Genomic DNA, 55,699 nt, shown 5'->3' on the forward strand with positions numbered 1-55,699 from the left:
AACATTGCACTTTGGTACAGGGTGCCGCAGGCAAGCGGCTGCCCGCCAATGGGCAGGCATCGCATGGGGCCATGCGGCGTACGTAGGCGAGATGTGGGCCCATGTCACCGCTCACATGCAACACGCCGCATCCAGATGGTCAACACGCATATGCTCATCATTGCCCCTAACGCGATCATGAAGGTGCGGACCGATCAGCACAGTTCGCGCCCAGCATCATGTCTCACACTCTTGCCGGAATGGTCAGCCCACGCTGTACCGCGGGGCGGTTGCGGAAGGTGTCCAGTGTGCGCAGGAGGTGGGGGAACTGGTCGATGTGGACCAGCTCGCCTGCGCCGTAGAAGCCAATGAGGTTGTTCACCCAGGGGAAGATGGCGATGTCGGCGATGGTGTAGTCTTCGCCCATGATCCAGCTGCGGTCTTGCAGGCGATCGTCCAGCACCTTGAGCAAGCGGCGGGACTCTGCCACGTAGCGGTCGCGCGGGCGCTTGTCTTCGTAGTCTTTGCCGGCAAATTTGTGAAAGAAGCCCAGCTGGCCAAACATCGGGCCGATGCCGCCCATCTGGAACATCAGCCATTGGGTGGTGTGGTAGCGGGCGGCGGCGTCCTGCGGCAGGAGCTGGCCGGTTTTGTCGGCCAGATAAAGCAGGATGGCGCCGGACTCGAACAGGGCCAGCGGCTGGCCGCCGGGACCGTTCGGATCAAGGATGGCGGGAATCTTGTTGTTCGGGTTGAGTGACAGGAATTCCGGCGAGAGCTGGTCGTTGCTGTCGAAGCTGACCAGGTGCGGCTCGTAGGGCAGCCCGGTCTCCTCCAGCATGATGGAGACTTTGACACCATTGGGGGTGGGCAAGGAGTACAGTTGCAACCGATCCGGGTGCTGTGCGGGCCATTTCTGGGTGACGGGGAAATCATTCAGTGTGCGCATCGGGGTTCCTGAAGGCGAAAGCAAAGGGACTATCTGCGTGATGGGGGTCAGACCACAGCATACGCGGATAGTGTGCTCATGCAAGGGCCGATCCGGACGGTTGCCGAAGTGCTACAGAGGGTGGCCGCAAGCGTAGCACAGCACCGCCTGATGCTGCCGGGCGGACAGGTTCAGCAGCTGCAGCACGCTCTCGTCCATGAAGGCACCAATCGGTACTCCGCCCAGCTTTTGTGACGCGGCTTCCATGTCCAGCGCCAGCATGTGGGCGCCGGCTTCCAGCAGCATGAAGCGCCCGCCGCGCTCTCCGTATTTGGCAGTCAGGCTGTCGCTACGGGCGATCAGGAAGAACACCACCGCTGGGGGCTGTGCCCAGTCCACCCCAATGATGCGGGCAAGCTGTACCCAGTCCGGCGCTGCACCGAGTGGCACCAGCCCGTGCTGCTCGGGGTCGTACCAAGCCAGCTGCCCCGTATGCGAGGCTGCCAGTGTGACGTTCAACAGCGCCATATACAGCTGTAGCGGGTATTTGCCACCGCCGGAGGGCAAGGCATGGCGGCCATCCGGCCCGACCCGAAACGGCCGCAGCAGGCTGGACAGTTGCTGCGCACTCAGGGATTTGTCCTTGAAATGGCGCTGGCTGCGCCGACGTGACCAGACCGATTCCAGACGGGAGGCGGCCTTGGGTAGCGGCAGGCTGCCCTGCACATGGATGGGGCGGTAAGGGCGGTAGGCTTGGGCCGCGTCAATGGCGATACGTTCACGCAGCACCAGCGCCCGGCTCGGGCTCAGGCTGCTGTTGTCCCAGAACAAGCGGAACAGGGGTGCGGAATCGGGAGTATAGGTCATGGCAGGGGTAGCTACCGTTCAGCCCAAGGGGTGGGGCAAGGGGTTGGGAAAGGCGGTGTGGCTCACCTCACCGGGATAGCGCCAGGCCACATCGCGGCAGCGACCGCCCAGAAAAGGGGCGCGCTCGTCTGCATGCAGCCCGGACAGCTGCGGCGCCAGTACCCGCATCACCCGAATACCTGTCGCCGCCACATCCGGGGTGGTCAGCTCGCGGTAATACAGATCAATCCCCGCCGCCGCCAGCTGAACTCGTAACTGCTGCAGCACCGATACCGTGGACAATGGAGGCGGCGTATCCCTCTCGGAGGGGACACTCACCAGTCTCCGGTGCCGCACCAGCGCCGTACGCGGCCACAGCTCAGGACGCAAGGTGTAGAAGGCCGCGTGCTGGTCAAAGCGGCGCAGGGCGTGCGGCTCCGGTGGCGGTGCCTTACCGTGCTGGCGCTGCATGTGGGCGGCAAAGGTCAGCCCCTGCGCCCACTCCAGCCAGGCCTTGTCCAGCGCTTCCTGCCGCGTATGGCGGCAGGCAATGCCAAAGGCGTAACGCTGACGGCCCTGTATCGGCCAGCCGCCCGCGACGGCAATCACCGGGTGCGGGTTCCAGGCTTGGGTCAGGTCATACGCAGCGACATCGGCACCCAGCTGGTCAGCCTGTGCCTGCAGCGACTCCGGCAGGGGAATTTGCCTGCCCCCCAGGCCATTGAGCCAGGTGCAGGTGAGGGCATCACGCTCCAGCACTTCCTGCGTAGCCCGCAGCAGCCCCAGCCATGGCCCTTCTGCGGCATCAGAACAGGCGGCCAGGCCGCTGGAGGTGGAAGGCAGGCGCGCCTCGCCTTGCCGTGGCCCGAGCCCCACCCACTCCTGTGGTAGCCATACCGTCTGGTTATCGGCAAGGTCATACACGCTGCAAAACAGGTCATCCGTGCTGCGCGGCAGCGGCCAGGGGAAGCCGGGCTGCTGCCGCTGCGCTTCGCTATAGGGTGCAAAGGCGCTTTCATCCAGCACGCGGTCGCTCACGCCCAGTGACGCACGGGTTCGCACCGGCAAACGTACCAGCGCGGCGGCATGGCGTTCCAGTGCCTCGGCAATGGCAGCGGTCATGGCCGTTTGCGCGTCGTAGCCCACTGCGCCGGAGATGGTTTGCCATGGGTTCTGTGGCTCTTCCGGCACGGCAGCGTTGTACACGCCCGGCCAGTCGCTGGCGTGTGACTCCAGCAGGTGGCAGGCGGGCAGCACGCCAGTATGCGGGTGGACACAGCGCTGCAACAGATGGCGAGACAGCGGGGTGGGGGCGGGAGTCATCAATACGTGCTAGCGTGTATCAAGCAATCGACCAGAGCCAGAGCTCTACCATCCCTGCAGCAAACAGGGCAGCGGCGCAAAGGAGGGCCACCAGCATGCCCTTGAGTACCGTACGTTTATGCGTGGCATACACACAGGCAAACAGGGCAATCCACCCACCCAGAGACAGTAGGACCGAAGGCAGCCCCTGCTTCAGCCATAGCGCAATACCCAGCAGTACGGGTAAAGCCAGGAAGCCCAGCAGCCCCAACCCCACCCTGTGTGCCACAGAGGCTTTGGGGCTGCCTGGCTCAAACGCGGTATCCTGCACCCGCCCCCCTTGAGTGAGGCGGACAAAATGAACGGCGGTCGCAATACAGCCTGCGCCTGCTGTGACGACAGTACAGCTACAGGTGGTTGTGGTACATCCGCCACTTGCCGCAGAAAGGGTGTTGTCGCGGGCCTGGCGGTGAAAGGGGCTGGGTAATCGGTACATCGTCAGGATTCCGCCAAGGTTAGGCGCGCCACGGTGTGCTTCTCGTAGAGGACGCACCAAGCATGTCATGTTGTGTTGCCAAAGAGGTCACCACGACCATCGCTAATGAAGCCAGATGCTGATCTCCACCGTACCCACTGCGGCCATGATCAGCAAACTGACGATGGCCACCACCACGCCTTTTTGTGTCCGGCGCTTGTTGGCATCGTAAACCAGCGCAAACAGACCGATCCAGCCGCCCACTGCCAGTACCAGACCCAACACCGGATTGCGTTCACCCAATGCCACGGCCACCAGCGCCACCAGCGGCAAGGCAAAGAAACCCAGTATCGCCAGCCAGACCTTCCCTGATGGCTGGGCTGCGGGCGTGGGTTCCGCTCCCCCTTCCGAGGCAGCCGGGGCTTGCGCCAGCCCGGCGAAGTGTACCGAGGTGGCAATGCAGGTTACCCCGGCAGTCACCAGCGTGCAGCAGCAGGTGGTGGTGGTCGAGCCGCCCCCCGCTGCAGAGAGGGCACTGTCGCGAGCCTGGCGATGAAAGGGGCTGGGTAATCGGTACATGGGTTTATTCCCGGTTTCTCAAGGGATCCACGGCAAAGGCAAGGCAGCGGCCAGTGGCGCAGCCACCTCGCCATGACACACCTGGCACCACGGCAGACGGTACACCGTGGAGCGCTGGGTCTGCAGGGTGGTGAGGTCCATGCTCACACTTTGCTCCGTCCACTGTGTCCATCCCGCCTGACACCGCAAGGGTGCAAGGATCAAGGCTGCCAGCAAGGTCCACTGCTGCTGCACTTGGGGTGAGGCGGGCAAGGGCACATCGCCCCAGCGGTGTGCTACCCGGTTGGACAAGCAATGAATACAGGCGGTTTCCCCCGGCACCACATACGGCCCGATCACCAGGGTGTGATGATAGGCGATATCCACCCACAGATGCGGCTGTTGCAATGCCAATGCGGGGTAGCGGGTCACGCAGTCCATCCAGCTGGCGTTGCTGCGGATCAGCAGTACGGTATCGGCCTGATCCGGTTCCGCCACCCATTGCAGCCCACTGTCGCCATCACGCTGCAAAGCCACCACCAGCGGCTCACAAGCTTCCCCCATCCAGCATAACGCCGCCCGCTGCGGGCGCTGCACGGTACGTGGGGAGACAATGGCTCCCACCCGGCGCAACTGCCGTAGCGCGGCCTGACAGGCGGGTTGATCCTGCAGGGTGTGTAGTGTGTTCTGTTGCCAGGCATCAGCAATCTGGCGCGCAACCGATGCAGGCGTGGCTTCATCCACCGCGTACACCTCGTCGGCACCGCCGGAGAGGAACAGCATGTCGTCCTGCATGAAGACGGTCCAGCCCGGGTGAGGCTGCCAACCATCCTGTGTGGCTAAATCTGGTGCATCCGCGGGCAAGGGCATATCATCCTGTGCGTGACTTTACAGCCATTGGCCCACACGCTACCTGAGCCCACCCCGAGATGCAACATCACAATGACATGAAACTGGTGATGCTTGCCTGGCTACACATGCTGCTGCTGGGTGGCCTGTTCTTTGTCGGCTACCCGCTGACCAACCAGTGGGCCTCACATCAGCAGGCGGCAGTGCTGACCACCCCGCTGGACCGGCTGATTCCGTTCTGGGGCTGGATGATCTTCCCCTATCTGAGCATCAACCTGCTCTACCCGTGCAGCTTCTTTCTGCATCCCGACCGCCACAGCCTGAAGCGTTTCAGCCTGCAACTGCTGCTGGTGCAAGGTGCAAGTCTGCTGGTGTTCTGGCTCTATCCCACCACCCATGCCCTGCCCCGTCCCAGCACGACGGGATTCGCGGGTCTGCTGCTGACCCAGCTGCAGCAGTTTGACCGCCCCTACAATATGCTGCCCTCACTGCATGTCGCGGTACTGGCGGTGCTGTGGCACCATCCGCTGCGTCAGCAGTTACCGTGGGGTGGACGGCTGGTCTGGCACACCGTGGCCCTGCTGATTCTGTGCTCTACCCTGCTGACCCGGCAGCATCAGCTGCTGGATGTGTTGGCGGGATTGGCGGTGGGTGGCCTGGGTTTGGCGCTGTTTCCCTACCGGCCTCCTGTCCGGGGTGAATAGACTGGTGTAGCGTCGCCTCTCTCGACCCGGATAAGGCCTCAGATGCTCTTCCCCGACCGCTTTTCCACCCCGCGCACCGGACAGGAAGGCCCTTATCAGTTCCGGCTGCTGTGCCCTGCCGATGTGACGGCAGACCATAAAGCGGTGATGGCGGCAGCCGAGCGCATTCGCGGGGTCTTCGGTCCGGACAATCACTGGCCACCCGCCACCCTGACCGAAGCGGATAATCTGGCGGACCTGCAACGCCATGAACAGGACAGCCTGAACCGGCTGAACTTTGCCTACAGCATCTGGCAGGATGAGCACTACGCCGGTTGCGCGTATATCAAACCGTTCAAGAGTCGCCTTGAAATAGATGCGCGGCGAGGACGCTTCCGCGAGCTGTGTTATCTGTGGGTCAGCAATGACTTTGTGACGCAGGAAGAGGCCATCTACCAGCACACCCGGCACTGGATAAACCAGCATTTCCCACTTCGCCAGCCCGCCTGGCCGGGTCGGGAATGGGGTTGGGCGCAGTGGGCTGCACTGGCCTCCGCCTGACCCAGAGAGACCATTCAAAAGCGGGTGGTCAGGCTCACCCATTGGTCCGGCATCAGCCCAACCAACAAGGCCTCTACACGCTTGTCCCAACCCAGCAAGATGGCGACACCCAGCAGCATCAACAACAGGCCAAAGCCCTGCTGCAGACGGTAGGCATGTTTGAGTACGCGCTCCCTGACCCGCAGGAATGCAGCGCGTGAGGCGTAAGCAGCCAGCACCAGCGGAATCGCCGCGCCAAGGCCAAAGGCCGCCAGCGTCACGGTGCCTTGCAGCGCATGGCCCTCGGTGGCAACCAGGGTCAACGCTGAAATCAGCAGCGGGCCGGAACAGGGGCTCCACACCAGGCCCAGTACCGCACCCAGACCAAAATACCCGGCCAACGAAGCTGTATCCAGGCGCGCTGACCACCGGTTTGCACCATTGGCCAATGGGCTGATCCAGCGGCTGAAACCATCGCGCAAGCCCGGCAGCAACAACACCGCCCCCAGCAGCAGCAGTATCCCGCCACCGAATTGGCGCAGTCGGACATCATTCAGCCCCAGCAAGGGCCCAGCTGTACCCAGCAGTAGCCCGAGTACGGCAAACGCGGTCACCATGCCCAGCCCCATCATCAGCGGGCCAGCGCGATGCCGTTGCAGACTGCCGCCCGCTACCAGGGGCAGCAGCGGGAATACACAGGGGCTGAGGGTGGACAGCCCGCCTGCCAGTATGGCCAGCAGCCATGGTCCCATACTCTGCCACACCATCTCAGTGTGCCACAGCGGTGAGCAGTGCAGTTTTCAACGGCGCAACCTCGGTATAACCGCCCTGGCGCGCTGTTTCATGCTTGCCACGGAACACCACTACCGTGGATTGCGCCCGAATCTGCATACGCTGCTTCAACGCTGCTTCGGTGTCGTAGTTTGCCACCAGCAAGGTCACGTCCTTGAGCTGGGTATCCTGCTTCATGGCCTGGAAGGACAGCGACTGCGCACGACAGGTCGGGCACCAGTCGGCATGGAAATGGACCGCCACCGGCTTGCCTTCAGCCTGCAACGTTTGCAGTGTAGCGGCACTGTAGGGTTTGATCTCCAGCGCATGGGCCATCTGGCTCATCAGCCACAGCGGCAATGTCAGCAGCACAGCAGTCAGGGAAGGGATTCGAAACATGGGTGCAGCTCCTGAAAACAGAGGGATATTGACCCTTGGTCGGCGTCCCCGCCCATTTCTTGCACGGCAGCCATCCGCGTCAATAAAAAAAGGCACCCGAAGGTGCCTTTTTGACCCACCGATTACCCGCTTAGCTGCGGCTGGTCACTTCCAGCAGGTGGTAACCGAACTGGGTCTTGACCGGACCCTGCACGGTACCGACATCGGCGCTGAACACCACGCGGTCAAATTCCGGCACCATCATGCCCGGGCCAAAACGGCCCAGATCGCCGCCCTGACGGCCGGACGGGCAGCTGGAGTGCTGGCGGGCCAGCTCGGCGAAATCAGCGCCGCCTTCGATCTGAGCCTTGAGCTCCAGACATTGGGCTTCGCTGTTGACCAAGATGTGGCGGGCGGTGGCTTGAGGCATGCTGTACTCCAGAAACAATCAAAAAAAAGTAATTATACCTGTTGCCACGGCCCTGTGCTGACACCGCCGCCGGGCGGTCAGCCCGCCTTTTTCATCTGCTCACGCAATTCTCGGCGCAGGATCTTGCCGACATTGGTTTTCGGCAGCTCGGTGAGGAAGCGGACCCGCTTGGGAATCTTGTAGCCGGTGAGGTATTTGTGAGCGAACTTGAGCACTTCGGCCTCATCCAGATTCGGGTCTTTCTTGACGATGCAGACCATCACCACTTCGCCGGAGTGTTCATCCTGCGCCCCGATCGCGGCCACCTCCAGAATGCCGGGATGCTGCGCCAGCACATCTTCGATCTCGTTCGGGTAGACATTGAAACCGGAGACCAGAATCATGTCTTTCTTGCGGTCCACAATCTTCAGGAAGCCATCCGGCGTCATCACCGCCACATCGCCGGTCGCCACATAGCCCCGTTCATCCAGCACCTTGGCGGTTTCTTCCGGTCGATTCCAGTAGCCGCGCATCACTTGCGGGCCCTTGATACACAGTTCACCCGGGGTGTCGAAACCCACCGGCTGGCCATTGTCATCGCGCAATTCAACGTCGGTAGACGGGATCGGCACACCGATATAGCCGTTGTATTCTGCCAGATTCAGCGGGTTGATCACCGCGGCGGGCGAGGTTTCGGTCAGCCCATAGGCTTCGATCAGTGAGCAGCCGGTCACCGCTTTCCAGCGTTCAGCAACGGCGCGCTGAGTGGCCATGCCACCACCCAGCGTGATTTTGAGCTTGCTGAAATCCACTTCCTTGAACTCAGGCCGATTGAGCAAGCCGTTGAACAGGGTGTTGACGCCAGACATGGCGGTGAACTTGTGCTTTTTCAGCTCCTTGATGAAGCCCGGCATGTCGCGGGGATTGGTAATCAGCACATTGCAACCGCCCAATTTGCAGAAGGTCAGGCAATTGGCGGTCAAGGAGAAGATATGGTACAGCGGCAGGGCGGTAATGATGATCTCACCGTCCGGGTTGGCAAACGGCGCCAGCCAGGCACTGGCCTGCTGCAGGTTGGCCACGATATTGCCGTGGGTCAGCACCGCGCCTTTGGAGACGCCTGTGGTACCGCCGGTATATTGCAGGTAGGCAATGTCTTCATGGCCCAATTCGGCCGGGCGGTATGGCTTGCGCGCACCTAACTTGAGCGCATTGCGGAAATCCACCATGTTATGGATGTGCCACTCCGGCACCAGCTTCTTGATGTGGCGGACCACGAAATTGACCAGCCAGGACTTGGGGGCCGGCAGCATATCGCCCAGTGCAGTGACAATCACGTGCTTGACGGGGGTGGTCTTGATCACCGTCTGCAAGGTCTTGCAGAAGTTTTCCACAATGACGATGGTGTGTGCACCCGAGTCGTTCAGCTGATGTTCCAGCTCGCGCGGGGTATACAAGGGGTTGACGTTGACCACCGTCAGGCCGGCACGCAGGATGCCGTACATGGCAATCGGGTACTGCAGCACATTGGGCATCATCACCGCGACGCGATCACCCTTTTGCAAGCCCAGCTCGTTCTGCAGGTAGGAAGCAAAGCGGGCGGAGAGCTCATCCAGCTCCGCATAGGTCAGACTTTTGCCCATATTGTGAAATGCGGGGCGACTGCTGTATTTCTTGACCGACTGCTCAAACAGGTCGGCCAGCGAGCTGAACTCGCCCATGTCGATTTCAGCGGGAATGCCCGCCGGATAGTGCTGCAGCCAGACTTTTTCCACGAGTGCTCTCCGTCTTCTCTTTGAGGCGGTGCAGACCTGTCCCGGTCGCTACCACACGTTATCCTGTACACACCCCACTGTTGCACGCTAGTTCATTATGGGAGCAGACCCCTTTGGCGACAAGCATGCACCAGCATTGTGCTTGGCTGCACTGTAATGGAAAAGCCGTTTCGTGAAAAGACGTTCACATCACAACATCGAACCCCTTTTGATCTCAGGCAGGAGTTCGGTGAAGGCCGCCAGCGCCTCATCTGCCGCAATATCCTTCACATCGCGCGATGGCTTTTGCAGCAAGCGGTAAGGCACACCCCACGGCCGCCAGACCGTGGCATCCGAATTGCCAAAGAAGCACACGATTGGCTTGCCCAGCCCCGCCCCGACATGCATGGCCCCGCCATCACTGCAGATCATGGCATCACACACCGACAAACCACCAATCAACTCGGACAAGGCCTCGGTGGGATAGGCCAGCACCGGCAGATCCGCCACCGCCGCCATGATCTCCGCCGCTTTGCGGTCATCTCCCGGATGGTGCGGATTGTGCTCATCACCCGGCGACCAGAACAACATAAAACGCACCTGATGGCGCGCATGCAAGCCACGCATCAATTCAATAAACTGCACTGCGGGCCAACGCTGTGGCGGCTTACGCGACGAGATGTGGATCGCCAGGGTCAATGGCGCAGGCGGCAGGGTGGCGAGGCGGGATTGGGCTTGCTGATGCGCTGCCTCTGTTGCACAAACCGTTAACGCTGGGATGGCCCCAGTAATCCCTAGTGGAATCAGTAATTCCGCTAACTCTTCAACTAAGTGCAAGCCTGCCCGCTGCACATAGGGCACCTGAAGTGCAATGTGCTGTTGCCCGGGTTTACCCTCCTCAGTGAAGCCCAGAATATGTTTGGCCTTGACTTGCCGGGCCAGAGCCAAAGGCCGTGCTGTCTGACGGGTACTAGCAATAATAGCCAGGTCATAGCTCGTTTTTCTTAGTGACTGCATCATGCGCCAGCGGCGCCAATACACGCCCACCACAGACTCACCCGGTTGCCTGTGCTTGGCCTTGGTATAGGCAAACACGTGGTCCAGATAAGGATTTTCGGCAAGTACAGGCAAGTTATAGCTATTTACCAGTGCATCAATTCGTGCCACAGGGAAGTGCTTTCTAAGCGCCGCAATCAACGGAGTGGTACATACCAGGTCGCCAATATTGTCGCGTCGAATGACCAGTATGGACTGAATAACAGGGTCAATCTGCATGGAGCTAACATTTCAACAAAGTTTGATAAAGCCGATCCAGCTTGTCCGCAGCATGTTGCCACTCAAACTGCTGTTTCACGGTCTGAGCTGCAGCTGCACCTAATCGCTGCCTGTGGGCCGGGTTTTGCAGCCAGTAACGCACTGCCGAAACCCAGTGCTCAAGCGGAGCATCCGCTGACAGCAGGCCACCATTGACATCATCGGTAATGGACTCCAGGACCCCCCCTGTTGCGCCCGCCAATACGGCACACCCCATCGCCATGGCTTCAAGTACCACCATACCTTGCGGCTCATGCCGGGTTGGCAGCAAGACCATATCTGCTGCGGCCAGATACTGCGCCAGTTCAGCGTGGGGCCTGGCCGGCAAGTCTAATAATGCTCCACATTGAATCAAGCGGTCACATTGCAGCTGGCGCTCGGCATAGCCAAGCTCTCGTTCCGTACCTGGCGGAAGTGGCCCAATCGTCACCATGAGTGGCCTGTACTCCTCCGCACTCAGCTGCTCGATGACATTCAGGCAAATGTCGTAACCCTTGACATGCTGCTTGCGCCCGAAGAAAAAAATAATCGGACGGTCGACCGGCAAACCTAATGCCAGCCGAAGCGCCATCTTCTGTGGCACGTCAGCGGCGTGAAATACCTCAGGATTGACGCCATTGTGAATGACGTGTACCAGATGTGGGTCAAAACCTTTGTCTACCAGTTCTTTTCGAACATAGCCCGATACGGCGATATATGCGTTTGCTGGTATCGCCTGCGGCCGTTGCGTCCGAACATGCGCGTGCACAACGCACGGTAAATTCCATCCGAGCCATTTCCTGAAGCTCGCCACATCGAATTCAAGCTGATGGACATGCAGAATGTCCGGCCTGACCTTACGCGCAATTGCCGCCAATCGACGCTCAAGTGGCCAGGGATTAAAACGAAACCATTTCCAGAATACGCGGGTATATAACCGTGACGACTCAAAACGATACACCGGCCACTGATTCCATGATGCTCGCGCCTGCAGTCCTTCGCGGGCACTCACCAGCACATGCTTATAGCCAGGCAAATGCAAGGCCAGTTCCTGCGCCACGATGGCCGGTGCAAAACCCCGTGTGTCCGGAATGGCACCATGGGGTACATACTGCATGAGCAGCGGCTTGGCTGTCACAGTTTCCCCCCGGATGCTGTCGACCTGGCAGCATATGCCCATGCCAGCAGGTACGCACTGAGGAACATGAAATGCTCAAGCATGTGGTCCCGAACATTGCTATCCAGCACCGATCGTGCAAAAAATCCACTCACCACGAATGCAAGCATCAAACCTGCCGACTGCCGCTCTCGTAAATACAGTCGCAGTCCATATGCAATCATGCATGTCCCCCAAGCCAGCCAAAGCAGCAGCCCGGGTATCCCTGCGCCGATAGCCATATCCATCATCCCGCTATGGCTATGCCCAGGCAGGCGGGGCTCATTCGGGAAACGGACATGCAAAGCACGACGGAATGCGTTCCGGTCATAACCGACGCCCATAGGAAACCGGGCGACGCTAATCGCCGCTTCTTTTGCCCACGCCAGACGCTCATATGCCGAAGGCTCAATGATCTGATTGCTGCCGGGCAAGAGCGGGTATGGATAACGGACCCCATCGATCCAGGCCTTGTGATGCTCTGTATCCCATGCCACCGGCAAGGTGTCCACGAACTTTAACCAGCGTGTGTCTGCATGAAACATATTCCACGCAAGCCCTGCCAGCGCAATGCCTCCTGCCATGAACATGCCCAGTCGCCGAATGCCTTTGGTAGATTGCCAGACGCCGATGACCAACCCAACCAGACAGATGAGCAAGGTCGCCACATGACCATTACGCGTCACGGTTACATACGAAGTTAACAGCAGCAGTCCAAATGCGGATACCCGCGCCCAGACCGGCAAACGTAATGCAGAAGGCCGTCCAGACAGCTGCGCCAAAGTATCTGCCATCAATAAGCCCAGCTGAATATTGGTCCAGAAGCTGACGCCTGTGCGATGGGAAATCCATAGGGGGTACACCAGCCAGCGCTCATATAGCCAATAGAGCCACAATGAGCTGATCGCGAATGCTGCCGGCAGACTGAGGCCGATGAGAAAGATCATTCGCGGGGACACCATGGCCTGACCATCCTTCCGCTTCACGCTGGCCAGTAATAAGCCCAGCAGCGCTGTCAACAGTGCTTTGAGCCACTCGCCCTTCAGCTCCCTGATCACGATCTCTGGCTGAAATGCCCAACCCAGCCACTGAACCAGCATCCATACACTCAACGCCATCAGCAGCCCCCATGCAGGCCGAAGGCCTTTCCAGGGGATATCCCGCCACGAGGGCAGGGACAACAGCAACAGCACTGCAATGGTCAGGTTACGCAAGGCGACCGTCCCGGGCAGATACCAGACCAATAACAGGATGGTTACACCCAGCAGTATTCCCCAATATCGGGCACGCTCAGTCAACAACATGACACTCCTTATGCATCACCCATGCGGGCAAGTGCTGCAAAACCCCCCGCCAACGCTCCACAAATGCTGCCATGGTGAAGACCGCAAACTGTGATGACTTTTCCGGCTGCAGGTGCGGCCACTGTTGAGATCTCAAGGCATCCAGCATGGCACCAAAAGAGGCGCCCCCATCAATCCTGGGGTCGGTGTATAACCAGCCCGTTTCACCATGAATAACGGTTTCGGTGAACGGTGGGGCTTGTACCGCCAATACCGGCACCCCCATGGCCTGAGCCTCGATCAGGTTTAAGCCGAGGGCTTCTTTTTCCGGCAGGCCCGACATCAGATAGTCCAGTCCCTGATACACGCGGACCACATCAGACTGATGCCCCCACCAACGAACACGCGTCCCAAGTGGCCGCAGTACTCGCTGCAAATCACGTACCGAGGCATAGCCACCTGAGCCAAAAATTTCAATATTAACCTCGGGACGAGCCAGCAAGGCAGGCACTATCGCCGCAAACAACTGTGGAAATTGCTTGATGGTCGTAATACGCGACACAATCCCCAAGGTCAAACCCGGTCGCTTCTCATAGACAGGGGCTTCCCCCCAGTTAGGGCGCAGACGGGCAAGCCACCCAAGCATTCGATCACGCCCCTTGCGCTGATCCCACTGGTAGCGACTTCTTTGCCGAATCGGTGCCAGGCTGGCGCTACGCCCGGCGGCAGGGGCGGCCACACCCAGCAATGGCTCAGGGTAAACGGGTACCGATGCAGCCTGCAAACCATCCACCACGTAACGCGAGACCCCAAAAACTGTGTCATATACGCGATAAGCAGACGAGTCTCGGAGGTACCTGGGCATATGGGAGATCGCCGTCATGTAATGACGCTGACCCAGTCTGAGTGTCACCTCGATCGGTAACGCACCATGGCACAACACCCAGGCACCCTCCGCGGGCAATGCTGCAGTCAACTCCCCCAACTCTGGGATCGGAACGCACTCAGCCATGTCACCGATCAGAGAACGCCAAAACGTAGCTTGGGGATGTATGTAGAGGCGGGTCTTGATGCCTAGCTGAGCGAGGGCTTCAACACAACTGCGTGTATACACCTCCCCACCACCAAATTCGGTACTCAGGTTAACTTGATGGCACCCATCCAGTGCAGGCAAGGGTTTCATTGCCATTGTTGTTGGCCTAGCGCAGGTACTGGCAGCCAGCTCGCCAACATCGCGCGCAACCCTCGCTTTCGTGCACGCCAGCGCTGCCTGCCTGTCACTGCATGCTGCTGAATCAGACGATCAATCTTCCGACGGCGGAGTTCTCGATATAACACACACCGCTGCCACAATTTGGGCAAGTAGTGAATCTCGTGATAGATCCCCAAGCCTTCATTTGCCAACTGCCAGCGCAGGGCGTCACATAATGCAGTAGAGGCCATATTCGCCAATAGATGCTGATGCAGCTCTTCCACGACCCGCATATAGCATCGCGCCAGCATAGCCCTATGGGCCGGAGTTTTTACTTTGGAGATGGACTGGGCATGCAGCCGATACACATAAATTTGCTGATCGATATGGCAGAATCGCTTTGCAGCCGACAACACTTGGGTAGTCCATACGATATCCTGTCGCGCTCGCTCCTCAACAAACCGGATACCCTGCTCCCGCAAAAACTCAACCCGATAAATATATAGCCACATGTAATGCTTGAACCGCCGGCTATGGATCGCCGCAATCAACCAATCGCCCCCCGCCTGCACTTGATCGGCAGACATGCCCACAAAGATGGGGGCAGGTGCTACGCCTTCTTGCAAGTAACAGCCATTGAAGCCCAGCACATCCAGCTGATCCTGAACCATTTTTTGTAGCAGGGGTGCCATCTCTCCCGCTACCAGATAATCATCTGGGTCCACAAACGCCAGGAAACGCCCTTGAATCAGGGAAAGCGCATGGTTCCGGGCGGCAAAATGCCCCTTATTGGACTGCTGCACCAAGCGGATACGTGCGTCGCGCTGCATCCAATCTTGCACGATGCGGGCTGTATCATCCGTAGAACCATCATCGATCACCAGAACCTCGCAAGACAGCTCGGTGTCTGACAGGATGCTCCGCAAGCTTTCGTCAATATAGGCGGCCACATTATAGGCCGGCATGACGATAGACAAGTCAGGCATTGACATGTGGCCCCCTTTGCAAATCAGCCAGTTGACGGAGGCTTTCTTCCAGGACCATTAACTGCAACAGGTTTTCATGCCAGCCTGCATCATGCTCGCTGGCCGTTACAACCGCTTGCGTCGCCTCTACAGACAATTGCCCTCCTGTCTGCTCGGCCAAACGCCCAGGCAAGCCCTGTGCTCGCGACCGCAAATCATGCTGCAGCCAATGTGCCAACGGTGGGTTAAATCCGCGCTTCTTCTGCTCAAACAGCCTGAGTGACTCCAGCGTGCCCATGGCTGGCGCCAAAGCAAGTTTGGCAGGGTGTGTAAACCGCTGTGCAGGAGGCAGCGCCAAAACACGGCTGACCACTTTGTGGTCCAGTAGTGGACAACGAGCCTCCAGCCCATGGGCCATCGGCATCAGGTCTGCCTTCCGCAAGATATACTCCGGAAGATAGTTACATTGATCCAGTGCCAACAGTTGCATCAGTGGTGACGCTGGCATGTTTGCAGGCATTCGCCAGTGGTGGTCGGCAATATCGTATCCAGACTGCAAACTACGCCGCTGCATTGGCGAAAAACCGGAAAACCGCAGGGAATACGCGCTTAACCAGTCTTGTGAGAGCTCCTGACGCCACTTGACCCAGCCTCGTCTTGCCATGCCAGACTGTGGACTAAGCCATGGCAAAACAAAATGCCGACGCCAGGCGCTTTGCAGATGCTTGCGATAGCGTTTATATCCCGCAAATAGCTCATCCCCACCATCCCCACCCAGGACCACTTTCACGTGCTGGCTGGTCTCCCGTGAGAGATACCATGTAGGGATGCAGGAAGGATCAGCAAATGGCTCATCCAGATCTGCCACAATAGAAGCAAAGTCGTCCTTGATCCCGCTGGGGATCACAATGCGCTGATTCTGCATGCCCAAGGTCTGGGCTATTTGCCCTGCCAAGGCACTTTCGTCCAGCGAAGACCCGGGAAAGGCCGCTGTAAAAGTCTGAATATTCTGGTAGCCCTGCGCAGCAAGGCGTGCTGCAATCACAGAAGAGTCTATACCACTGGACAGGAAAAGGCCCACTGGCCGATCAGATGCCGTTCGCAATCGAATAGCCACATCCAGCTCTTCGAACAAAGAGCCTGATTCCGGCTCGGGCTGCCAATACACATGCTTTTGCAGACTTCCTGTTTGAAGCTCGTACTGGAGGTAACACCCATTCTCCAGCCGTTGGATGTCGCGGTAAATGGTGTGAGGGGCCGGAATATAGCGATGGGCCAGGTACGCATCGATGCCGGTGCTGGACAGGACACGCCGGGATAAGGGCAGGTATGGCAATACGGCGCGGACCATTGAACCGAAGGCCAGCTCACCATCCTGATGGTAATACAGCAGCGGTTTCAGACCCATCCTGTCTCGCGCCAGCCAGACACGTCCATGGCGCCAATCCACGATGGTCAGTGCAAACATGCCTCGCAAGCGCGATAACATGCCCTCAAACCCGTACGCCAAGTACGCATTGAGGATGTACTCCGTATCAGACGTTGTCCGGAAAGGCATTCCTTGCGCCTGTAATGCTTGGGCATCTTCTTCCCAACCATATACTTCGCCGTTGTAACACACCCACACCTGTTGATCGTGACTGACCATGGGCTGATCAGCCTCAGGCCGGGGATCACGGATAGACAGCCGAGTGTGCAACAAAGCATGCTGCATGCCTTCATGGGCGATTTGCCCGTCACGGAGCCAACCGACATGGTGTCTGGCATCTGGCCCCCTCCGGCCTAGCGCAGACAGCATCGCCTCGATCACTTCTGGCGTGATGCGACGTTGCCCAAAGAAACCTGCAATCCCGCACATCTCAACCCACCTTACGAGCGAAACGCTGAAAAACGGCTTCCATCCGGTTCAGCATCACATCTCGTCCAAAACGTGCCTGCGCATCCTGATGCGCCTGTGTCGCCAGTTGCTCGCAGCGCTCCGGGTGCAACAACAAGTCGCGGATTGCCCCAGCCAGCGCCTCGCTGTTCTTGGGGGGAACCATGATGCCGTTGTGCTCGTGTTGCACGGCATCGGCCATACCGCCAATCGGGGTGGTGATCACCGGTAATCGGCATGCCATGGCCTGCATGACCGCCTGGGAAACACCCTCGTCCCCATACGACGGCAAGACGAACAAGTCCAAAGCCTGCAACCAACGCTCAGGATTGGCTTGCTGCCCCACAAACCAGACCCGGTCCCCCAAAGCCATGCGCTCAAGGCGTGCATCCAGTCGATCCCGGTACGGCCCATCTCCGATCACCAGTAACCGCAGCTCCGGAAAAGAGGATTGCAACTGCGCCAAAGCCTCAAACAGGTACTCATGCCCCTTCCAGTCACGCAGGGTTGCCAAAATACCCAACCACCGGCCTTCCGGTATCCCCAGTACCTCACGTGCTTCCGCTTTGACGCCGGGGGTAAAACGTGACAGATCAATCCCGGTCGGAATCGATGTCATGCTTTCCGCTGCAAAACCGTTCTGCTGGACCAACTGTTCCAACAAGGGCTGACCGGTCACCACCAAATGCTGCACTGCCGACTGATAAAGCCAGAAAGTACTGCGCTTGGTGTTGATCGGCGAAGAGACATGCCGGGTACGCACCACTGGGGCCGGGTGTGACAGCGTGCAATTGGCTAATGCAACCAGCCAAGAATCCGTAGAGCTATGCGTATTGAGGACATCCACTCGATGGCCGTGTTGGCGCAACCATTGACGCATCGCCCACAAGCCGCGCAGGTTCTTGCGACCAATAGGCAGCGCGGTCACCGGGACACCATACCCCGCAGCAGCCTGGTAAATGGTTGCCTCCTGCGGGCACAGCAACTCCACCCGATGGCCTCGTTCGATCAGCCCGGCGGCTTCGGTCAGGATACGAATCTCTTGACCACCCCAGCCACATGAGGCTTCGGTATGCACAATATGTAAACGTCGCGAACTCACTGCATCACTCTCAACAACTCTGTGGCGGCTTGATAAACAGGCGCTACCATGATTTCTGACATATCGGTATCCACCCTGCAACGCCCATGAGGTGCCGGATGGTCAATTGTTCTCGCTAGAGGGTGCTGCATGGGACCATAGATACGGGAAGGGTGCAGACAGTGGTATAGCGCAACCATCGGTAACCCCAGCGCGGCTGCCAAGTGCGTAGGACCCGTATCTACGCCGATGTAGAGCGACAATTGCTGCATCAGTGCGGCATTATCGCGCAGATTGAACGCCCCGGTAGCAATGGTCACGTGCTCAGGGAAGTGTTGCTTCAATTCGCGTGCGCGCGGCGTCGACAATGCATCCCCCAGCACGATGAAATGACGCCGGGGATCATCCTCCAGTAGCCAGTCCATCAACTCGGTAAAACGGTGCAGCGGCCAATCACGGTAGGGTTTGGTGGGGAAACTCGCTACCTGCAGCCCAATCAAAGGTCGATTCTGCAATCGGTGGCGCAGTACCCAGCGCTCAGCTCGCCGGGCCTCTGCCGGAAGGACTTCATAACGGGTGCGCAACCGTTCCGTCTGGACACCCAGTGCAGCCGGCAGCGCCAAGGCCTGCTTCACCGCTGGAGTGTCTGCACCAGGCACAGACACTACCTGATCCAGCCATCGGTGATGGCGGTGGTCTTCTTGCTCAAAACCGACGGTATAGCGCGCCACCCTGCGGGCAAACTTCAATAGAGGGGCATCGCCACCATAAACCAGCGCCACATCATAGCGCTGGCCTGGAAAATGTCCCAACCAGCGTGCACGGCTGGGTGTAATGGCACCAAGCTGATCAATGAAGGGGAGGTTCTGCAATACCGCCACCCGCTTTGGGTGCCCCAGAACCGTTAAGTGCCCGTGTGGCAATGCCCGGCGCAAAGCCTGCAAGGCGGGTGTCGCGAGCACCGTATCACCAATCCGGCATACATTGATGACCAGTACCTTGGCGTGGGGATCAAGTCGCATGATGCCCCTCCTGAAACTGCGCACGCCACAATGCCGCATAAGCGCCACCACGCTGCAGCAGCGCCATATGTGGCCCCACCTCGACAATACGCCCCTGCTGCATCACCACAATGCGGTCTGCTGCCTCAATGGTTGACAGTCGATGGGCAATGACCAGGGTGGTCCTGTGCTGCATCAAACGTTCCAGTGCCGATTGCACTTTCCGCTCGGACTCACTGTCCAGTGCGGACGTCGCTTCATCCAGAATCAGGATCGGCGCGTCCTTCAGCAAGGCTCGTGCAATCGCCAGCCGTTGCTTCTGCCCACCCGACAAGCGATTCCCCCGATCGCCAATGATGGTCTGCATACCCAGGGGGAGTTGCTCAATAAACTCCAGAGCATTGGCGGCCTCAGCCGCTTCGCGGATACGCTGCTCGGATGCATCAGGACAACCATACGCAATATTGGCGGCTACCGTATCGTTAAACAGGGATACATCCTGGGAAACCAAAGCAATCTGCTGCCTTAACGTCGCCAGCGGCAAATGGGCCAGCGGTATGCCATCCAGTAAAATATCACCGGCCCCGGCATCATGAAAGCGCGGCAACAGACTGGCCAATGTCGTTTTACCGCTCCCAGATCCCCCGACCAAGGCAACCGTTTCACCAGCGTTCACCGTCAAGCTAATGGCATCCAGGCTATCACGATCAGCGTGAGGGTATCGAAAGCAGACCTGCCGAAATTGCAGCTGGCCGCCAGCGTGCACCAGAGACTGCTGCCCGACATCAACTTCAACCGGTTCATCAATCAGGCCAAACACACTCTCTGCCGCGGCCAAGCCTTTCTGTAGCGACTCATTGGTGCGTGACAAACGTTGCACGGGCTGGGACAGCATCAGCATGGCTGTAATAAACGACATAAAGTCGCCCGCTGTCATGCTCCCAGCAGCGGAGCGCAAGCCGGCGTAATACACAACCACAGCCAGGGCGATGGAAAGCAGCAGCTGTACCAGTGCTGAGTTCCCAGAGCTGGCGACGGTCTGCTTGACGGCCAGTTGGCGAACACGGTTGGCACGGCCAAAAAAGCGGAGCGCCTCATACCGCTGCCCACCAAAGACCTTGATCACTTTCTGACCATGCACGCCCTCTTCCATCACCTGCATCATGTCGCCAAAGGCCTGCTGCTGCTGGCGGTTCAACCCTCGCAATCGCTGACCCACCTTACGAATGCTGAAACCCGCCAGTGGCAGCAAGATCAGGCAAATCAGGGTCAAACGCCAATCGATGTACAGCATGAGCGCCAACTGCCCAATAATGGTCAGAGTATCCTTGAGCAACACTGTCAGCACGCTGATCCCCGCTTGCGTGACTGCGCCAACATCATTGGCGATCCGTGACAGAATCAACCCTGCAGGATGGGTATCGTAATAACTGACCGGCAACGCCAGCAGGCGTTCGTACATTTTCTGGCGCAAATCCAGCACCAGCTGGTTAGACAACCAAGCCGCCGCCCATTCACTAAAAAAGGTCGTTGCCGCCCGAAACAGAAACAGTGCGACAATCAAAGAGGGGACCAGCCAAGGGCTCACACCTTGGCCAGCAGGAGAGTGTGGTAACCAGTCCGCCAGCGGCTGCAAGAATGCAGGCACATGTTGCGCCGCCTGGCTGCTGAAATTCAGGTTGATCAGCGGGCCCATCAACCAGGCGAACATTGGCTCGGTCATCGCGGCCAGTTGAGTCGCCAGAAATGCCAAGACAATCACCTTCCAGTAGGGGCGTAACTGCCGCAATATCCGTAGATACAGCGCTCGGCTACTCAGGGAGGGTCGGTTGGTAACGGTCATGGGCAGGACAAACGGGCAATCGCCCATTCTACCGCAGTTAGGGCTTTTTCACAGACAATAGCCGCTGGTAAAGCTGCGTCATTTCGTTAGCCATGGCATGAATTTCGTACGCTTCTGCACACTTCCGGGCCGCAACGCCCATCGCAGCCACACTCTCACTGTCCTGTCGCTGAAGCCAGTGGACCAAGGCTTGGTGATCCAGCGCGTCAATGGCTATGCCGCATTGATGGCGCATCACGAGTTCAGCCGCGCCAGCCTTAAAGCTGGTCACCACCGGCAAACCACATGCCATGGCCTCCATATTCACATTGCCAAAGGGCTCATACAGTGCCGGCATGGTAAAAAAGTCGGCTGCAGCATAGTACGGGCGCACATCCTCGGTTGTCCCCATGAAGCGAACACGCCCCTCCACACCAAGACGCCGAGCCAGACTGGCAAGTCGTGCCTGATGCTTGTCGCGCCCTACAATCCAGAGGTGGTGCTGAGGCAAACTCACCATTGCCTGGATCACTGTTGCCAAGCCTTTCCGCTCAAAGCCCGAGCCCACAAACAACAGAATGCGCTCTGACTCACCGACACCATGTTGCTGCCTAAGCGCATACCGCCATTGCGCTCGGCCATCTGGATGGAAGTAGGAAACATCGACCCCTAGATAAATGACGGGCAACAGCTCATCTGGCAAACCAAAGTAGTGTTTGAGCTCTGATTTGACCATCTCGGAGATGCAGATCACGGCTTGCAGATTCGGGTGCAGAAACATCTGCCGCTCAGCCCGACAGACATACCGGTGATATGGGCTCAGCCAGGTCATGAACCGACGAAGTGGGTGGCTGACCCTACTACGTTGTTTCAACCATTCACGATGGACTCCATCACCCGCCCGATACACCATGACTCCGGGAATGCGCTCATGAGACTGCACGAGGTCAAACGTTTCATTGCGCAGTGTTCTCTGTACAGCTCGCGCAAAGCTCCAGTCCCGCCAAGTGCTGCCCAGATAAAAGGGAGTCAGCACTATGGGTACAAACCGCCCATCTTCACGCCACTTCCGTGTCAGCAGCGTAATTTTTGCCCCATGCAGACTCAAGGCCTCAATAGCTCGGCTCACGAACCGCTCCGCGCCTCCGGCCGCATTAAATTTTTGCCGAATCAAGGCAATCTTCATCTTCACTCCATCGCCAGCAGGGACTGCACGGCCTGATGCACCTGTTCGACGGACAGTGCGGTGAGGCATTCACTGCGTTTGCCGCCGCCGCAGCCGTCGTGACCACAGGGGCGGCAGGCGTGGTGGGATACCAGCACGCGAGCGGGCACTTGCCACGGGGCCCATTCGATATCGCCACTGGGGCCAAACAATGCCACGGTGGGGGTGGCCATGGCGGCGGCCATGTGCATGGGCGCAGAGTCCACGCCGATGAACAGGCGCGCCCCAGCGGTCAGTGCTGCCAGCTCGCGCAGGCTGAGTTGGCCCGTCAGGTCATGCACCGGGCGTGACAGCCGCTGCTGGATGGCCGCATTCAACGCCCGTTCGGCATCATTGGGGGCGCCGGTCAGTACCACCGGCCAGCCCTCGGCTGTCAGACGGTCGATCAGTGCCGCCATCTGCTCCACACTCCAGCATTTGAACAGCCAGCGCGAGGGCGGGTGGATGTGCAGAAAGCCTTTGGGGCTCAGGCCCAGCCCGTGCAGGACTTCACCAACACGAGCAGTGGCTGCGGTGCCGGGTTGCAGCACCAGCTTGCGCTCCTGCTCATCAGGGTACAGGCCCAGCCGCCGCAAGGCGTCCAGGTGGTATTCGACAGTATGGCGGCTGTTGCCCTTTCGTGCCGTGGTGAACAGATGGGTAAACGCCTTCTTCCAGCCCCGCTTGCCGGTACGCTGTGCCACGCTGTAGCGTGCGCCCAGCCAGCGCGCCAGCCAGGCGCCACGTCGCCCATCCGTCAGGTGGATCAGCAGGTCATACTGGCGGCTGCGCAGGGTGCGCCACAATTGCCACTCTTGCCGCAGCCAGCGCAGCAGCCCTTGCCGCTTGCCCTGCCGCTCGATCAGGTGCAGCTGTGAAAGTGCCGGATGATCCTGCAGCATGGGCGCGGTATCGGCATAGACCAGTGCGTCGATTTCCAGCTGTGGGAAGTGGTTCTTCAGGACTTGCGGTACCGGGCTGGCCAGCAGCACGTCACCATGGTGACGCAGCTTGACGAGCAGTACACGCCGGAGGGTAGAAAAATCCACCGCGTCCGCCGGGGCGACCCGAAACGGGGTCGCCACCGTATGTAGTTCAGGCATTCAGTTGTTCCAGCAAGGGCGTCACCTGCTCTTCATCCGTGCAGGCCAGGATGGCATCGGTCTGCGCGGTCAGCTCTGCCAATGAGGACTGCCGCACCACCTGCTTCACCGCCAGCAGGCTGGCCGGGTGCATGGAAAAGCGCCGCAATCCAAACCCCAGCAGCAGGCGGGTAAAGCGCGGGTCGCCCGCCATCTCGCCACAGACCGACACCGGCTTGCCCAAGGCATTGGCGGTACGGATGGTATGGGACAGCAGCTGCAACACCGCAGGGTGGGCCGGATTATACAGGTGCGCCACCGAATCGTCGCCCCGGTCCACCCCCAGGGTGTACTGCACCAGATCATTGGTGCCCACCGAAACAAAATCCAGCAAGCCGAGGAAACCGGCCACATTCAGCGCCGCCGCCGGAATCTCCACCATCCCCCCCATCTTGACCTGCTCGTCAAAGGCAATGCCTTCATCGCGCAGCGATTGCTTGGCCAGCGTCACATGCTGCAGGCACTGCCGCACCTGGGCCACGCTGGAGAGCAAGGGAAACATGATCTGGATGCAGCCAAAGGCCGAAGCCCGCAACAGTGCGCGCAGCTGGGTCTGGAACAAATGCGGCTGCGCCAGTGACAAACGCACCCCGCACAGGCCCATGGCCGGGTTCAGTCCGCCACTACGCTCAAACCATTTGGGCAACTTGTCGGTGCCGATGTCCAGCGTGCGGATGGTCACCGGCTGCCCGTTCAGGGCCACGGCTACCTCTCTGTAGGCTTCGAACTGTTCGTCTTCCGTGGGCAATTCCTCGCTGGCGAGGAACAGGAACTCACTACGGAACAGCCCTACCGAGCGGGCGCCGAAGTCCTGCATGTCCGGCACATCCTGCGGCAATTCAATATTGCCTTGCAGTTCGATCGGCACACCGCAGGCGGTGATGGCCTCGGCCGATTTGGTACCGGCCAGCTGTTTCTGCTGTCGCTGCCATTGCTGCAGCAACTTTTGATAATGCGCCAGCTCATCGGCATCCGGCTCGATGATGACGGTGCCGGCGCTGCCGTCCACCACCACCAGCTCGCCTTCCTTCATCAGCTCGCGGGCATTATGCATGGCGACCACAGCGGGGATGCCCAGGCTGCGCGCCAGAATGGCGGTGTGTGAGGTGGCACCGCCGGCATCGGTCACAAAAGCGGCGAACTCGATATCCTTGTACTGCACCATGTCGGCAGGGCTGAGGTCATGCGCCACCAGAATGGTGTCACGATCGGTCGCCAGCTGGCCGTGAGCGTGCGATACCGGGTGCCCTGCCAACACCTTCAGCACACGGTCCGCCACCTGGATGACATCCGCGCGCCGCTCGCGCAGGTAGTCTTCTTCGATTTCGTCGAACTGGGCCAGCAGGATTTCCAGCTGCTGCATCAGCGCCCATTCGGCGTTGCAATGTTGCTCTTCGATCAGCTGCCTGGGGTCACGCGACAAGGCCGCGTCATTGAGGATCATGATGTGCAGGCTGAGAAAGGAACCCAGCTCCGCCGGGGCATTATCCGGTATCGAACCCCACAGCATTTCCAGCTGCTTGCGGGTTTCGCGAATGGCAGCGTCAAAGCGGGCCAGCTCAGCCGGAATGTCCTCTTCCGGCAGCACCAGATGCACCACGTCGACCGTGGTCTCCGAGACCAGGTGCACATGGCCAATCGCAATGCCGCCAGCGCAACCAATCCCGCGCAAGGTGATGCTCATTGCCCTCTCCCTCCATGTCGCTGACCCTGACAATCCGGCCAGCTACCATGCCGTACCCGTTCGCCGGGCACCTCCTGTCTATTCGGCCTCGCCAAAGCGGTCGCCCACCAGCGCCACCAGCGCAGCCAGCGCCTGTTCTTCGTCCTCACCCGAGGCTTCGATGCCCACCCGGCTCCCCTTGGCCGCCGCCAGCATCATCACGCCCATGATGGATTTGGCGTTCACCCGCTTGCCGTTGCGCGACAACCAGATCTCGCTCTTGAAACCGGTGGCCAGCTGCGTCAGCTTGCTGCTGGCACGAGCATGCAGCCCCAGTTTGTTGATGATTTCCACTTCCTGCTCACGCATGTGCTGCCTCGTCCTTACAGTCTGCGGTTTCCGGCGCGGCTTCCACCACCACAATGCCATCGCGCCCCCCGCTCACCGCCTTGGCCACCACTTCAGTCAGGCTCAGCTTGCGATAGGTGAGGGCACGTATCAGCATGGGCAGACTGACTCCGGATACCAGCGCCACCCTTGCCCCAGGCAAACGGGTGGCGATATTACAGGGTGTGGCCCCATAGATGTCGGACAGCACCAGCACGCCATCTTCGCTGGCCAGGGCTGCAATCTGCTGGGCCGCTTGCTCGCGCATGATTTCGGGATCAGCGCTCCGGTCTACCGAGAGCACGGAAAAGCGTTCAAGCGGTCCACCCATGACATGCTCGGCGCACTCCTGCAGGCTTTTGCCCAGGCTGCCGTGGGTAATCAGTAAAAATGCCACCATGATGTCTGTCCGTTGCTGCGACTGCAGACAACGGCCTCCAGTTCCCCTATATCAGCAAGATAACGCGGATCGGCACGGAAAGCCAGTCAGCGCGGTCATGCGGCACCCATCTCAGTGGCCGCAGGCCTGCTCCAGTGCATCCAGAAACAGCTCGGCCGGCTGGCAATCGGTCTGTGCCGCAATCTCCACCATGCAGGTGGGGCTGGTCACGTTGACCTCGGTGAGGTAGTCGCCGATCACGTCGAGACCCACCAGCAGCAGGCCATCGGCACGCAGCTGCGGCCCAACCGCCTCGGCAATCTGCCGGTCACGCTCGGTCAGGGCTTGCGCCACCCCGCGTCCGCCTGCGGCCAGGTTGCCACGGGTTTCACCAGCCATGGGAATACGCGCCAGCGCGTAGGGCAGGGGCTCGCCATTGATCAGCAGGATGCGCTTGTCACCATGGACGATCTCGGGAATGTAGCGTTGGGCCATCACCGTTTCCTGATCGTGGCGGGTGATGGTTTCCAGAATCACGGACAGATTGGGGTCTTGCAGGCTGACACGGAAAATACTGGAACCGCCCATGCCGTCCAGTGGCTTGAGGATCACGTCGCCATGCTCGCGTACAAACTCGCGCAGCCGGGCAGATTCACGACTGACGCAGGTGGGCGTGGTCCAGTCGGCAAAGCGCAGGATCGCCAGTTTTTCGTTGTAGTCCCGCAGTGCACGGGGGTGGTTAAACACCCTCGCGCCGCTGCGAACGGCCATCTCCAGCAGGTGGGTAGCGTACAGGTATTCGGCGTCGAACGGCGGGTCCTTGCGCTGGATCACCGCATCAAACGCGTGCAGCGGCCAGCACTCACGCGCGCCAGCGTCGTACCAGTGGGCATCTTCATCGTGCACCTGCAGCACATGGCCTTCCGCCCACACCGTCACCTGCCCGCCTTCACTGTGGGCACGCAGGCTTTCCGGCAGCAGGGCGATGCAAGTGTGGCCACGCCGGCGCGCGGCACGCATCATCGCCACGCTGGAGTCCTTCCACGGTTTCAGTTTGGCCAGCGGGTCCAGAACCAGGGCAATGCGCATGCTGCGTCCTCCATTACGATCAGGCTTATTCGCCGTGTTCCTCAGCCATGGTTTCCAGCTCGCGGGCGGCTGCCAGCAAAGCCAGCCGCGCCACCACACCGTAGGAGTAGAAGCGGTTGGGCGGGCAATCCGGTGCTTCGTCGCACTCTGGTGCATTGCATGGCTTCTCGAACGCCAGTGGCACAAAGTGCATGCCCGGTGCGTTCAGGTTCTCATCGGCCCCCCGGCCGGTATGCACCCGATAGAAGCCGCCGATCACAAAGTGGTCCAGCATATAAACCACCGGCTCAGCCACCGCCTCGTTCACGGTCTCAAAGGTATGCACGCCTTCCTGCACGATGACATCGTGCACTTCCATGCCTTCCTTGATCACCGACATCTTGTTGCGCTGCTTGCGGTTGAGGCCCACCACTTCCGACGGATCTTTCACCGTCATCACCCCCATGCCGTAGGTACCGGCATCCGCCTTGACCACCACGTAGGGTTGCTGCTCGATGCCATATTCCTGATACTTGGTACGGATACGCGCCAGCAGGTCTGACACCTTGTCGGCCAGCACTTCCTCACCGGCACGCTCCTGGAAATCCACGCCACCGACATGGCTAAAGTAGGGGTTGATCAGCCAGGGGTCAATGCTGATCAGCTGGGCAAATTCGTCCGCCACGCCATCGTAGGCGGCAAAGTGGCCGGTCTTGCGGCGGGTGGCCCAACCGGCATAGGTGGGGGGTAGCAGGGCCTGCTCGACCCCTTGCAGTACGCTGGGCACACCACCCGACAGGTCGTTATTCAGCAGCACCGTGCACGGGTTGAAGTCGTCCCCCAAATGCAGGCGATTGCCCCGGCGCTGAACCGGCTCCAGCAACAGGTTCTGCCCGTCTGGCAGCTCCAGTTGCATGGGCGCTTCCAGCTCCGGCAGCAGGCTGCCGATACGCACATTCAGCCCGGCCTGCCGAAGAATGCTGTGCAGGGCGGCCACATTCTGCAGGTAGAAGCTGTTGCGGGTATGGTTTTCCGGAATCAGCAGCACGCCGCGTGCTTCCGGGCAGATTTTCTCCACCGCCACTGTCGCCGCCTGGACGGCCAGCGGACGGAAGGTCTGGTTCAGGTTGTTGAAACCGCCGGGGAACAGGTTGGTGTCCACCGGCGCCAGCTTGAACCCGGCATTGCGCAAATCCACCGAGGCGTAGAACGGCGCATCGTGTTTCAACCATTGGCTGCGAAACCAGTGCTCGATTTTCGGTTGCGCACGCAAAATGCGTGATTCCAGCTCTTTCAGCGGCCCGGTCAGGGCGGTGGTGAGATGAGGTACCATGGGTGTTCCCGTTAGCAATAAGCCCGCCAGACGCGGATCAGCGTCTGGCCTGGAAGGTGGGTTGAAAGCCGGTCAGGCGAGTTTCAACATTCAGTATAGCGCCCCCAGAGGGTGGGGGCAGTGGCCGTGAAATTCAAGCGTCTGGCGCGGGATAGACGCATTCCGTGGTGCGCTTGCTGCCGTAGCTGCGTCGCACCGGGTCGTCAAAGGTCCGCAGCGGGACAAACCCGGCCTGCCGCATCATGCCCGCTGAGGCCGCATTCTCTTCGTGACGCTCGATGTACAGCGGCCCCTGACCTGCCGCCAGCAAACGGTCTCGTACGGCACGCAGCAGTGCGCCGCCCAACCCCTTGCCTGCGTGCGCAGGCAACACCAGTGCCTCGCCGATATAGGCGCTGTGTGGCTCACGAGCCCGTCGCTCGGCATCAGGATGACGGGGCAGCCAGGTCACGAACCCGGCGACCTCGCCCTCAGGTGTACAGGCCAGCAAGGCTTCCGCCTGCCCGGCGGCCAGCTCGGCAAAGTGCTGGCGTACGCCTTCGTCCGGCAGATAGTTCCATGGATTGGGGCCATATTGCCGCAGCAGGGCTTCCAGCTGTGGCGCTTCATGAGGCTGCGCCGGGCGGAGGGTGTAGTCCAGGTGCTGGCCCGCCGCCTCACCACCCCGAGGCCCCCAGAAAATCACCCAGGTCTGGAAATCGTCGCTGAATTGCTCAAATCGGTGCAGCATTCCGGCCGGCACGAACAGCACATCACCCGCCTGAAAGGCGATACGCTGCTGGTCGCGCAAAAAGGTGCCGTGTCCGGAGGTCACCACATACAGCTCGTCCTGCAAATGCGGCTGCTGCGGGTCATGGCCTTGGGGGGCGTACAGCTCGACCGACATGCTGCCGTGACGAAACGCCTCGGCAAAGCGCTGCCCGTCGGGTCCGGGCAGTCGGGCTTGCATGGCTTGCAAGGTAGCTTGCAAAGGGGCAGGGGTCATGAGGCGGCTCCAGTCTGTCATCCAGCCTCACGCTACCATGCCCCTCCCGTGCTGCACAGGGCCAATCGGGACAGTACGGTCAGACCGCTGCCGCCGTCAGGCGCTGCAAAGCCTCGCGATACTTGTCCGCCGTCCGCGCGGCCACTTCGGCAGGCACCGCCGGGGCGGGAGGGGTCTTGTCCCAGCCGGTCGACTCCAGCCAGTCGCGCACGTATTGCTTGTCGAAGCTCGGCGGGTTGCTGCCGGGCTGGTACTGGTCTGCAGGCCAGAAGCGGCTGGAATCCGGCGTCAGCGCCTCATCCATCAAATGCAGCACGCCCGCTTCGTCCACACCGAACTCAAACTTGGTATCGGCGATGATGATGCCGCGGGTGGCTGCATGCTCGGCAGCCGTGCGGTACAGCCGGATGGCGGCTTCGCGTACCTGCGCCGCCAGCTCAGCCCCCAGCAGCTTTTCGCACTGCTCGAAGGAGATATTTTCGTCGTGCTCACCCACCGCAGCCTTGGTGCTGGGGGTAAAGATCGGTTGCGGCAGTTTGTCGGCCTCACGCAAGCCCGCAGGCAGGCTGATGTCACAAATGCTGCCGCCGCGCTGGTATTCCTTCCAGCCCGAACCCGCGACATAACCCCGCACAATGGCCTCGATGGGCAAGCCTTTCAGCTTTTTGGTAATCACCGCCCGGCCCTGCACCTGCGCCAGGTCTTCAGCGTCCTGAATCACGTCTTCCAGCTTCTCGCCGGTCAGATGGTTGGGCATCACGTGCTGCAGCTTGTCAAACCAGAAGCTGGAAATGGCGGTGAGCAATTTGCCCTTGTCCGGAATGGGCTCTGCCAGAATCACATCAAAGGCAGACAGGCGATCGGTCGCCACCATCAGCAGGCGATCCCCCTCCAGTGCGTACAGGTCACGCACCTTGCCGGAGTAGATCTTCGGCAGGGAGCGCAGGTTGGATTGCAGCAAACCACTCATTCGGGGGTCCTTTGAATATCAGAAAAAGGGATGAGGTCGAAGGCAGGCCAGCCAGGCGTCACGCCTTCCGTGCTCTTCCAGCCGCTTGCAACAGCGTATCGCGCAAAACGGCGACCCGCTCGGCGGCAGTGTTGGCCTGGTCAGCCAGCAGGTTGTAGTGCGCCATCTTGCGGCCAATGCGTGCTTCACGCTTGCCATACAGATGCAGGAAACCTTGTGCTTCGGCTTGCAGCGGCTGCCAGTCCGGTTCCCGGCAGGCATCGGTACCCGCACCGGGCCAGACATCGCCCAGCAGGTTGAGCATGGCCACTGGGCGCAGCAGGTCGGTGGCTGCGGGCGGCAGGCCGCACATGGCGCGCACCTGCTGCTGGAACTGGCTGCTCACGGTGGCGTCCAGCGTATAGTGGCCGGAGTTGTGCGGGCGCGGTGCCATTTCATTGACCCGCAGCAGCCCGTCTTCCAGCACGAAGAACTCCACGGCCAGCACGCCCACATAATCCAGCGCTGCCGCCACGCGGCAGGCTGCTTGCTGAGCGGCTTGTGCCAAGTCCGTGCTGACCCGTGCCGGGACCAGCGTCACATCGAGGATGCCTTGATGATGCTGGTTCTCGGCAATCGGGAACACCGCCATCTGCCCATCCGCTGCGCGGGTGACGATGGCGGAGATTTCCAGCTGCAGCGGCAGCATTTTCTCCAGCACGCACGGCACCCCCAGCTGCTGCCAGGCAGCACGGGCCTCTTCAGCGGTACGCACCCGTTGCTGGCCTTTGCCGTCGTAGCCCAGCCGCGCCGTCTTGAGGATGCCCGGCAGGTAGTCGCTCAGGTCACTATCCAGATCATCGGCCTGGGTGACGGGCAGGAACGGCGCCACCGGCAGGCCATGCTGCTGAAAGAAGGTCTTTTCCCGGATACGGTCCTGCGCCACTGCGACGCACTCGCCACGCGGCGACACCACAGTGTGTTGCGCCAGCCAGCGCATTGACTCGGCGTTGACGTTCTCGAATTCGGTGGTGATGGCGGCGCAACTGTCGGCCAGCTGTCGCAGCGCCTCGGCATCGTCGAACGCGGCACACAGGTGCAGATTGGCAAATTCAGCGGCAGGTGCATCCGGATCCGGGTCCAGCACGGTGACGGTATAACCCATGGTGCGCGCAGCCTGCACAAACATGCGGCCCAGCTGGCCGCCGCCCAGAATTCCCAGGCGGGCGGGCGGCAGGATCACTGGCGCGCTCATGCCCCCACCTCGGGCAATTGCATGGCCAGCACGGTACGCTCCTGTTCTTCACGGAAGGCTTGCAGGCGGGCAGCCAGCGCCGGGTCGTTCCCGGCCAGCATGGCCACCGCAAACAGTCCGGCATTGGCCGCACCGGCTTCGCCGATGGCAAAGGTAGCCACCGGAATGCCTTTCGGCATCTGCACGATGGACAGCAGGGAGTCTTCACCACGCAGGTACTTGCTCGGTACTGGCACACCCAGTACCGGCACCGTGGTCTTGGCAGCCAGCATGCCTGGCAGATGGGCCGCGCCGCCGGCGCCGGCAATGATGGCCGCCAGGCCGCGCTCACGGGCGCTGCTGGCGTATTCAAACAGCAGATCCGGCGTGCGATGAGCCGACACGACACGGGCCTCACAGGGAACACCGAAGGCCTTCAATTGCTGAACAGCGTGCTGCATGACGTCCCAGTCACTGGAACTGCCCATGACCACACCAACGAGAGGGGAAGACTCACTCATGGCATTTCCGGCTGCTTTGCCGGTCCGGTTAAAAACCGGATTGTACAGAAAACGCGACAAAAACTCAGCGTTTTCTTGCCCGCCAAGTCCCTGAAAAGGCGTGTTTTTCCCCCTCAGGCGGGAACCAGCATGCCCCGCTGCACCGCGGGCCGGGCCGATAGCTGCTGGTACCAGCGCAACACATGCGGGTAATCGGCCAGTTCAATACGCTGCCACTCATGGCGGCTGGCCCAGGGGTACAGCGCCATGTCGGCAATCGAGTACGCCCCTGCCACGTACTCATGCGCGGACAGCTGCTGGTCCAGCACCGCATACAGGCGCGCTGCTTCCTTGGTATAGCGCTCGATGGCATAGGGCACCGGCTCCGGGGCATAGCGCAGAAAGTGATGGGTCTGGCCCAGCATGGGGCCAAACCCACCCATCTGGAACATCAGCCACTGCAGCACGGCATAGCGCGCGGTCCCTGCAACCGGCAGGAACTGACCATGCTTTTCGGCCAGGTAGATCAGGATGGCACCACTTTCAAATACGGTGACGGGCTCCGCGCCATCGTGATCCACCAGCGCCGGAATCTTGCTGTTGGGGTTGATCGCCTTAAAAGTGTCGCTGAATTGATCCCCGGCCCCGATATTGACCGGGTGCACCTGATACGCCAGCCCCAGCTCTTCGAGCAGGATGGAGACCTTGCGTCCGTTGGGCGTGCCCCATGTATAGAGATCAATCATGATGAAGTGGTCCGGGTTAAGGTCAGTTGCGGCGCATTGTAACGCCCCGTCCCGAATTGGCAAGCCTTTGAACACGATCAGAAATCCGCCACGGTACTGGTGCATTCACCATGACAGTGACTCCGTAATGCCCCACCCCTGTCTCACGGTATGGCTGTGTTACCATGTGGGCTTTACTTTGGCCCATTACATACCATGCGCCTACGCCTTTTGCTGCTGGCCCTCAGCTGCACTGCCCTGGTGGCTTGCGGCATCAAGGGCCCCCTTTATCTACCCCAGGACCCGGCCTCGCAAGCTGCGAGTGCCCCTCGTTGACCGACCTAGCCTCTTGAGCCCATTGTGAACCTGCCCGCCTTGCACTACCAGCAACAGACGCTGTATCTGGATGATGTTGCCCTGCCTTCCATCGCCCACCAGTTCACCACGCCTTGCTTCGTCTATAGCAAACGTACACTGCTGCAAGCGTGGCAGGCCTACCGTGATGCTTTTGCCGGGCAGGATGCACTGATCTGTTATGCCATGAAGGCCAATAGCAACCTCAGCCTGCTCAAGCTGCTGGTGGACGCCGGTGCCGGGATGGACATTGTGTCCGGTGGCGAACTGGAGCGTGCCCTGCTGGCCGGCTGTCCGCCAGAACGCATAGTGTTTTCCGGGGTGGGCAAAACCGTCACCGAGATGCATCGCGCGCTGGAAGTGGGCATCCATTGTTTCAATGTGGAATCCAGCGCCGAGCTGGATCGCCTGAGCGCCGTCGCCACCCGTATGGGCAAGACCGCAGCCGTCAGCCTGCGCATCAACCCCGATGTGGACGCCGGCACCCACCCTTACATCTCAACCGGCCTGAAAGGCAACAAATTCGGCATCGCCCATGCCGAAGCACTGGCCACCTACCGCAAGGCCGCCAGCCTGCCGGGCCTGCAGGTGGTCGGCATCGACTGCCACATTGGTTCGCAACTGACCGAACTCAGCCCGTTCATCGACGCGCTGGACCGCCTGTTGTCACTGGTCGACCAGCTGGCCGCCGAAGGCATCGTGTTGCAGCACGTGGACATGGGGGGGGGCATTGGCATTTGTTACGATGCAGAAACCCCACCGCCCGTCCGCGACTATGCCCAAGCCATTGCCGAGCGGCTGGCGGGACGTGGCCTCAAGCTGGTATTGGAGCCGGGCCGCGCCATCGTGGGCAATGCCGGTGTATTGCTGACCCGGGTGGAGTTCCTCAAGCAGGGTGAAACCAAGAATTTTGCCATCGTCGATGCGGCGATGAACGACCTGATCCGCCCCGCCTTGTATGAGGGCTGGCATCAGGTGCTACCGGTCGAGCAACAGGAAGGCTTGCCGGAGCGGGTTTACGATGTGGTGGGGCCGGTCTGTGAAAGTGCGGACTTCCTGGCTCAGGATCGCACCCTCGCCATCCGGGCGGGCGACCTGCTGGCGATTGGCTCCGCTGGTGCCTATGGCATGGCGATGAGCTCCAACTACAACAGCCGGGTGCGTGCTGCCGAGATATTGGTCGATGGCGATCGGGTGCAGTTGATTCGCCAGCGCGAAACGCTGGCGCAAATGCTGGCCTGTGAGCAGGCCTGCCTGCCGGAAGCCGGGTAAGCCTCCTCAGCGCTGGCGAATCCGCGCCAGCGTGGCGGTGGTGGAAGTCTGATACAGGAAGGGGATGCTGTGTACCTGGCCGCCCCATCCGCGTACTTCTGATGCGCCGACTATCTGCTCTGGCACCCAGTCACCGCCTTTGACCAGCACTTCCGGCCGCAATTGCAGGATGCGTTGCAGCGGGGTGTCTTCATCAAACCAGGTCACCAGATCCACCGCCTGCAGGGCGGCCATCACCGCCAGCCGGTTTTCCAGCGGATTGATCGGGCGATCGTCACCTTTGCCCAGCCGCTTGACCGAGGCATCGGTATTCAAGGCCACCACCAGTGCCGCGCCTAACGCACGCGCCTGTGCCAGATAGGTGGTGTGACCGCGGTGCAGGATATCAAAGCAGCCATTGGTGAACACCAGCGGACGCGCCAGACGGCTGGCGTGCGCCAGCAGTTGCTCGGGCGCAACGATTTTCTGTTCGTAGTCAGGCAGTACGTAAGACATGGTCGGTCCGGTCGCTCACAATGCCGCGCATTGTAGCACCCGGACCCGTAGCTCAGGCAGCGGCCAGTTGCTTGCGGAACAGGTTGAGTTGCTGCACCGTCTCGAAAGTCTGCCCCATCAGGTTGGACAGATTGCGCAGAATGCCACCGATGACACGGCCTTCGCATTCCTTGTCAAAGCAGATCTGCTTGTCCAGCCAGTGCTCCAGCCAGTCCGGGTCCGGCAAGCGGCTCTGGATGGTGTCATTCGGGAACAGGGCTTCATTCACATGCAGATTGGTCGGGTGCAGCGGCTTGCCAGAGCGCGCGCTGGACGCCATCAACACCCCAATCTTGGTAAAGGCACGACGGGCTTCATCGCCAAAACGCTCAATGGCACGCTTCATGTACTTCAGGTAGGCACCGCCGTGACGGGCTTCATCGCGGCTCAGCGTGTCATAGATGTGCTTGATCACCGGCTCATCGTGCCATTCACTGGCACGGCGGTACCATTGGGTCAGACGTACCTCGCCACAAAAATGCAGCATCAGGGTTTCCAAGCGCGGCGCCGGATCAAACGGGAAGCGCACGGCGTGCAGCTCTTCCTCGGTCGGGCACAGCTCGGGGCGGAAACGGCGCAGATACTCCATCAGCACCAGTGAGTGCTTCTGCTCTTCATAGAACCAGATGGACATGAAGGCGGAGAAATCGCTGTCATCGGTGTTGTCGCGCAGGAACATCTCGGTCGCCGGCAGCGCTGACCACTCGGTGATGGCGTTCATTTTGATGGTGATTGCCTGGTCGTCACTCAACTGGCTGGCATCAAACTGATCCCAAGGGATGTCATCGGCCATGTTCCAGCGGGCCTTCTCCAGGGAGGTAAACAACTCAGGGTATAACATGATGCAGATTCTCATTTAGCCAGAAGCCGACGCAGCATAGCGGAAAAATCATTTCAAATCCATGACATAGCGCGTTTTTCGCGGTGCAAGCGCTTGCTTGGTGACGCTGACAAAGCCCAGGGCAAACGGTACACTAGCAGACTTTGATCGTTTCCGATCCATACCGGACCTGTACTGCCATGCGTGCCAGCCAATACTACCTCTCCACCCTGAAAGAAGCGCCCGCCGAGGCCGAACTGATTTCCCACAAGCTGATGCTGCGTGCTGGCTTGATCAAGCGTCTGGGCAGTGGCCTGTACAGCTGGATGCCGCTGGGCTTGCGCGTGCTGCGCAAAGTAGAGGCCGTGGTGCGCGATGAAATGGCGCGTACCGCCAAGGCACATGAATTGCTGATGCCTGCGGTGCAACCTGCTGAACTGTGGCAAGAATCCGGCCGCTGGGAATTCTATGGCAAGGAGCTGCTGCGCCTGAAAGATCGCCATGAGCGCGATTTCGTGATCGGGCCGACTCATGAAGAGGTTGTAACCGACATCGTGCGGCGTGACGTGCAAAGCTATCGCCAGCTGCCGGTGAACCTGTACCAGATCCAGACCAAGTTCCGCGACGAGATCCGCCCACGCTTTGGCGTGATGCGTGCACGCGAATTCGTGATGAAGGACGGCTACTCTTTCCATACCGACTTTGCCAGCCTGGAGCAGACTTACTGGGATTACCACCGCGCCTACTGTAATGTGTTTACCCGCCTCGGCCTGAAGTTCCGCGCCGTGGCAGCAGATACCGGCTCCATCGGCGGCACCGGCTCGCATGAATTCCAGGTACTGGCCGACTCCGGCGAGGACGAAGTGGTGTGGTGCCCGCAATCGGAATACGCTGCCAATATCGAGCTGGCCGAGGCCGTTGCGCCCGCGCATGCCCGCCCGGCAGCCAGTCAGCCCCTGAGCAAGGTGCATACCCCCGGCATCAAGACCATCGCCCAGCTGTGCGAGTTTCTCAAGGTGCCGGTTGAGCGGACCGTCAAGGCAGTGGTGGTGGATGGCAACGATGGCCGCCCGGTGCTGTTGATGGTACGTGGCGACCATAGCCTGAATGAGATCAAGGCAGAGAAGCTGACGCAGGTGAAAGTGCCGCTGACCTTCTCCAGCCCGGAAGCCATCCGCGAAGCTTTTGGCGCCAACCCCGGTTCGCTGGGCCCGGTCAATTTCCCGGGCACCGTGGTGATGGACCGGACCGTCGACCGCATGGCCGACTTCGTCATCGGCGCCAATGAAGACGATCAGCATTACACCGGCGCCAATATTGGCCGCGATTTCCCTGAACCGCTGGTAGCCGATATCCGCGATGTGGTGGCTGGCGATCCGTCGCCGGACGGCAAAGGCACCCTGGAAATCTGCCGAGGGGTGGAAGTCGGCCACATCTTCCAGCTGCGCACCAAGTATTCGGAAGCCTTGCAATGCAACTGGCTGGATCGTGAGGGGCAGACCCACCCGATGGAAATGGGTTGCTACGGTATCGGCATCTCGCGCGTCGTGGCGGCCTGCATTGAACAGAATCACGACGAGCGTGGCATTGTGTTCCCGCCCGCCATGGCCCCGTTCACCCTCGCGCTGGTCTCGGTCGGTGCCGACCGTAACCCGGCAGTAGCCACCGCCGCAGAACAACTCTACAGCGAGCTGCAAGCCGCCGGGGTGGAGGTGCTGCTGGACGACCGTGATGAGCGCCCCGGCGTCAAGTTTGCCGACATGGAGCTGATCGGCATCCCCTTCCGCGTCACCATTGGCGGCAAGGGTCTGGAGAAAGGGGTGATCGAGTTCGTGCGCCGTGCCGACGGTGTGGTGGAAGAGCTGCCGCTGGCGGACGCTTGCGCCGCCATTCGTCGGGCCATCGGCGCTTGAGGGCTCTGATGCATCGCACCCGTTTGACCCGCCCCCTGCTGCTGGGCGTGCTGTTGTACTGTCTGGGCCTGCCCGCAGGGGCAGGCAAGCAGGAAAAGGAAATCCTCGCGCCTTCTGTACAAACCGCCATGCAACAGGCCATCAACGATAACCGTGAGCCACGGCTGGTGTTTGCCGACAAAGCAGAAGGCGAGCGCTGGCTCACTGAGATGATGCTGCGGCTGGAAAAGAAGGTACCAGATGCCTTCATGCGTAAACGGCTGCTGACCCTGATCCACTATGAAGCCACCCGTGCCGGTCTGGACCCACAACTGGTACTGGGCTTGGTGCAGGTAGAAAGTGGCTTCAAGAAGTACGCCATCTCCAGCGCGGGCGCCCGAGGCCTGATGCAAGTGATGCCGTTTTGGGTCGATCAGATCGGCAACGACAAGCACAACCTGTTCGACGAAGCCACCAGCCTGCGTTTTGGCTGCACCATCCTGCGTCATTATCTGGATATAGAGAAAGGCAACCTGTATCTGGCGCTGGGCCGCTACAACGGCAGCCGTGGCCGCCCGGAATACCCGAACATGGTGCTGGGCGCCTGGCGCAGCCGCTGGCAGTGGGGTAGCAGCGGCAGCTGACAAAAATGCCTGCCGCATTGCGACAGCGATTGACGCTCTGCGTCACTTTTCCTAGAATCCGACAAAATCACTCAAGTATTTTCCACTGCGGAAGCTGATCTTCTAACCGTCAACGCCCTAGCGGGCTGGAGTCCATACACCATGAGCGCACAAGAGCACATCCACCAGACCGTCACCAACCACAAGGTGGTGCTGTACATGAAGGGCACCCCCACCTTCCCGCAATGCGGCTTCTCCTCTAATGCCGTGCAAATCCTCAAAGCCTGTGGCGTGGCCGATTTCAAGGCGGTGAACGTGCTGGAAGACCCGGAAATCCGCCAGGGCATCAAGGACTACGCCAACTGGCCCACCATCCCGCAGCTCTACGTCGGCGGTGAGTTTGTCGGCGGGTCAGACATCATGCGCGAGCTGTATGAGAGCGGCGAATTGCAAAAAATGTTGTCTGCATAAACACGCTGGCACGCATTGTGCATATAATGCCCACAAGGCCAAGCACAAGACTTGGCTTTGCCATCCTAGACAACCCTTACGGGAGAATCATATGAAACGCGTTCAACAAGGTTTTACCTTGATCGAACTGATGATCGTGGTTGCGATCATCGGTATTCTGGCCGCCATCGCCATTCCGCAGTACCAGGACTACGTGACCCGTAGCCGCTGGCAAGACAACATCTCCGGTGCAGCCGCGATCAAAACCGGCATTGCTGAGTGTGTGCAGGATAATGGTGGCAGCTTCACCAACTGTGCCACCTATACTGCCTTGACTAGCGCAAACTATGTTCCTCAAGCCACGGTTGCCGCCAATCACAGTGCTGGTGTGTGGGGTGTCAAGTTTGGCTTTGCGACTGTCGGCACCTCTGGGCGGATCGATATTGGCGGTGACGATCGGGTGGGTCGTTGCAGTGTTACTCTGACCCCGACCCTGACTGACAACCAGCTGCAATGGGTCTTTACGAACACCACCGCGACTGTACACACCGGGGGCGGTGGAACTGCGCCTTGCACCAAGCGTCGCACTGGCGTAGGTTCTTAATTCAGGGTAATTTATTCTGAATGAAGCAAGGGGGCATTCTGTGCCCCCTTTTTCTTTACAATGCTGTATGCAATTTTTGCAAAACATAATCCATGGATGACACCAAATTGCTGACAATGGCCGGGCAAGAAGCTCCTATTTCAATGCATCGTAAATTGGCCATCGGATTATGCGCTTTACTGCCATTTATTATTCCTGTCGCACTATTGCCTGATCCGGGTTGGGTGCCTTCTGTTAGTGGCTTTTTTGCCCCGCTGCTTTTGTTACTGAGCTGGGCATGCTGGTGCCACGGCCGGCTTGCTTTTTCGCTCTCCTCCCTCAGCTGGCTGGCGTTTGGGGCATTGCTCTTCTTGCAGCCCCGCTTTGTTGCCACCCCTTATCTCACCAACAACTGGGTGCCGGCGCTGATCATGCTGGTGGCCGCATTGCTGGCTTGGGCATTATTTGCATTGCATGACTACTATGGCTTAGCACGCTTGATGCGGCTTCTGGCTTGGGGATTGGTGATTGGCGGCCTCTGCAACGTGCTGGTCGTAACACTACAGTGGTATGACATTGCAAAGCGGGTACCGTGGCTAGCCCTGGGTGCCAACGCCAAAGTACACGGTGTCGTCGGCAATCTCGGCCAACGCAACTGGCTGACCGAATACCTGCTCTATGGCATGTTGGCCATTGCCTGGCTGCTGCCGCAGGTAGCACGCAGCAAGCAAAGGTTGCTGTGGCTGATTGCTGCCGCTTTTGCCTGGGTGGTTGCCATGACCGGCTCCCGCTCGCCAGTACTGATCGCCCCTGTTTTGGTACTGTGGGCTTTTTGGCAGCAGCGCGGCAACAAGAGCCTTTTCATGCGCAATGTGATGCTCATGGTGGGCTTGCTCGTCTTGGCGACCTTCCTGTTCTGGCTGCAACAGCAGCTCTGGGGAGGCGGAGAAAGTGCCATCACGTCAATTAGCCGTGGCGGCATGCGCCGCCTGGTAGAATGGCAAAAATGTATTGACTTGTTCCTGACCCACCCGTGGCTGGGAGTCGGCTGGGGCAACTATGCCTGGTACTCGTTCCAGTTACAGCAGATCCCGGCCTATGCCAAAGTGGTCGAATCTTCCATGTTTGACCATGCCCACAATGCCTTCTTCCAGATTCTGGCCGTTACTGGTCTCGCTGGGCTGGCCTGCATCGCCCCCTTGGTATGGATTGGTCTTCGGCAAATCTTCCGCCGTGAACAGGACAATCTGGTTGGCGCCTTGCTGATTGTGATTTTGATTCGTGCCCAAGTGGAATGGTCGCTTTGGATGCCCGGCTTCTTCTTTTTTTGTGTCATCCTGCTGGCACTGTGCCAACAGCCTGCTTGGGGACACCGTGCATGGAAACCCAGCTACCGGCTCTCGATTGGGGTCTTTGCCGCAAGCATGCTGCTGCTGAGCAGCCTCTCCCTATATCAGTACACTCGCCTGTCGCGCATCTTTGTAGGCGACAAGAATCTGAAAGGCGATGTGGCCATGATTGACCTGCTCAGCTACTCGCAGAATATCTGGCTAGCAGCCACCACGGACCGTATAGTCGCCGCCAGACTCAGTTATGATCGCAATCTGTTGCCCATGAAGCTTGAATTGCTGGAGCAGGTCAGCCGCAATACCCCATTTCCGGACGTACTCATTCGTGAAGCCTATTTCCTTGCCCTGAATGGACAGACGGCCTTGGCCCGTACTCGGGTTCAGCAGATTTTGGTCGCTTATCCGAGCTCTCGTGACAAATACATCATCACCTTGCTGAATGACCCCAGCCCGGAAGGCAAGATGATTCTGAATTTGCTGCTGGACCACGCCCGCCGCTATGGCCCTACCCGCTGATCAGGTTAATGATCCATGACCGAATCCGAATTCCTTACCCATACCGATCAGGTCTTCCGTGATCTACAGGACCAGCTGGATGCCAGCGCGCTGGACCTGGAAGTGCTGTGGAGTGGCAATGTGCTGGAGATCGAGTGTCCGGATGGCGGCAAGATTGTGGTCAATCGGCATGTTCCGAATCAGGAGTTGTGGATTGCGGCGCGCAGCGGGGGCTATCATTTTGCCTGGCGGCAGAATGAATGGCTCAACACCCGGGATGGGGGGGAGTTTTATGCCACCCTCTCGGAGTGTCTCTGCAATCAGACAGGCGAAGAATGCGGATTGCATAAATCTGTCTAAGTGGATCAGATTCTGGCTACAATAACGGGTGAGAAGATTTAAATATTGCGAAATGTCATCTCTTTCCCATCATCTGGGCCTACACTAGAGGCAAGGCGGGTGGAATGGAGAGCCCGCGCAAACCGGATGCCTTGATCCCGTGGCCATGTTTTCGTTTTTCAAAAAGAAGCCGGACGAGCCTGCCAGCCCGTCCGCCCCCAGCGTTGCGATCCCAAAGGGGCGCGAAGCCAGCCCGGCTGCGCCTGTCATTGTGCAGCCCGCAGGCAAGGTTGCACCTGCGCCCGAACCTGCGCCTCCTTTGGCCGAGCCCACAACGGCCCTGCCGGATACTTCCGCCTTTTTCCCGGTTGAGCTGGCACCCGCCGATGTGTCGGCCATGGAAGAGGCCGCCATTCTCTACGCCAATGAGCAATATGAGGCAGCGGTAGAGTTGCTGGAGGCTCAGGTCAATAGCGAGCCGCGTTGTGACGAAGAGCTTTGGTTGATGCTGCTGGAGCTGTATCAGGTACAGAACAACAAGGCGGCGTTTGATGAACTGGCCTTGCAGTTTGTGGTGGCGTTTGAGCGCACGGCCCCGATCTGGCAGCGTGCCAGCCGCAGTGCCGCCACTGGCAAAGAAAGCAGCAACGCGCTGACCCTGCTGCCGAGCCAGCTGAGCGAAGCGGGCATCAGCAAAGCCATCCAGCAACTACAGCAGCAAGCGCAGAAGCAGAAGCTGGTACAGCTGGACTGCAGCCGGGTGACCGACTTGGTGGCGACCGCCCTGCCCGCCATCACCGACGCACTACGCCTGCTGCGTCGCCAGCAAGTACGCGTGCAGCTGGCGCAGCCAGAAGCTTTGTTACAGCTGCTGCAAGACCGGATCGAGATGATGCGGCGTGATGAGGCTGATATTCCATGCTGGCTGTTCCTGCTGGAGTGTCTGCAATGGCAGGGGGATCAAGAGGCATTTGAAACCCTGGCGGTCGATTATGCCGTCACCTATGAAGTGTCGCCCCCATCCTGGGAGCCCTTGCCCAAAGCCCCCGCTGCCAAAGCGGGTTCATCTGAGGCACCGCTTGCGCCCTCCCAGACAGATGCCTTTGTGCTGCAAGGCCATTATGGTGCTGACAAAGTGGCGGAGCTGGACCCCCTGATGGAACATGCCGAAGCCCGTAGCGTGGTGAATATCGACTGCCTGGGGCTGGAGCGGATGGATTTTGTCTCTGCCGGCCACCTGCTCAACCTGCTGGTGCAGCTGCAGCAGCAGGGCAAGGAGCTGCACCTGCGCCAGGTCAGCCATCTGGTCGGTGCGCTGTTCCGCGTGCTCGGCATGCACGATTTCTGCAAGCTGCACTACCGCAAGTAAGCCCCTTGCGTTTTGCATATTCAGCCCCATCTGCTGAATACTACGCAACGGAAGCACAACCATGCAGCAATTCGACGGCACCACCATCCTGTCTGTCCGCCGGGGCAGGCAGGTTGCCCTCGGTGGCGATGGTCAGGTCACCCTCGGCAACATCGTCATCAAATCCACCGCGCGCAAGATTCGACGTCTGTATCGCGATGAGATCCTGGCCGGATTCGCTGGCGGTACGGCAGACGCCTTTACCCTGTTCGAGCGTTTTGAAGGCAAACTGGAAAAGCACCAGGGTCACCTTCTTCGCGCTGCCGTCGAACTGGCCAAAGACTGGCGTACCGACCGCATGCTGCGGCGTCTGGAAGCCATGCTGGCCGTCGCCAACCGCGACCATACCCTGATCATCACCGGCAATGGCGACGTGCTGGAGCCAGAAGATGGTATTGCGGCCATTGGGTCAGGGGGGGCTTACGCCCAGTCTGCGGCGCGCGCATTATGGGAAAATACCGAGCTGGCGCCGGTCGACATCGTCAAGAAGTCGCTGACCATCGCGGGCGACTTGTGCATCTACACCAACCAGAACCATTTGATCGAGTCGCTGGACTAATCCGCACCCGTGTCGCAGGAAGCCCTCATGAGCATGACCCCGCAGGAAATCGTCCATGAACTGGACAAGCACATCATCGGCCAGCAAGCCGCCAAGAAGGCGGTCGCCATTGCCTTGCGCAACCGCTGGCGTCGCCAGCAGGTGGCAGAGCCACTGCGGCAGGAAATCACCCCGAAAAACATCCTGATGATTGGCCCCACCGGCGTGGGCAAGACCGAGATCGCCCGCCGTCTGGCCCGGCTGGCTGATGCCCCCTTCATCAAGGTGGAAGCCACCAAGTTCACCGAAGTCGGCTATGTTGGCCGTGATGTCGACAGCATCATCCGCGATCTGCTGGAAACCGCCATCAAGCAAACTCGTGAACAGGAAGCCCACAAGCAGCGCCATCATGCCGAAGACCGCGCCGAGGATCGCGTGCTGGATGCCCTATTGCCGCCGCCGCGCCAGATGGGCTTCGGGCTGGCGGAAGACAAGCCGGACGATAGCGCCACCCGCCAGAAATTCCGCAAGATGCTGCGGGAAGGCCAGCTGGACGACAAGGAAATCGAAATCGAGCTGGAAGCCCCCAAAGCCAGCGTCGAGATTTTCTCGCCGCCCGGCATGGAGGAGCTGACCAGCCAGATTCAGGGCATGTTCCAGAACATGAGTGGCGGCAAGAAAAAGAGCCAGAAGCTGACGGTGAAAGAGGCCTACAAGCTGCTGGTGGAAGAAGAGGCCGCGCGTCTGGTCAATGACGAAGACGTCAAGGCCAAGGCGCTGCGCAATGTCGAGCAGAATGGCATTGTGTTCCTCGACGAGATCGACAAGATCACCAGCCGTTCTGACGGGCAAAGCAGTGGCGAAGTCTCACGCCAGGGCGTGCAGCGTGACCTGCTGCCACTGGTGGAAGGCACCACCATTTCCACCAAATACGGCATGGTGAAGACCGACCACATCCTGTTCATCGCCAGCGGCGCCTTTCATCTGGCCAAACCGTCCGACCTGATCCCTGAGCTGCAAGGCCGTTTCCCGATCCGGGTGGAGCTGGAATCACTGTCGGTTACCGACTTTGAGAGCATCCTCACCCGTACCGATGCCTGCCTGATTCGCCAGTACCAGGCCCTGCTGGCCACTGAGGGCGTCACGCTGGAGTTCACCCCGGATGCCATCCATCGCATGGCCGAGATTGCCTGGCGTGTGAACGAAAAGACAGAGAACATCGGCGCACGCCGTCTGTACACCGTGATGGAGCGCCTGCTGGAGCTGATCTCCTTCCAGAGTGCCAATGAGCAGGGCAAGACCATCACCCTGGATGCGGCAGCGGTAGACCAGCAACTGGGCGAACTGGCGGTCAATGAAGACCTCGCCCGTTACGTGCTTTAACGCTTTGCGCAGAACCCACCACAGACCCGCCTCGGCGGGTCTGTTTTATTGCAGGGGCAATAACCCTGATCACAACAAGGAGAAACCGATGATTGAAGCTGGTCAGCACCTGCCCGCCGGGCAACTGAGCGAATACCTGACCGAGCCGGGCGAGGGCTGCAGCATCGGCCCCAACCGCTTTGAGGTGCAGGAACGCCTGAAGGGCAAAAAGGTGGTGATTTTCGGCCTGCCCGGCGCCTTCACCCCCACCTGCTCGGCCAAGCACCTGCCGGGTTATCTTGCCGAGATCGAACAGTTTCGCGCCAAAGGCGTGGACGAAGTGTGGTGCTTTGCAGTCAACGATGCCTTTGTGATGCACGCCTGGGGCGAGCAGCAAGGTGCCAGTGGCAAGGTGGCCATGATTGCCGATGGTAGCGCCGACTACACCCGTGCCCTCGGTCTAGAGCTGGACCTGAACGCCCACGGCATGGGTCTGCGCTGCAAGCGCTTCGCCATGATCGTTGAAGATGGCGTGGTGCGCTCTGTGGACGTGGAAGCCCCTGGCCAGTTCACGGTCAGTGACGCTACCAGCCAATTGGCCCGTCTCGGCTAAGCGGGTACGGAACCATTGACGCCCCCGGGCGCAGCCCCTATGCTGCGCCCACCCGCCACCGGAGCCCTCCCATGCGCATTGCCACCTGGAACGTCAACTCGCTCAATGTCCGGCTGCCCCACGTGCTGCAATGGCTACAGCAAGCGGCGCCGGATGTGCTGTGCCTACAAGAGCTGAAGCTGGAGGACCACAAGTTCCCGCGTGCCGAGCTGGAAGCCGCAGGCTATCAGGTGGCGTTTACCGGCCAGAAAACCTACAACGGTGTGGCCATCCTCTCGCGCCAGCCGCTGGAAGACATCCAGTACAACCTGCCCAACCTGCCCGATGAGCAACGCCGACTGGTCGCCGCGACGGTGGGTGGCCTGCGGATCGTGTGCGGCTACTTTCCCAATGGCCAAGCGCTGGGTTCCGAGAAGTACCCCTACAAGCTGGGCTGGCTGAATGCGCTACACGACTGGCTGCAGGGCGAGCTGCAACGCTATCCCGCGCTGGCGCTGCTGGGCGACTACAACATCGCCCCCGCCGACCTCGACGTGCACGACCCCAAGGCGTGGGAAGGGCAAGTGCTGGTCAGCCCGCCCGAGCGCGAAGCGTACCAACGCCTGCTGGCACTGGGCCTGACCGACGCCTACCGTCACCTGCAGCCTGATACCGAGAAAGCCTTCACCTGGTGGGATTACCGCATGAACGGTTTCCGCCGCAACCTCGGCCTGCGCATCGACCATATCCTGCTGTCTGCCCCGGCACTGGACAAGCTCACCGCCTGCGACATCGACCGCGAACCCCGCACTTGGGAACGCCCCAGTGACCACACCCCGGTGTGGGCTGAGCTTCAGGCATAAATCAGCCGGACAAAAGTGCGACCTTCAAGCTGGCTTGCCGCTCCTCAAGGGGGCCGGAGAGTAACTGATAGGGGATGCCACGCTGGTTCAGCGTATCGACATACCATTGATGCTGGCGCAGACGGAATGCTTCGTCTTGCCGAGTGCCATCCTGCACCATGGGAAAGTCTGGCGCGGACAGGAATACCTTGTGATACGCTCGCTGAGACAAGTGATGTAAGGCCGGTGCGGCTTGAGCAAACAGGGCCAGACTGTAGAAGAGTGTGGTCAACGGTGAGGTATCACAAATAACCCAATGCCGCGCCCGGCATGCGGCCTCCTGCTCCCGGCGTACTTGCTCTTCCGCGATCATCAACAGGTCATCATAGATCAACTTACCCTGTCGTTGCTCCCATAGCTCGCGCCCATACTCCGCAACACAAGGCTCATCCAGCCAGGCGGCCAGCCAGGCCGTCAGGGTACTCTTGCCCGTAGATTCCGCACCAAGCAGGCACAGCCTGGGCATCCAGTCATCCAGCACGGGCAAGGCCAGATGCTGCCGGGCCGTACGCCAGTGCTGACGCAACTGTGTGCCGGATACCGGCATCCGGGACCGCTGCGGGTCATAACTGACGTGCATCACCTGCTCGCCAAAGTGCGCGGACAATGCAGCCGCAAAGCCCTCACCGTATGCCTCGCTGGTAAATACCGCCTGCACATTGACTTCCAGCACCCGCTGCAGCCAGGCTGCCATGAACTGGCGTTGCGCATTATCGCTGGCATCATTGGCAGGCATATCCGGCACCGCCATACCGGCCTGCTGTAGCTGTGTTACCTTTTCAGGCGTAATGACACTGATCACACTCTCAGGGGCGCACGCTCTCAACCAGCGTTCGCGTTGCTCTGCTGCGCACCCAGGATATTCAGGCGAAGAGTAGCTCACAATCACCAGCCGTTTGCACTTTGCGGCCGCAAACTGGATCAGCCCCAAATGCCCACGGTGCAATGGGGAGAACTTGCCGACCACCAGCCCGGTGTCAAACCGGGCGCTCACCGCTCAGCCTGCCGATGCCAGCGCCAGCCGCCATACCATGCATTGAACCAGAAGAGGACATACACAGCGGCAGTCAACTGCAAACCCCGTGACGCATAAACCGGGATCGCGATGGTATTCACCAGAATCCAGCATAACCAGCTTTCCACCCGCCGAGCCATCAGCAAGAACTGACCCAGGACACTCAGCGCCAGGATGGCTGAGTCCCAAAATGGGGCATAGGCATTGGTATAGCGGTGCAAAATCATGCCATATCCATAGGTGACCCCCCCGGCAAACACGGCCAGCATCAGCATCATCCGGATCGGTACTCGACGTATTGGCGGTTCGACGCGCTGGATCCCACCGCGCCACTGCCACCAGCCCCACAGACTGGTGACAATGAAGAACCCTTGCAATACAACATCTGCATAAAGCTGGCTTTGATAGAACAGGGTGGCAAACAGGGCACAGGCGATAATGCCCGTCCACCAGGTATGCACCCGGTTTTGGGCCGCCAGCCACACGGAGACCAGATATAAAAGATTAGCGGCTATTTCGAGAGGTGACATGGGTTTTCCAGAGGTGTCAGCTGCTGGTGCTGAAAAGCGCACAGTTTAGCAGGGTAAAGCTCGGTAGCCAGCCTATCGGAGGTGCTTGGCCTTGGCAAAGCGCCGGGTGGGCGTACCTTGGTGGAAGCGCATCTGCCAACCCGCAGCCGTGTGCTGCCAGAGTGAGCTGCGCAGGGTGAAGCGGCTGAGGCGGCCAGATGCATCCAGGTTGGCGGAACGGTAGGTCAACTGCGCTAACGCATCGCCCAGTGGGGTCAGTGCATAGTCTTGCGACCAGATGGCAGGGCCTTCGCTTTCCGCCAGCAAGGCGGCGACGATGCTGTCGCGGCTGTACACGGTGCCAGACCGGCCAAACTCCTCAAACGCCGGGTGTAGCAGCGCTTGTAGCCGTGCCGGGTCATGGCGAACCGCCGCTTGATGTAGTTCTATTTCCTGAGCACGTAGCAGTTCGAGAAGCATGGTATGGCCTTAAGCAATGAGGATTAGTGGCAAAGTTTAACCCTGCTGAAAGGCCATCTTGCATGAGCGCCCACAGCAGGACAAGACTCATTCCTTGAAGCATGCTTGATGCTGCTTCCAGTCATGGTGCCTGATCGGCTAGCTACTGGCTGCCCGCATTACCCCTCAGACCACAGCGGCGTAAACGCAGCTATTGCGCAGTTGACCATCCGGCGTGATGCGCTCGTGGCGCAGTATGCCTTCGAGCTGCATGCCGATGGCCTCGCACAGACGGCGACTGGCGACATTCGCCTCATCAACCCAGGCGCACACCCGGCGCGCACCCAGCTGTTCAAAGGCATAGCGTACTAAAGCCCCGACCGCTTCACGCATCAAGCCCTGCCCCTGATAGCCTTTTCGGCCCCAATAGCCAATCTCAAAGCTGGGAACGGCCCAGTCAATATCATGCAGGCCGATGCTGGCCACCAGTTCACCGGCGGTGTCGAAAACCAGATAATTCAGCGTGGTACGTTGCATGAACCAGGCCGCGCTCAAACGGCACCAGCTCTCAGACACCGCGACCGAGGGCTCAGCCTGCGCCCACGGCAGGGAGGCGGGCCATTGCCGCAGCAGGTCCAGCGTCTCCACCACGGCCGCATGGACCATGGCACCATCGCCAGCACGAGGCACCCGCAACCGCAGGCGAGGGGTGGTCAGTTCCGTGTGTATGTCTCGCAGTATGAAGCTCATCATCTCCCGCTTTATTCACAATTGAAAACGTAATACTGGGAGCTGGCGGGCCTCACCGCAAACTGGCCGATCAGCCCAATGATCCAACACCGCGCCGAGCTTTTCATAAAAAGCCTGTGCATTCGGGTCTGATTCCACCCAGACCACTTTCAGTCCCATGCTGGTTGCAACCATGAGGGCGTGTTGAACCAATCGCTTGCCGTGACCACCACCATGGTAAGCGGGGTCAACCCAACAGTGTTCGATATACCATCGCCCTTCAAAGGTCTCCAAACCGGTGAACGCAATAATTTCGCTACCCACATCCACCTGCCGCTCCAGGACAAAGTAGTTTGCCGCAATCTGCTCGGGTCGCAGCGTCAATGCTTCATCCCAAGCCGCCAGCCAATGCGTAGGGTAGGGCCAATGCGCCTTGCCTTTCTTGGCTAGCCTTGTCAAAGCATCCGCATCATTTTGCTGTGCCTGGCGCAGTATTGCTGTCATCATCGCTTGTCACTTCGTCGGAATGAGCGGGTCTGGCAAAGCCTGGTAGGGGCCTTCTTCCTGCACCGGTCACAACAGGCGCGATGCACTCGTTGGATGGGAAGAGGGGTATCGGAGTAGGGTGCTGCCAGCAAAGCTGAAACAGTAGTCAAACACGTCTGGGGTTGCAATACGCTCACCTTAACAGCCTGACGCGTCCAGCGTCGTCAGGTAGCTGAAGTAATCCTGCAGCGTTCGCCCTTCCTGCTGTGGATACACTTCCTCCAACACCCGCCACTGCTGCAGACGGTCGATACGGAAATGCCGCATGGCCTGGCGCAGCTCGCACCAGGCCGCCAGCGTCCAGCGGTCGCCCCAGAAGAACAGGCCCAGCGGCCACACCACCCGCTCGGTCAGCAGGCCATCCTCACGCACATAGCTAAGCAGCAGTTTGTGACGCTGCAAGATGGCTTCCCGCACCGGGGCCAGCCGCTCCAGCGGATAGGGGCGCTGGCCGGCCACATAGGAGGGGTTGGCCTGCAGCGTTTGCACCAGTGCAGTGGGCAAGGTGGTTTCCAGCTTGGTCATCGCCGCCTGGGCCGCCTGCCGGGCCTCCCGGTCCGCCCAGCCCGCCACCATGCGCGCGCCGAGGTGCAAGGCGCGTACTTCGTCCGGGGTGAACAGCAGTGGCGGCAATTCAAACCCCTTGCGCAGCCGGTAGCCCACCCCGGCTTCGCCATCAATCGGTGCGCCACTGCTCATCAGGTCACGGATATCGCGGTAGATGGTGCGGTCGGACACCTCCAGCCATTCCGCCAGCTGCTGCGCGGTGGTACAGCGCCGCCCGCGCAGCAGCAGCAAAATCTGCATCAGCCGGTCAGCCCGCCTCATCGGCGCTTCCTGGCCTGTCCGATGGCTACCGCCTCGGCCAGCCAGCCCAGCAGCTCATCGCCTGCGACATCGTCCGTCGTCTCAAAGCGCAAGTGGCGACAACGCTTACCGTCTCCCAGCAAGCGTTGCTGCGGATCATGCAGCTCAACCCCATGCTCGAACAGCAGGTGAACCGCACCGTCCCGTTGCGGGAACAGGCCGCAGACATAGCCTGCGGTGGCATGATGAAAAGCCAGCCCTTGCCAGCCCAGATTCAGGCGCTCCTGCAAAGGCTGGGCGTCAAGCAACTGCACCCGCAGCTGCAGCAGCAGTGTCGCGCACGGCTCCGGCCAGCGTGCCAGCCAGTCCAGCACGGCGGCGGACGGTGGGGTGATCACAGTGGGTGGCTCTGTAAATGCTGCATGTCGATACTGTCTGCCTCGATCAGTGCAAAAAATGCACCACAACTGGGTAGTTGCATCACCGCCTGCATGGCAGCCTGCGCGCTGGCAGCATCCTGCCACAGAATCGAATCCAGCCAGCGGCCATCCTCCGCGCGGGCCAGCTGGCGATGGCGAAAGCCCGGCAGGCGGGCGACATCGGCTTGCATGGCATGTACGGCAGCGAGCACAGTGTCGGCGTCAACGTCGGGGTGGGTACGAAACCACACTTGCTCAAGGCAGGCGGCAGTGGCAGCGGTCATATCAGGGCTCCTGTCAGTCGTCACCGGCGCGAATCGCCAGCTGGAACTGCAGTGTACGCCCGGCTCCTGACAGGCCACTGTCAGGAGCCTTGCCGGTCAAACGATGTCGAGGTGATCCAGCCCGGAGAGAATGTCCCGGCTCTTGGCTTCCTGCCCGTGCAGCTTGATGCGCAGACGCAGGTCGTTCACTGAGTCGGCATTACGCAAGGCATCCTCGTAGCTGATATAGCCACCTTCGTAGAGATCGAACAGCGCCTGGTCGAAGGTCTGCATGCCCAGCTCGCGGCTCTTGGACATGATTTCCTTGATCTCGTGCACATCGCCCTTGAAGATCAGGTCCGCAATCAGCGGCGAATTGAGCATGATTTCTACCGCAGGCACCCGCCCCTTGGTGCCCTTGATCGGCAACAGACGCTGCGACACAAAGGCTTTCAGGTTCAGCGACAAGTCCATCAGCAGCTGGGCACGCCGCTCTTCCGGGAAGAAGTTGATCACCCGGTCCAGCGCCTGGTTGGCCGAGTTGGCGTGCAGGGTGGCCATGCACAAGTGACCGGTTTCGGCAAAGGCAATGGCGTAATCCATGGTGTCGCGGTCACGAATTTCCCCGATCAGGATCACGTCCGGCGCCTGCCGCAGGGTGTTCTTCAGCGCGGCACCCCAGCTGTCGGTATCGACCCCGACTTCTCGCTGGGTAATGATGCAGCTCCGGTGCTCGTGCACGTACTCGATCGGGTCTTCGATGGTGATGATGTGGCCGAAAGAGTTTTCATTGCGGAAGCCGATCATCGCCGCCAGCGAAGTCGATTTGCCGGAACCGGTACCGCCGACAAAGATCACCAGACCGCGCTTGGTCATGGCAATGTCTTTCAGCACGGTAGGCAGCTTCAGCTCATCCAGCGACGGGATCTTGGTATTGATGGTCCGGAACACCAGCCCGACCTTGGCCTGCTGCACAAAGGCGTTCACCCGGAAGCGGCCAATCTGCGGCGGGCTGATGGCGAAATTACACTCGTTGGATGCTTCAAACTCTTCGGCCTGACGGTCATTCATCACCGCCCGCGCCAATTCCTTGGTGTGCTGCTGCGACAGCGCCTGATTCGAGACTGGCGTCACCTTGCCGTCGATCTTCAGCGCCGGGGGGAAGTCTGTCGTAATGAACAAATCAGATGCATTCTTGGCGACCATCAGCTTGAGCAGGTCGTGCATGAATTTGGTAGCCTGATCGCGCTCCATGGCAATCTCCTTGAATCAGGTCAGCGCTGCTGCACCGGGTTACTGGAACAGATCCTTGTTGGCGGCGCGCACCTTGGCTTCGGCACTGCTCACGATATTGCGACGCACCAGCTCCTGCAGACACTGATCCAGCGTCTGCATGCCGACGCCCTGGCCGGTCTGGATGGAGGAGTACATCTGGGCAATCTTGTTCTCACGGATCAGGTTCCGGATCGCCGGGGTACCGATCATGATTTCGTGCGCCGCCACCCGGCCCGTGCCGTCCTTGGTCTTGAGCAGGGTCTGCGAAATCACCGCCCGCAGCGATTCGGACAACATGGCACGCACCATGTCCTTTTCTGCTGCCGGGAACACGTCAACAATCCGGTCGATGGTCTTGGCCGCCGAGCTGGTGTGCAGGGTACCAAATACCAGGTGACCGGTTTCGGCGGCGGTCAACGCCAGCCGGATGGTTTCCAGGTCACGCATTTCGCCCACCAGAATCACATCCGGGTCTTCCCGCAGCGCCGAACGCAGCGCGTTGTTGAAGGAGAGCGTATGCGGCCCGACTTCACGCTGGTTGATCAGGCACTTCTTCGATTCGTGCACGAATTCGATCGGGTCTTCCACCGTCAGGATGTGGCCGTACTCGTTTTCGTTGATATGGTTGACCATGCCGGCCAGCGTGGTGGACTTGCCGGAACCGGTCGGCCCGGTGACCAGCACAATGCCGCGCGGCTGATTGGAGATTTCCTTGAAGATCACCGGCGCATTCAGCTCCTCCAGCGTCAGCACCTTACTGGGAATGGTACGGAACACGGCGGCAGCGCCCCGGTTCTGCACAAAGGCATTCACCCGGAAACGCGCCAGATTGGGGATTTCAAACGAGAAGTCGCACTCCAGCGTTTCTTCATACACCTTGCGCTGGCCATCATTCATGATGTCGTACACCATGTCGTGTACGTCTTTGTGCTCCAGCGGCGGCAGGTTGATACGCCGTACGTCACCATGCACCCGGATCATTGGCGGCAGCCCGGAGGACAAGTGCAAATCGGACGCCTTGTTCTTTACTGAAAACGCCAGCAGCTCAGCGATTTCCATTTATACTATCCTTTCGCGCAGATGCAACGGCAAACAACGGCAGGAAGCGCCTTCACAGGCGGCAACAGTCCATTATGAGTTCAATATCCAGCGCCTTGCAAGGCGTGCTCCAGCAGATCCGGCAAACGGCGCTTGCCGCCGGGCGTGAGCCTGACAGCGTGCAATTGCTGGCCGTCAGCAAAACCTTTCCGGCCGAAGCGATCCGGGAAGCCTGGGCCGCCGGGCAAACGGCGTTTGGCGAAAACTATGTGCAGGAACTTCTGGACAAGGCCCATATTCTAACGGATTTGCCAGTACAATGGCATTTCATCGGGCCGTTACAGAGCAACAAGACGCGCCCCGTTGCCGAAATTGCACACTGGGTTCATAGCGTAGACCGGCTGAAGATTGCCGAGCGCCTGTCCGCCCAACGGCCCGCACAGATGCCGCCCTTGAATATCTGCCTGCAGGTCAACATCAGCGGGGAGGACAGCAAGAGCGGCGTGACGCCGTCGGAGCTGCCCGCGCTGGCCGCAGCGGTGGCGCGCTTGCCACGTCTGGTCTTGCGTGGGCTGATGTGTATTCCAGCCCCGACGACGGACCCGCTACAGCAGCAGGCCGCGTTTGCTGCCCTGCGAGAGCTTTATGAGCAGCTGCTGGTGGACGGGCTGGCGCTGGACACCCTGTCGATGGGCATGTCTGCCGACATGGTGGCCGCAATTCGGGAAGGGGCGACCATGGTGCGCGTCGGAACGGCCATTTTCGGTCACCGTCATTACCCGGGGAATCCTGCATGAACCTGTCGTTCCGTCCGTTACCACAGCTGCTGTTGCTGTCCGCCCTGAGCCTGCTGCTCAGTGCCTGCCCTTCCCATCAGCAACCCGCCAACCGGGGAACGCCGACGCCGGTCATCAGCAGCGGCAACACCACGCCCACCTCCCCGTCGCCTGCAAACACCAAGCCGGTGGTCCCGGCCAGCGGACCGCAGGTCAGCTTGCCCGGCAACAACAGCAAACAGGCTTTTGACCGACTGGCAGACATGCGCGCCAAGAAGGACATGAAGACCAAGACCCGCAGCAAAACCCAGCTGACCGTGGCCCGCCTGCTGCCGCAAGTGAAGGGCAAGCCGCTTGAAGAAGTGCGCATCAGCTACCAGATTAACCAGCAAGGCAACACCATGCTGCTGACCGCCCGCGCGTATCAGGTCCAGCAGCCAGATACCTTTACCGAACGCGTGACCGACATTACCCCCCAGCTGGCGGAGAGAATCCAGGCCGAGCTGGACGAACTCGCTGCCGGTATCAGCCGCTGACCCCACCCGGGCCACGCCGATACCGGTTGATGAACATGGAGCCTGCACAACATGCGCATTACCTTTATCGGCGGCGGCAATATGGCCGCAGCCCTGATTGCCGGCCTGCACCAGCAGGGCCATCCTGACCTGCAACTGCATGTGGTCGATCGAAATGAAGACAAATGCCGCCGCTTTGCTGAACAGCACGGTGCCAGCTGGTCGCTGAGTGTCAGTGAGGCCGACCTGCAGGCCGATGTGGTGGTACTGGCCATCAAACCGCAAGGCATGGCGGCACTCGCCGAGCAGATTCGCCCCTGGCTGCATCAGCAGCTGCTGATCTCGGTGGCGGCGGGCATCCGTACCAGCACACTCAGCCAATGGTTGGGCGACTACCGCCAGCTGGTGTGGGTGATGCCGAACACGCCAGCCCAGATTCAACGTGGGGTTTCCGGTGTATACGCCATGCCGGAAGTACAGCAGACACAACGCACCCTGGTGGATCAACTCCTCGCTGCCGTAGGAACGACCGTGTGGCTGGATGACGAAAACCGCATGGATGCCCTGACCGCCATTTCCGGCTGCGGCCCAGCTTATGTGTTCCTGATGGTGGAGGCGCTGGCGGAAGCCGCCCGTAAGCTGGGCTTCTCGGATGCCGACGCCAGCCAGCTGGCGGGCCGTACTTTTGAAGGTGCCATTGCACTGCTGGCCCACAGCGGTGAAGATCCGGCCAGCCTGCGACAGAAAGTCACCTCCAAAAAGGGCGTGACCGAGCAAGGCATCCTCAGCCTGCAGGCAGACGGCCTGGCAGAGATTGTCTGCCGCGCCGCCGAGCGGGCCCAAGCGCGCTCGGTGGAGATGGGCGCACTGCTGTCGCAAGGGGCGCAAGCATGAGCAAAGATGCACTGTGGCTCAGCATACGGGATGAGGTCAGCCGTACCGCTGCCGAAGAGCCCATGCTGGCCTCTTTCCTGCACATGACCGTGTTGCGGCACAAGACGCTGGACGATGTGGTGGCCTTTCACCTCTCCAGCAAGCTGGCCAGTCCAACCATGGATGCACGGGTGCTGATGGAGTTGATCAGTGAAGCGCTGGCCGCAGACCCGGTGATCATGCAGTCCATCC

62 protein-coding genes (1 of these 62 cut by a window edge) are annotated in these 55,699 nt (G+C 60.1%); 19 read left to right on the forward strand and 43 right to left on the reverse strand.

The genetic code is table 11. From position 1 onward, the window contains the following. Window positions 1–223: 223 nt before the first annotated feature. From HF682_RS14775 to HF682_RS14800, 6 genes are all read right to left on the reverse strand, one after another. Entirely contained in the window at window positions 224–928 is a 705-nt protein-coding gene (locus tag HF682_RS14775; RefSeq protein WP_168878105.1) for a glutathione S-transferase N-terminal domain-containing protein, read from the reverse strand. A 111-nt stretch (window positions 929–1,039) separates the two neighbouring features. Continuing rightward, on the reverse strand, window positions 1,040–1,774 hold the full coding sequence (locus tag HF682_RS14780; protein WP_168878106.1) for a SagB/ThcOx family dehydrogenase: 735 nt from the start codon (window positions 1,772–1,774) through the stop codon (window positions 1,040–1,042). A gap of 18 nt (window positions 1,775–1,792) precedes the next feature. Beyond that, window positions 1,793–3,076 (reverse strand): YcaO-like family protein, encoded by a 1,284-nt coding sequence (locus HF682_RS14785; RefSeq protein ID WP_168878107.1) that lies wholly within the window; start codon window positions 3,074–3,076, stop codon window positions 1,793–1,795. A 19-nt stretch (window positions 3,077–3,095) separates the two neighbouring features. Then, window positions 3,096–3,386 (reverse strand): hypothetical protein, encoded by a 291-nt coding sequence (locus HF682_RS14790; RefSeq protein ID WP_168878108.1) that lies wholly within the window; start codon window positions 3,384–3,386, stop codon window positions 3,096–3,098. A gap of 267 nt (window positions 3,387–3,653) precedes the next feature. Next, complete coding sequence (locus HF682_RS14795) at window positions 3,654–4,109, reverse strand: hypothetical protein (RefSeq protein WP_168878109.1); 456 nt, start codon at window positions 4,107–4,109, stop codon at window positions 3,654–3,656. A gap of 18 nt (window positions 4,110–4,127) precedes the next feature. Further along, on the reverse strand, window positions 4,128–4,883 hold the full coding sequence (locus HF682_RS14800; protein ID WP_168878110.1) for a TOMM precursor leader peptide-binding protein: 756 nt from the start codon (window positions 4,881–4,883) through the stop codon (window positions 4,128–4,130). 134 nt (window positions 4,884–5,017) lie between these two features. On the opposite strand from HF682_RS14800, the gene HF682_RS14805 reads away from it, so the two are divergent. Together HF682_RS14805 and HF682_RS14810 are read left to right on the forward strand one after the other, a co-directional pair. After that, a complete protein-coding gene (locus tag HF682_RS14805; RefSeq protein ID WP_168878111.1) occupies window positions 5,018–5,641 on the forward strand; it encodes a phosphatase PAP2 family protein in 624 nt (207 codons plus the stop codon). 42 nt (window positions 5,642–5,683) lie between these two features. Next, window positions 5,684–6,181 (forward strand): hypothetical protein, encoded by a 498-nt coding sequence (locus HF682_RS14810; protein ID WP_168878112.1) that lies wholly within the window; start codon window positions 5,684–5,686, stop codon window positions 6,179–6,181. Between the two features lie 14 nt (window positions 6,182–6,195). Here HF682_RS14810 and HF682_RS14815 read toward each other — a convergent pair whose 3' ends face one another. The 25 genes from HF682_RS14815 to HF682_RS14935 all read right to left on the reverse strand — a co-directional run bounded on the left by HF682_RS14815 (window position 6,196) and on the right by HF682_RS14935 (window position 32,731). Continuing rightward, window positions 6,196–6,912, reverse strand: a complete 717-nt coding sequence (locus HF682_RS14815; RefSeq protein WP_205882113.1) for a cytochrome c biogenesis CcdA family protein — start codon at window positions 6,910–6,912, stop codon at window positions 6,196–6,198. 16 nt (window positions 6,913–6,928) lie between these two features. After that, the gene (locus HF682_RS14820; protein ID WP_168878114.1) at window positions 6,929–7,330 is read right to left on the reverse strand and encodes a thioredoxin family protein; all 402 of its coding nucleotides are present in this window, start codon (window positions 7,328–7,330) and stop codon (window positions 6,929–6,931) included. Between the two features lie 130 nt (window positions 7,331–7,460). Continuing rightward, a complete protein-coding gene (locus tag HF682_RS14825) occupies window positions 7,461–7,739 on the reverse strand; it encodes a peptidylprolyl isomerase (RefSeq protein ID WP_168878115.1) in 279 nt (92 codons plus the stop codon). Window positions 7,740–7,816: 77 nt separating this feature from the next. Beyond that, complete coding sequence (locus HF682_RS14830; RefSeq protein ID WP_168878116.1) at window positions 7,817–9,493, reverse strand: AMP-binding protein; 1,677 nt, start codon at window positions 9,491–9,493, stop codon at window positions 7,817–7,819. Window positions 9,494–9,682: 189 nt separating this feature from the next. Then, window positions 9,683–10,747 (reverse strand): glycosyltransferase family 9 protein, encoded by a 1,065-nt coding sequence (locus HF682_RS14835; RefSeq protein ID WP_168878117.1) that lies wholly within the window; start codon window positions 10,745–10,747, stop codon window positions 9,683–9,685. A gap of 4 nt (window positions 10,748–10,751) precedes the next feature. After that, a complete protein-coding gene (locus HF682_RS14840; RefSeq protein WP_168878118.1) occupies window positions 10,752–11,882 on the reverse strand; it encodes a glycosyltransferase family 4 protein in 1,131 nt (376 codons plus the stop codon). 17 nt (window positions 11,883–11,899) lie between these two features. Further along, window positions 11,900–13,225, reverse strand: a complete 1,326-nt coding sequence (locus HF682_RS14845) for an O-antigen ligase family protein (RefSeq protein ID WP_168878119.1) — start codon at window positions 13,223–13,225, stop codon at window positions 11,900–11,902. Further along, entirely contained in the window at window positions 13,212–14,387 is a 1,176-nt protein-coding gene (locus HF682_RS14850; protein ID WP_168878120.1) for a glycosyltransferase, read from the reverse strand. Before HF682_RS14850 ends, HF682_RS14845 begins: the two co-directional genes overlap by 14 nt. Beyond that, window positions 14,384–15,388 carry a glycosyltransferase gene (locus tag HF682_RS14855; RefSeq protein ID WP_168878121.1) on the reverse strand — a complete coding sequence of 335 codons (1,005 nt, stop codon included), beginning with the start codon at window positions 15,386–15,388 and terminating at the stop codon, window positions 14,384–14,386. The genes HF682_RS14850 and HF682_RS14855 overlap by 4 nt, the downstream gene beginning before the upstream one ends. Then, entirely contained in the window at window positions 15,375–17,219 is a 1,845-nt protein-coding gene (asnB, locus tag HF682_RS14860) for an asparagine synthase (glutamine-hydrolyzing) (protein ID WP_168878122.1), read from the reverse strand. The genes HF682_RS14855 and asnB overlap by 14 nt, the downstream gene beginning before the upstream one ends. Before the next feature lies 1 nt (window position 17,220). Beyond that, a complete protein-coding gene (locus tag HF682_RS14865) occupies window positions 17,221–18,339 on the reverse strand; it encodes a glycosyltransferase family 4 protein (RefSeq protein WP_168878123.1) in 1,119 nt (372 codons plus the stop codon). Then, a complete protein-coding gene (locus HF682_RS14870) occupies window positions 18,336–19,340 on the reverse strand; it encodes a glycosyltransferase family 9 protein (protein WP_168878124.1) in 1,005 nt (334 codons plus the stop codon). The genes HF682_RS14865 and HF682_RS14870 overlap by 4 nt, the downstream gene beginning before the upstream one ends. Next, complete coding sequence (gene msbA, locus HF682_RS14875; RefSeq protein WP_168878125.1) at window positions 19,330–21,162, reverse strand: lipid A export permease/ATP-binding protein MsbA; 1,833 nt, start codon at window positions 21,160–21,162, stop codon at window positions 19,330–19,332. Before msbA ends, HF682_RS14870 begins: the two co-directional genes overlap by 11 nt. A 37-nt stretch (window positions 21,163–21,199) precedes the next feature. Continuing rightward, on the reverse strand, window positions 21,200–22,327 hold the full coding sequence (locus HF682_RS14880) for a glycosyltransferase family 4 protein (RefSeq protein WP_168878126.1): 1,128 nt from the start codon (window positions 22,325–22,327) through the stop codon (window positions 21,200–21,202). 2 nt (window positions 22,328–22,329) lie between these two features. Beyond that, window positions 22,330–23,448, reverse strand: coding sequence for a putative lipopolysaccharide heptosyltransferase III (gene rfaQ / locus HF682_RS14885; RefSeq protein WP_168878127.1), 1,119 nt, complete (start codon window positions 23,446–23,448; stop codon window positions 22,330–22,332). Further along, the gene (gene ptsP, locus HF682_RS14890; RefSeq protein ID WP_168878128.1) at window positions 23,441–25,171 is read right to left on the reverse strand and encodes a phosphoenolpyruvate--protein phosphotransferase; all 1,731 of its coding nucleotides are present in this window, start codon (window positions 25,169–25,171) and stop codon (window positions 23,441–23,443) included. The genes rfaQ and ptsP overlap by 8 nt, the downstream gene beginning before the upstream one ends. A 78-nt stretch (window positions 25,172–25,249) precedes the next feature. Beyond that, window positions 25,250–25,519, reverse strand: coding sequence for an HPr family phosphocarrier protein (locus tag HF682_RS14895; protein ID WP_168878129.1), 270 nt, complete (start codon window positions 25,517–25,519; stop codon window positions 25,250–25,252). Beyond that, window positions 25,512–25,937 carry a PTS sugar transporter subunit IIA gene (locus HF682_RS14900; protein WP_168878130.1) on the reverse strand — a complete coding sequence of 142 codons (426 nt, stop codon included), beginning with the start codon at window positions 25,935–25,937 and terminating at the stop codon, window positions 25,512–25,514. Before HF682_RS14900 ends, HF682_RS14895 begins: the two co-directional genes overlap by 8 nt. 111 nt (window positions 25,938–26,048) lie before the next feature. After that, window positions 26,049–27,005, reverse strand: a complete 957-nt coding sequence (gene gshB, locus HF682_RS14905; protein WP_168878131.1) for a glutathione synthase — start codon at window positions 27,003–27,005, stop codon at window positions 26,049–26,051. Between the two features lie 25 nt (window positions 27,006–27,030). Then, on the reverse strand, window positions 27,031–28,317 hold the full coding sequence (gene gshA / locus HF682_RS14910) for a glutamate--cysteine ligase (RefSeq protein WP_168878132.1): 1,287 nt from the start codon (window positions 28,315–28,317) through the stop codon (window positions 27,031–27,033). 133 nt (window positions 28,318–28,450) lie between these two features. Further along, entirely contained in the window at window positions 28,451–29,302 is an 852-nt protein-coding gene (locus HF682_RS14915) for a GNAT family N-acetyltransferase (RefSeq protein ID WP_168878133.1), read from the reverse strand. Between the two features lie 79 nt (window positions 29,303–29,381). Next, complete coding sequence (locus tag HF682_RS14920; protein WP_168878134.1) at window positions 29,382–30,272, reverse strand: phosphoribosylaminoimidazolesuccinocarboxamide synthase; 891 nt, start codon at window positions 30,270–30,272, stop codon at window positions 29,382–29,384. 58 nt (window positions 30,273–30,330) lie between these two features. After that, a complete protein-coding gene (locus HF682_RS14925; protein WP_168878135.1) occupies window positions 30,331–31,506 on the reverse strand; it encodes a 5-(carboxyamino)imidazole ribonucleotide synthase in 1,176 nt (391 codons plus the stop codon). Further along, complete coding sequence (gene purE, locus HF682_RS14930) at window positions 31,503–32,006, reverse strand: 5-(carboxyamino)imidazole ribonucleotide mutase (RefSeq protein ID WP_168878136.1); 504 nt, start codon at window positions 32,004–32,006, stop codon at window positions 31,503–31,505. Before purE ends, HF682_RS14925 begins: the two co-directional genes overlap by 4 nt. Before the next feature lie 113 nt (window positions 32,007–32,119). Next, the gene (locus HF682_RS14935) at window positions 32,120–32,731 is read right to left on the reverse strand and encodes a glutathione S-transferase N-terminal domain-containing protein (protein WP_168878137.1); all 612 of its coding nucleotides are present in this window, start codon (window positions 32,729–32,731) and stop codon (window positions 32,120–32,122) included. A gap of 195 nt (window positions 32,732–32,926) precedes the next feature. Here HF682_RS14935 and lptM point away from each other — a divergent pair, with 195 nt between their 5' ends. Both lptM and lysA read left to right on the forward strand, forming a co-directional pair. Next, window positions 32,927–33,046: an LPS translocon maturation chaperone LptM gene (lptM, locus tag HF682_RS18115; protein ID WP_205882114.1), complete on the forward strand. Its 120-nt coding sequence runs from the start codon at window positions 32,927–32,929 to the stop codon at window positions 33,044–33,046. A gap of 30 nt (window positions 33,047–33,076) precedes the next feature. After that, entirely contained in the window at window positions 33,077–34,336 is a 1,260-nt protein-coding gene (lysA, locus tag HF682_RS14945) for a diaminopimelate decarboxylase (protein ID WP_168878418.1), read from the forward strand. A 6-nt stretch (window positions 34,337–34,342) separates the two neighbouring features. On the opposite strand, the gene rfaE2 is transcribed toward lysA, so the two are convergent. Together rfaE2 and HF682_RS14955 are read right to left on the reverse strand one after the other, a co-directional pair. After that, window positions 34,343–34,831 (reverse strand): D-glycero-beta-D-manno-heptose 1-phosphate adenylyltransferase, encoded by a 489-nt coding sequence (gene rfaE2 / locus HF682_RS14950; RefSeq protein WP_168878139.1) that lies wholly within the window; start codon window positions 34,829–34,831, stop codon window positions 34,343–34,345. 52 nt (window positions 34,832–34,883) lie between these two features. Then, window positions 34,884–35,711, reverse strand: a complete 828-nt coding sequence (locus HF682_RS14955; protein WP_168878140.1) for a ferritin family protein — start codon at window positions 35,709–35,711, stop codon at window positions 34,884–34,886. Window positions 35,712–35,890: 179 nt separating this feature from the next. On the opposite strand from HF682_RS14955, the gene HF682_RS14960 reads away from it, so the two are divergent. From HF682_RS14960 to HF682_RS15010, 11 genes are all read left to right on the forward strand, one after another. Further along, window positions 35,891–37,603, forward strand: coding sequence for a proline--tRNA ligase (locus tag HF682_RS14960; RefSeq protein ID WP_168878141.1), 1,713 nt, complete (start codon window positions 35,891–35,893; stop codon window positions 37,601–37,603). Window positions 37,604–37,611: 8 nt separating this feature from the next. After that, window positions 37,612–38,226 (forward strand): lytic transglycosylase domain-containing protein, encoded by a 615-nt coding sequence (locus HF682_RS14965; RefSeq protein WP_168878142.1) that lies wholly within the window; start codon window positions 37,612–37,614, stop codon window positions 38,224–38,226. Window positions 38,227–38,367: 141 nt separating this feature from the next. Then, window positions 38,368–38,676 (forward strand): Grx4 family monothiol glutaredoxin, encoded by a 309-nt coding sequence (grxD, locus tag HF682_RS14970; protein WP_168878143.1) that lies wholly within the window; start codon window positions 38,368–38,370, stop codon window positions 38,674–38,676. Between the two features lie 91 nt (window positions 38,677–38,767). Then, complete coding sequence (locus HF682_RS18020; RefSeq protein ID WP_168878144.1) at window positions 38,768–39,259, forward strand: pilin; 492 nt, start codon at window positions 38,768–38,770, stop codon at window positions 39,257–39,259. A gap of 350 nt (window positions 39,260–39,609) precedes the next feature. Next, window positions 39,610–41,103: a PglL family O-oligosaccharyltransferase gene (locus tag HF682_RS14980; protein ID WP_168878145.1), complete on the forward strand. Its 1,494-nt coding sequence runs from the start codon at window positions 39,610–39,612 to the stop codon at window positions 41,101–41,103. 15 nt (window positions 41,104–41,118) lie between these two features. Next, window positions 41,119–41,442, forward strand: coding sequence for an iron donor protein CyaY (gene cyaY / locus HF682_RS14985; protein ID WP_168878146.1), 324 nt, complete (start codon window positions 41,119–41,121; stop codon window positions 41,440–41,442). Between the two features lie 145 nt (window positions 41,443–41,587). Further along, window positions 41,588–42,790: an STAS domain-containing protein gene (locus HF682_RS14990; RefSeq protein WP_168878147.1), complete on the forward strand. Its 1,203-nt coding sequence runs from the start codon at window positions 41,588–41,590 to the stop codon at window positions 42,788–42,790. Window positions 42,791–42,851: 61 nt separating this feature from the next. Beyond that, on the forward strand, window positions 42,852–43,388 hold the full coding sequence (gene hslV / locus HF682_RS14995) for an ATP-dependent protease subunit HslV (RefSeq protein ID WP_168878148.1): 537 nt from the start codon (window positions 42,852–42,854) through the stop codon (window positions 43,386–43,388). Between the two features lie 27 nt (window positions 43,389–43,415). Then, window positions 43,416–44,750: an ATP-dependent protease ATPase subunit HslU gene (gene hslU / locus HF682_RS15000; protein WP_168878149.1), complete on the forward strand. Its 1,335-nt coding sequence runs from the start codon at window positions 43,416–43,418 to the stop codon at window positions 44,748–44,750. A gap of 88 nt (window positions 44,751–44,838) precedes the next feature. Further along, window positions 44,839–45,342, forward strand: coding sequence for a peroxiredoxin (locus HF682_RS15005; RefSeq protein WP_168878150.1), 504 nt, complete (start codon window positions 44,839–44,841; stop codon window positions 45,340–45,342). A 71-nt stretch (window positions 45,343–45,413) separates the two neighbouring features. Beyond that, window positions 45,414–46,184 (forward strand): exodeoxyribonuclease III, encoded by a 771-nt coding sequence (locus tag HF682_RS15010; RefSeq protein WP_168878151.1) that lies wholly within the window; start codon window positions 45,414–45,416, stop codon window positions 46,182–46,184. A 1-nt stretch (window position 46,185) separates the two neighbouring features. Here HF682_RS15010 and HF682_RS15015 read toward each other — a convergent pair whose 3' ends face one another. From HF682_RS15015 to HF682_RS15060, 10 genes are all read right to left on the reverse strand, one after another. After that, window positions 46,186–47,217, reverse strand: coding sequence for an AAA family ATPase (locus HF682_RS15015; RefSeq protein WP_168878152.1), 1,032 nt, complete (start codon window positions 47,215–47,217; stop codon window positions 46,186–46,188). Next, window positions 47,214–47,810, reverse strand: a complete 597-nt coding sequence (pnuC, locus tag HF682_RS15020) for a nicotinamide riboside transporter PnuC (protein WP_205882115.1) — start codon at window positions 47,808–47,810, stop codon at window positions 47,214–47,216. The genes HF682_RS15015 and pnuC overlap by 4 nt, the downstream gene beginning before the upstream one ends. Before the next feature lie 30 nt (window positions 47,811–47,840). Then, window positions 47,841–48,227, reverse strand: coding sequence for a nuclear transport factor 2 family protein (locus tag HF682_RS15025; RefSeq protein WP_168878153.1), 387 nt, complete (start codon window positions 48,225–48,227; stop codon window positions 47,841–47,843). A 165-nt stretch (window positions 48,228–48,392) separates the two neighbouring features. Continuing rightward, window positions 48,393–48,959, reverse strand: a complete 567-nt coding sequence (locus tag HF682_RS15030; RefSeq protein ID WP_168878154.1) for a GNAT family N-acetyltransferase — start codon at window positions 48,957–48,959, stop codon at window positions 48,393–48,395. A 12-nt stretch (window positions 48,960–48,971) separates the two neighbouring features. Continuing rightward, window positions 48,972–49,442: a GNAT family N-acetyltransferase gene (locus tag HF682_RS15035; RefSeq protein WP_168878155.1), complete on the reverse strand. Its 471-nt coding sequence runs from the start codon at window positions 49,440–49,442 to the stop codon at window positions 48,972–48,974. Window positions 49,443–49,619: 177 nt separating this feature from the next. Further along, the gene (locus HF682_RS15040) at window positions 49,620–50,309 is read right to left on the reverse strand and encodes a helix-turn-helix transcriptional regulator (RefSeq protein WP_168878156.1); all 690 of its coding nucleotides are present in this window, start codon (window positions 50,307–50,309) and stop codon (window positions 49,620–49,622) included. Then, entirely contained in the window at window positions 50,306–50,686 is a 381-nt protein-coding gene (locus HF682_RS15045) for a DUF1801 domain-containing protein (RefSeq protein WP_168878157.1), read from the reverse strand. The genes HF682_RS15040 and HF682_RS15045 overlap by 4 nt, the downstream gene beginning before the upstream one ends. After that, entirely contained in the window at window positions 50,683–50,991 is a 309-nt protein-coding gene (locus HF682_RS15050; RefSeq protein WP_168878158.1) for an acetaldehyde dehydrogenase family protein, read from the reverse strand. Before HF682_RS15050 ends, HF682_RS15045 begins: the two co-directional genes overlap by 4 nt. A gap of 96 nt (window positions 50,992–51,087) precedes the next feature. Then, window positions 51,088–52,224 (reverse strand): PilT/PilU family type 4a pilus ATPase, encoded by a 1,137-nt coding sequence (locus tag HF682_RS15055; protein ID WP_168878159.1) that lies wholly within the window; start codon window positions 52,222–52,224, stop codon window positions 51,088–51,090. Between the two features lie 39 nt (window positions 52,225–52,263). Then, complete coding sequence (locus HF682_RS15060; protein ID WP_168878160.1) at window positions 52,264–53,304, reverse strand: type IV pilus twitching motility protein PilT; 1,041 nt, start codon at window positions 53,302–53,304, stop codon at window positions 52,264–52,266. 71 nt (window positions 53,305–53,375) lie between these two features. On the opposite strand from HF682_RS15060, the gene HF682_RS15065 reads away from it, so the two are divergent. The 4 genes in view from HF682_RS15065 to cysE are tightly spaced (at most 51 nt apart) and all read left to right on the forward strand, a layout consistent with a single transcriptional unit that may run on beyond the window. After that, the gene (locus HF682_RS15065) at window positions 53,376–54,080 is read left to right on the forward strand and encodes a YggS family pyridoxal phosphate-dependent enzyme (protein WP_373282896.1); all 705 of its coding nucleotides are present in this window, start codon (window positions 53,376–53,378) and stop codon (window positions 54,078–54,080) included. Next, entirely contained in the window at window positions 54,077–54,595 is a 519-nt protein-coding gene (locus tag HF682_RS15070) for a hypothetical protein (RefSeq protein WP_168878162.1), read from the forward strand. Before HF682_RS15065 ends, HF682_RS15070 begins: the two co-directional genes overlap by 4 nt. A gap of 51 nt (window positions 54,596–54,646) precedes the next feature. Further along, the gene (gene proC / locus HF682_RS15075) at window positions 54,647–55,468 is read left to right on the forward strand and encodes a pyrroline-5-carboxylate reductase (protein WP_168878163.1); all 822 of its coding nucleotides are present in this window, start codon (window positions 54,647–54,649) and stop codon (window positions 55,466–55,468) included. Further along, window positions 55,465–55,699: the 5' end (the start) of a serine O-acetyltransferase gene (gene cysE, locus HF682_RS15080; RefSeq protein ID WP_168878164.1), read on the forward strand. Its footprint extends 554 nt past the window's final position; only the first 235 of its 789 coding nucleotides appear in the window; it begins with the start codon at window positions 55,465–55,467; its stop codon lies off the right edge, out of view. Before proC ends, cysE begins: the two co-directional genes overlap by 4 nt.

Origin of the sequence: Leeia aquatica (assembly GCF_012641365.1) — a bacterium.
Lineage (GTDB): Bacteria > Pseudomonadota > Gammaproteobacteria > Burkholderiales > Leeiaceae > Leeia > Leeia aquatica.

Bases quoted from the DNA above. Each gene is read 5' to 3' on its own strand.
- HF682_RS15055 (WP_168878159.1), bottom strand. From the start codon at position 52,224: ATGGAGCGCGATCAGGCTACCAAATTCATGCACGACCTGCTCAAGCTG.
- HF682_RS14840 (WP_168878118.1), bottom strand. From the start codon at position 11,882: ATGCAGTATGTACCCCATGGTGCCATTCCGGACACACGGGGTTTTGCA.
- HF682_RS14825 (WP_168878115.1), bottom strand. From the start codon at position 7,739: ATGCCTCAAGCCACCGCCCGCCACATCTTGGTCAACAGCGAAGCCCAA.
- HF682_RS14815 (WP_205882113.1), bottom strand. From the start codon at position 6,912: ATGGGACCATGGCTGCTGGCCATACTGGCAGGCGGGCTGTCCACCCTC.
- HF682_RS14810 (WP_168878112.1), top strand. From the start codon at position 5,684: ATGCTCTTCCCCGACCGCTTTTCCACCCCGCGCACCGGACAGGAAGGC.
- msbA (WP_168878125.1), bottom strand. From the start codon at position 21,162: ATGACCGTTACCAACCGACCCTCCCTGAGTAGCCGAGCGCTGTATCTA.
- HF682_RS14880 (WP_168878126.1), bottom strand. From the start codon at position 22,327: ATGAAGATTGCCTTGATTCGGCAAAAATTTAATGCGGCCGGAGGCGCG.
- HF682_RS14845 (WP_168878119.1), bottom strand. From the start codon at position 13,225: ATGTTGTTGACTGAGCGTGCCCGATATTGGGGAATACTGCTGGGTGTA.
- HF682_RS14820 (WP_168878114.1), bottom strand. From the start codon at position 7,330: ATGTTTCGAATCCCTTCCCTGACTGCTGTGCTGCTGACATTGCCGCTG.
- HF682_RS14990 (WP_168878147.1), top strand. From the start codon at position 41,588: ATGTTTTCGTTTTTCAAAAAGAAGCCGGACGAGCCTGCCAGCCCGTCC.
- HF682_RS15070 (WP_168878162.1), top strand. From the start codon at position 54,077: ATGAACCTGTCGTTCCGTCCGTTACCACAGCTGCTGTTGCTGTCCGCC.
- rfaE2 (WP_168878139.1), bottom strand. From the start codon at position 34,831: ATGTCTTACGTACTGCCTGACTACGAACAGAAAATCGTTGCGCCCGAG.
- HF682_RS14900 (WP_168878130.1), bottom strand. From the start codon at position 25,937: ATGGTGGCATTTTTACTGATTACCCACGGCAGCCTGGGCAAAAGCCTG.
- HF682_RS14795 (WP_168878109.1), bottom strand. From the start codon at position 4,109: ATGTACCGATTACCCAGCCCCTTTCATCGCCAGGCTCGCGACAGTGCC.
- HF682_RS15005 (WP_168878150.1), top strand. From the start codon at position 44,839: ATGATTGAAGCTGGTCAGCACCTGCCCGCCGGGCAACTGAGCGAATAC.
- HF682_RS14785 (WP_168878107.1), bottom strand. From the start codon at position 3,076: ATGACTCCCGCCCCCACCCCGCTGTCTCGCCATCTGTTGCAGCGCTGT.
- HF682_RS14800 (WP_168878110.1), bottom strand. From the start codon at position 4,883: ATGCAGGACGACATGCTGTTCCTCTCCGGCGGTGCCGACGAGGTGTAC.
- HF682_RS14920 (WP_168878134.1), bottom strand. From the start codon at position 30,272: ATGAGTGGTTTGCTGCAATCCAACCTGCGCTCCCTGCCGAAGATCTAC.
- HF682_RS14775 (WP_168878105.1), bottom strand. From the start codon at position 928: ATGCGCACACTGAATGATTTCCCCGTCACCCAGAAATGGCCCGCACAG.
- HF682_RS15010 (WP_168878151.1), top strand. From the start codon at position 45,414: ATGCGCATTGCCACCTGGAACGTCAACTCGCTCAATGTCCGGCTGCCC.
- HF682_RS14935 (WP_168878137.1), bottom strand. From the start codon at position 32,731: ATGATTGATCTCTATACATGGGGCACGCCCAACGGACGCAAGGTCTCC.
- HF682_RS14805 (WP_168878111.1), top strand. From the start codon at position 5,018: ATGCAACATCACAATGACATGAAACTGGTGATGCTTGCCTGGCTACAC.
- HF682_RS14965 (WP_168878142.1), top strand. From the start codon at position 37,612: ATGCATCGCACCCGTTTGACCCGCCCCCTGCTGCTGGGCGTGCTGTTG.
- cyaY (WP_168878146.1), top strand. From the start codon at position 41,119: ATGACCGAATCCGAATTCCTTACCCATACCGATCAGGTCTTCCGTGAT.
- HF682_RS15040 (WP_168878156.1), bottom strand. From the start codon at position 50,309: ATGAGGCGGGCTGACCGGCTGATGCAGATTTTGCTGCTGCTGCGCGGG.
- lptM (WP_205882114.1), top strand. From the start codon at position 32,927: ATGCGCCTACGCCTTTTGCTGCTGGCCCTCAGCTGCACTGCCCTGGTG.
- purE (WP_168878136.1), bottom strand. From the start codon at position 32,006: ATGAGTGAGTCTTCCCCTCTCGTTGGTGTGGTCATGGGCAGTTCCAGT.
- hslU (WP_168878149.1), top strand. From the start codon at position 43,416: ATGAGCATGACCCCGCAGGAAATCGTCCATGAACTGGACAAGCACATC.
- HF682_RS14855 (WP_168878121.1), bottom strand. From the start codon at position 15,388: ATGTCAATGCCTGACTTGTCTATCGTCATGCCGGCCTATAATGTGGCC.
- HF682_RS14780 (WP_168878106.1), bottom strand. From the start codon at position 1,774: ATGACCTATACTCCCGATTCCGCACCCCTGTTCCGCTTGTTCTGGGAC.
- HF682_RS18020 (WP_168878144.1), top strand. From the start codon at position 38,768: ATGAAACGCGTTCAACAAGGTTTTACCTTGATCGAACTGATGATCGTG.
- HF682_RS15030 (WP_168878154.1), bottom strand. From the start codon at position 48,959: ATGATGAGCTTCATACTGCGAGACATACACACGGAACTGACCACCCCT.
- HF682_RS15060 (WP_168878160.1), bottom strand. From the start codon at position 53,304: ATGGAAATCGCTGAGCTGCTGGCGTTTTCAGTAAAGAACAAGGCGTCC.
- HF682_RS14895 (WP_168878129.1), bottom strand. From the start codon at position 25,519: ATGCGTGAGCAGGAAGTGGAAATCATCAACAAACTGGGGCTGCATGCT.
- HF682_RS15025 (WP_168878153.1), bottom strand. From the start codon at position 48,227: ATGCTTCTCGAACTGCTACGTGCTCAGGAAATAGAACTACATCAAGCG.
- rfaQ (WP_168878127.1), bottom strand. From the start codon at position 23,448: ATGCCTGAACTACATACGGTGGCGACCCCGTTTCGGGTCGCCCCGGCG.
- HF682_RS14960 (WP_168878141.1), top strand. From the start codon at position 35,891: ATGCGTGCCAGCCAATACTACCTCTCCACCCTGAAAGAAGCGCCCGCC.
- HF682_RS14915 (WP_168878133.1), bottom strand. From the start codon at position 29,302: ATGACCCCTGCCCCTTTGCAAGCTACCTTGCAAGCCATGCAAGCCCGA.
- HF682_RS15050 (WP_168878158.1), bottom strand. From the start codon at position 50,991: ATGACCGCTGCCACTGCCGCCTGCCTTGAGCAAGTGTGGTTTCGTACC.
- proC (WP_168878163.1), top strand. From the start codon at position 54,647: ATGCGCATTACCTTTATCGGCGGCGGCAATATGGCCGCAGCCCTGATT.
- grxD (WP_168878143.1), top strand. From the start codon at position 38,368: ATGAGCGCACAAGAGCACATCCACCAGACCGTCACCAACCACAAGGTG.
- HF682_RS14870 (WP_168878124.1), bottom strand. From the start codon at position 19,340: ATGCGACTTGATCCCCACGCCAAGGTACTGGTCATCAATGTATGCCGG.
- HF682_RS14850 (WP_168878120.1), bottom strand. From the start codon at position 14,387: ATGAAACCCTTGCCTGCACTGGATGGGTGCCATCAAGTTAACCTGAGT.
- hslV (WP_168878148.1), top strand. From the start codon at position 42,852: ATGCAGCAATTCGACGGCACCACCATCCTGTCTGTCCGCCGGGGCAGG.
- ptsP (WP_168878128.1), bottom strand. From the start codon at position 25,171: ATGAGCATCACCTTGCGCGGGATTGGTTGCGCTGGCGGCATTGCGATT.
- gshA (WP_168878132.1), bottom strand. From the start codon at position 28,317: ATGGTACCTCATCTCACCACCGCCCTGACCGGGCCGCTGAAAGAGCTG.
- HF682_RS14835 (WP_168878117.1), bottom strand. From the start codon at position 10,747: ATGCAGATTGACCCTGTTATTCAGTCCATACTGGTCATTCGACGCGAC.
- gshB (WP_168878131.1), bottom strand. From the start codon at position 27,005: ATGCGCATTGCCCTGGTTCTGGACCCGCTGGCCAAACTGAAACCGTGG.
- HF682_RS14955 (WP_168878140.1), bottom strand. From the start codon at position 35,711: ATGTTATACCCTGAGTTGTTTACCTCCCTGGAGAAGGCCCGCTGGAAC.
- asnB (WP_168878122.1), bottom strand. From the start codon at position 17,219: ATGTGCGGGATTGCAGGTTTCTTTGGGCAACGTCGCATCACGCCAGAA.
- HF682_RS15035 (WP_168878155.1), bottom strand. From the start codon at position 49,442: ATGATGACAGCAATACTGCGCCAGGCACAGCAAAATGATGCGGATGCT.
- HF682_RS14925 (WP_168878135.1), bottom strand. From the start codon at position 31,506: ATGAGCGCGCCAGTGATCCTGCCGCCCGCCCGCCTGGGAATTCTGGGC.